At 62.4% G+C, this 57671-nt stretch carries 45 protein-coding genes (2 of these 45 cut by a window edge); 24 read left to right on the plus strand and 21 right to left on the minus strand.

The window, feature by feature from the left end; all coding sequences use genetic code 11:
- From V3W39_RS18350 to gloB, 7 genes are all read right to left on the minus strand, one after another.
- Positions 1 to 591, minus strand: the 5' end (the start) of a protein-coding gene (locus V3W39_RS18350; protein ID WP_330213080.1) for an ABC transporter ATP-binding protein. Its footprint begins 1023 nt before the window's first position; 591 of the gene's 1614 nt are visible here — the first part of the coding sequence; the start codon lies at positions 589 to 591; its stop codon lies off the left edge, out of view.
- Position 592: 1 nt separating this feature from the next.
- Positions 593 to 1612, minus strand: coding sequence for an ABC transporter permease (locus tag V3W39_RS18355; protein WP_177041684.1), 1020 nt, complete (start codon positions 1610 to 1612; stop codon positions 593 to 595).
- A gap of 1 nt (position 1613) precedes the next feature.
- On the minus strand, positions 1614 to 2687 hold the full coding sequence (locus V3W39_RS18360; protein ID WP_177041685.1) for a microcin C ABC transporter permease YejB: 1074 nt from the start codon (positions 2685 to 2687) through the stop codon (positions 1614 to 1616).
- 1 nt (position 2688) lies between these two features.
- The gene (locus V3W39_RS18365; protein WP_177131382.1) at positions 2689 to 4527 is read right to left on the minus strand and encodes an extracellular solute-binding protein; all 1839 of its coding nucleotides are present in this window, start codon (positions 4525 to 4527) and stop codon (positions 2689 to 2691) included.
- Complete coding sequence (locus V3W39_RS18370) at positions 4524 to 6353, minus strand: extracellular solute-binding protein (RefSeq protein ID WP_330213081.1); 1830 nt, start codon at positions 6351 to 6353, stop codon at positions 4524 to 4526. The genes V3W39_RS18365 and V3W39_RS18370 overlap by 4 nt, the downstream gene beginning before the upstream one ends.
- A gap of 220 nt (positions 6354 to 6573) precedes the next feature.
- Positions 6574 to 7986, minus strand: coding sequence for a lytic transglycosylase domain-containing protein (locus V3W39_RS18375; protein ID WP_010171672.1), 1413 nt, complete (start codon positions 7984 to 7986; stop codon positions 6574 to 6576).
- A gap of 98 nt (positions 7987 to 8084) precedes the next feature.
- Positions 8085 to 8852: a hydroxyacylglutathione hydrolase gene (gloB, locus tag V3W39_RS18380; RefSeq protein ID WP_177041688.1), complete on the minus strand. Its 768-nt coding sequence runs from the start codon at positions 8850 to 8852 to the stop codon at positions 8085 to 8087.
- 65 nt (positions 8853 to 8917) lie between these two features.
- Here gloB and V3W39_RS18385 point away from each other — a divergent pair, with 65 nt between their 5' ends.
- The 3 genes from V3W39_RS18385 (at position 8918) to dnaQ (ending at position 11042) form a co-directional block, all read left to right on the plus strand.
- The gene (locus tag V3W39_RS18385; protein WP_010171669.1) at positions 8918 to 9676 is read left to right on the plus strand and encodes a class I SAM-dependent methyltransferase; all 759 of its coding nucleotides are present in this window, start codon (positions 8918 to 8920) and stop codon (positions 9674 to 9676) included.
- Positions 9677 to 9778: 102 nt separating this feature from the next.
- Positions 9779 to 10231, plus strand: coding sequence for a ribonuclease HI (gene rnhA / locus V3W39_RS18390; protein WP_053255695.1), 453 nt, complete (start codon positions 9779 to 9781; stop codon positions 10229 to 10231).
- 70 nt (positions 10232 to 10301) lie between these two features.
- Entirely contained in the window at positions 10302 to 11042 is a 741-nt protein-coding gene (gene dnaQ, locus V3W39_RS18395; protein ID WP_169389386.1) for a DNA polymerase III subunit epsilon, read from the plus strand.
- Positions 11043 to 11045: 3 nt separating this feature from the next.
- Here dnaQ and V3W39_RS18400 read toward each other — a convergent pair whose 3' ends face one another.
- Entirely contained in the window at positions 11046 to 11906 is an 861-nt protein-coding gene (locus tag V3W39_RS18400) for a LysR substrate-binding domain-containing protein (protein WP_371132002.1), read from the minus strand.
- Positions 11907 to 12146: 240 nt separating this feature from the next.
- Here V3W39_RS18400 and V3W39_RS18405 point away from each other — a divergent pair, with 240 nt between their 5' ends.
- The 17 genes from V3W39_RS18405 to V3W39_RS18485 all read left to right on the plus strand — a co-directional run bounded on the left by V3W39_RS18405 (position 12147) and on the right by V3W39_RS18485 (position 35759).
- A complete protein-coding gene (locus tag V3W39_RS18405; protein ID WP_330213082.1) occupies positions 12147 to 12983 on the plus strand; it encodes a transporter substrate-binding domain-containing protein in 837 nt (278 codons plus the stop codon).
- Positions 12984 to 12985: 2 nt separating this feature from the next.
- Complete coding sequence (locus V3W39_RS18410; RefSeq protein WP_330213083.1) at positions 12986 to 13792, plus strand: transporter substrate-binding domain-containing protein; 807 nt, start codon at positions 12986 to 12988, stop codon at positions 13790 to 13792.
- Positions 13785 to 15206, plus strand: coding sequence for an FAD-binding oxidoreductase (locus V3W39_RS18415; protein ID WP_330213084.1), 1422 nt, complete (start codon positions 13785 to 13787; stop codon positions 15204 to 15206). Before V3W39_RS18410 ends, V3W39_RS18415 begins: the two co-directional genes overlap by 8 nt.
- On the plus strand, positions 15203 to 16414 hold the full coding sequence (locus V3W39_RS18420; protein WP_177121556.1) for an aminotransferase class I/II-fold pyridoxal phosphate-dependent enzyme: 1212 nt from the start codon (positions 15203 to 15205) through the stop codon (positions 16412 to 16414). The genes V3W39_RS18415 and V3W39_RS18420 overlap by 4 nt, the downstream gene beginning before the upstream one ends.
- Positions 16411 to 17145 carry an amino acid ABC transporter permease gene (locus tag V3W39_RS18425; protein ID WP_177041697.1) on the plus strand — a complete coding sequence of 245 codons (735 nt, stop codon included), beginning with the start codon at positions 16411 to 16413 and terminating at the stop codon, positions 17143 to 17145. Before V3W39_RS18420 ends, V3W39_RS18425 begins: the two co-directional genes overlap by 4 nt.
- The gene (locus tag V3W39_RS18430) at positions 17135 to 17818 is read left to right on the plus strand and encodes an amino acid ABC transporter permease (RefSeq protein WP_330213085.1); all 684 of its coding nucleotides are present in this window, start codon (positions 17135 to 17137) and stop codon (positions 17816 to 17818) included. Before V3W39_RS18425 ends, V3W39_RS18430 begins: the two co-directional genes overlap by 11 nt.
- On the plus strand, positions 17805 to 18629 hold the full coding sequence (locus tag V3W39_RS18435) for an amino acid ABC transporter ATP-binding protein (protein ID WP_177041701.1): 825 nt from the start codon (positions 17805 to 17807) through the stop codon (positions 18627 to 18629). The genes V3W39_RS18430 and V3W39_RS18435 overlap by 14 nt, the downstream gene beginning before the upstream one ends.
- Positions 18630 to 18645: 16 nt before the next feature.
- The gene (locus V3W39_RS18440; RefSeq protein WP_177041702.1) at positions 18646 to 19242 is read left to right on the plus strand and encodes a cysteine dioxygenase; all 597 of its coding nucleotides are present in this window, start codon (positions 18646 to 18648) and stop codon (positions 19240 to 19242) included.
- 132 nt (positions 19243 to 19374) lie between these two features.
- Entirely contained in the window at positions 19375 to 20022 is a 648-nt protein-coding gene (locus V3W39_RS18445) for a glutathione S-transferase family protein (RefSeq protein WP_177041704.1), read from the plus strand.
- 26 nt (positions 20023 to 20048) lie between these two features.
- Positions 20049 to 22763: a cystathionine beta-lyase gene (gene metC / locus V3W39_RS18450; RefSeq protein ID WP_330213086.1), complete on the plus strand. Its 2715-nt coding sequence runs from the start codon at positions 20049 to 20051 to the stop codon at positions 22761 to 22763.
- A 108-nt stretch (positions 22764 to 22871) separates the two neighbouring features.
- Entirely contained in the window at positions 22872 to 23372 is a 501-nt protein-coding gene (tpx, locus tag V3W39_RS18455; RefSeq protein WP_177041708.1) for a thiol peroxidase, read from the plus strand.
- Between the two features lie 230 nt (positions 23373 to 23602).
- Complete coding sequence (locus V3W39_RS18460; RefSeq protein WP_177114633.1) at positions 23603 to 24910, plus strand: MdtA/MuxA family multidrug efflux RND transporter periplasmic adaptor subunit; 1308 nt, start codon at positions 23603 to 23605, stop codon at positions 24908 to 24910.
- Positions 24907 to 28008: an MdtB/MuxB family multidrug efflux RND transporter permease subunit gene (locus tag V3W39_RS18465; protein ID WP_177041712.1), complete on the plus strand. Its 3102-nt coding sequence runs from the start codon at positions 24907 to 24909 to the stop codon at positions 28006 to 28008. The genes V3W39_RS18460 and V3W39_RS18465 overlap by 4 nt, the downstream gene beginning before the upstream one ends.
- Positions 28005 to 31112, plus strand: a complete 3108-nt coding sequence (locus tag V3W39_RS18470) for an efflux RND transporter permease subunit (RefSeq protein WP_177076487.1) — start codon at positions 28005 to 28007, stop codon at positions 31110 to 31112. The genes V3W39_RS18465 and V3W39_RS18470 overlap by 4 nt, the downstream gene beginning before the upstream one ends.
- The gene (locus V3W39_RS18475; protein WP_330213087.1) at positions 31109 to 32587 is read left to right on the plus strand and encodes an efflux transporter outer membrane subunit; all 1479 of its coding nucleotides are present in this window, start codon (positions 31109 to 31111) and stop codon (positions 32585 to 32587) included. The genes V3W39_RS18470 and V3W39_RS18475 overlap by 4 nt, the downstream gene beginning before the upstream one ends.
- 259 nt (positions 32588 to 32846) lie before the next feature.
- Positions 32847 to 34940 (plus strand): putative bifunctional diguanylate cyclase/phosphodiesterase, encoded by a 2094-nt coding sequence (locus V3W39_RS18480; RefSeq protein WP_330213088.1) that lies wholly within the window; start codon positions 32847 to 32849, stop codon positions 34938 to 34940.
- A gap of 72 nt (positions 34941 to 35012) precedes the next feature.
- Complete coding sequence (locus tag V3W39_RS18485; protein WP_177041720.1) at positions 35013 to 35759, plus strand: SDR family oxidoreductase; 747 nt, start codon at positions 35013 to 35015, stop codon at positions 35757 to 35759.
- A gap of 134 nt (positions 35760 to 35893) precedes the next feature.
- On the opposite strand, the gene mapR is transcribed toward V3W39_RS18485, so the two are convergent.
- From mapR to V3W39_RS18500, 3 genes are all read right to left on the minus strand, one after another.
- Positions 35894 to 37303, minus strand: coding sequence for a GntR family transcriptional regulator MpaR (mapR, locus tag V3W39_RS18490; RefSeq protein WP_177041721.1), 1410 nt, complete (start codon positions 37301 to 37303; stop codon positions 35894 to 35896).
- Between the two features lie 166 nt (positions 37304 to 37469).
- On the minus strand, positions 37470 to 38885 hold the full coding sequence (gene ccoG / locus V3W39_RS18495) for a cytochrome c oxidase accessory protein CcoG (protein WP_177041723.1): 1416 nt from the start codon (positions 38883 to 38885) through the stop codon (positions 37470 to 37472).
- A 184-nt stretch (positions 38886 to 39069) separates the two neighbouring features.
- Positions 39070 to 39309 carry a DUF3203 family protein gene (locus V3W39_RS18500; RefSeq protein WP_330213089.1) on the minus strand — a complete coding sequence of 80 codons (240 nt, stop codon included), beginning with the start codon at positions 39307 to 39309 and terminating at the stop codon, positions 39070 to 39072.
- A 120-nt stretch (positions 39310 to 39429) separates the two neighbouring features.
- On the opposite strand from V3W39_RS18500, the gene V3W39_RS18505 reads away from it, so the two are divergent.
- Complete coding sequence (locus tag V3W39_RS18505; RefSeq protein ID WP_010171626.1) at positions 39430 to 39924, plus strand: MgtC/SapB family protein; 495 nt, start codon at positions 39430 to 39432, stop codon at positions 39922 to 39924.
- Here V3W39_RS18505 and V3W39_RS18510 read toward each other — a convergent pair.
- On the minus strand, positions 39921 to 40478 hold the full coding sequence (locus tag V3W39_RS18510) for a hypothetical protein (protein ID WP_330213090.1): 558 nt from the start codon (positions 40476 to 40478) through the stop codon (positions 39921 to 39923). The genes V3W39_RS18505 and V3W39_RS18510 overlap by 4 nt on opposite strands.
- A 176-nt stretch (positions 40479 to 40654) precedes the next feature.
- Entirely contained in the window at positions 40655 to 40813 is a 159-nt protein-coding gene (locus V3W39_RS18515) for a hypothetical protein (RefSeq protein ID WP_167664995.1), read from the minus strand.
- Between the two features lie 205 nt (positions 40814 to 41018).
- On the opposite strand from V3W39_RS18515, the gene V3W39_RS18520 reads away from it, so the two are divergent.
- From V3W39_RS18520 to glgB, 3 genes are all read left to right on the plus strand, one after another.
- The gene (locus tag V3W39_RS18520; protein WP_330213091.1) at positions 41019 to 43016 is read left to right on the plus strand and encodes an alpha-1,4-glucan--maltose-1-phosphate maltosyltransferase; all 1998 of its coding nucleotides are present in this window, start codon (positions 41019 to 41021) and stop codon (positions 43014 to 43016) included.
- A 173-nt stretch (positions 43017 to 43189) separates the two neighbouring features.
- Positions 43190 to 46537 carry a maltose alpha-D-glucosyltransferase gene (treS, locus tag V3W39_RS18525; protein WP_177041731.1) on the plus strand — a complete coding sequence of 1116 codons (3348 nt, stop codon included), beginning with the start codon at positions 43190 to 43192 and terminating at the stop codon, positions 46535 to 46537.
- Positions 46534 to 48768, plus strand: a complete 2235-nt coding sequence (gene glgB / locus V3W39_RS18530; RefSeq protein WP_177041733.1) for a 1,4-alpha-glucan branching protein GlgB — start codon at positions 46534 to 46536, stop codon at positions 48766 to 48768. Before treS ends, glgB begins: the two co-directional genes overlap by 4 nt.
- A gap of 44 nt (positions 48769 to 48812) precedes the next feature.
- Here the strand turns inward: glgB and V3W39_RS18535 are convergent, their stop codons facing one another.
- The 8 genes from V3W39_RS18535 to V3W39_RS18570 all read right to left on the minus strand — a co-directional run.
- The gene (locus tag V3W39_RS18535; protein ID WP_177041736.1) at positions 48813 to 49574 is read right to left on the minus strand and encodes a PIG-L deacetylase family protein; all 762 of its coding nucleotides are present in this window, start codon (positions 49572 to 49574) and stop codon (positions 48813 to 48815) included.
- A gap of 188 nt (positions 49575 to 49762) precedes the next feature.
- Positions 49763 to 50422 (minus strand): glycosyltransferase, encoded by a 660-nt coding sequence (locus tag V3W39_RS18540; RefSeq protein WP_177076473.1) that lies wholly within the window; start codon positions 50420 to 50422, stop codon positions 49763 to 49765.
- Positions 50419 to 51018, minus strand: coding sequence for an SAM-dependent methyltransferase (locus V3W39_RS18545; protein WP_177041740.1), 600 nt, complete (start codon positions 51016 to 51018; stop codon positions 50419 to 50421). Before V3W39_RS18545 ends, V3W39_RS18540 begins: the two co-directional genes overlap by 4 nt.
- Positions 51015 to 51773 carry a PIG-L deacetylase family protein gene (locus V3W39_RS18550; protein WP_177076471.1) on the minus strand — a complete coding sequence of 253 codons (759 nt, stop codon included), beginning with the start codon at positions 51771 to 51773 and terminating at the stop codon, positions 51015 to 51017. Before V3W39_RS18550 ends, V3W39_RS18545 begins: the two co-directional genes overlap by 4 nt.
- The gene (locus V3W39_RS18555; protein WP_177041744.1) at positions 51770 to 52768 is read right to left on the minus strand and encodes an acyl-CoA dehydrogenase family protein; all 999 of its coding nucleotides are present in this window, start codon (positions 52766 to 52768) and stop codon (positions 51770 to 51772) included. Before V3W39_RS18555 ends, V3W39_RS18550 begins: the two co-directional genes overlap by 4 nt.
- Before the next feature lies 1 nt (position 52769).
- Positions 52770 to 54929, minus strand: a complete 2160-nt coding sequence (gene glgX / locus V3W39_RS18560; protein WP_177041745.1) for a glycogen debranching protein GlgX — start codon at positions 54927 to 54929, stop codon at positions 52770 to 52772.
- A gap of 192 nt (positions 54930 to 55121) precedes the next feature.
- Positions 55122 to 55370 carry a DUF2934 domain-containing protein gene (locus V3W39_RS18565; RefSeq protein ID WP_330213092.1) on the minus strand — a complete coding sequence of 83 codons (249 nt, stop codon included), beginning with the start codon at positions 55368 to 55370 and terminating at the stop codon, positions 55122 to 55124.
- Between the two features lie 24 nt (positions 55371 to 55394).
- Positions 55395 to 57671: the 3' portion of a malto-oligosyltrehalose synthase gene (locus tag V3W39_RS18570; RefSeq protein ID WP_330213093.1), read on the minus strand. 480 nt of this gene lie beyond the right edge of the window; the window shows 2277 of its 2757 coding nt (coding positions 481–2757); its start codon lies off the right edge, out of view; its stop codon occupies positions 55395 to 55397.

The following is a 57671-nucleotide window of genomic DNA, read 5'->3' on the forward strand; positions in this document are numbered from 1 at the left end:
CAGGATCTTTAACTGTACGGTGACGTCGAGTGCCGTGGTCGGCTCGTCAGCAATCAACAGCTCCGGCTCGTTGGCCAGAGCCATGGCGATCATCACCCGCTGGCGCTGGCCGCCGGAGAGTTCGTGGGGCAGGGCCTTGAGGCGCTTGTGGGGTTCGGGGATGCCTACCAGCTCCAGCAATTCCAGGGTGCGCTGGGTGGCGACCTTGCCGGTCAAACCTTTGTGCAGGCCGAGCACTTCGTTGATCTGCTTCTCGATGGAGTGCAACGGGTTCAACGAGGTCATTGGCTCCTGGAAAATCATCGCAATGCGGTTGCCGCGAATATGCCGGATGGTTTTTTCTTTCAGGGTCAGCAAGTCGTGGTTGGCGTACTGGATCGTCCCGGACGGGTGACGCGCCAGCGGGTAGGGCAGCAGGCGCAGAATCGAGTGCGCAGTCACCGATTTGCCCGAGCCGCTTTCGCCCACCAGCGCGAGGGTTTCGCCGCGCTTGATATCGAAGCTGACGTTGTTCACCACTCGCTGGTGGCTGTTGCCTACGACGAACTCGACGGAGAGGTCGCGGACTTCGATCAGATTGTCCTGATTCATCTCATTTCCTCGGGTCGAAGGCATCGCGAGCGGACTCGCCGATAAACACCAGCAAACTCAACATGATCGCCAGCACGGCAAAGGCACTCATGCCCAGCCACGGCGCTTGCAGGTTGGATTTGCCCTGGGCCACCAGTTCACCCAGGGACGGCGAGCCTGCAGGCAGGCCAAAGCCCAGGAAGTCCAGGGCGGTGAGGGTGCCGATGGCACCGGTGAGGATGAACGGCATGAAGGTCATGGTGGAGACCATGGCGTTGGGCAGGATATGGCGGAACATGATCGCGCCGTTCTGCATCCCCAGCGCCCGGGCCGCCCGCACGTATTCCAGGTTGCGCCCGCGCAGGAACTCGGCGCGCACCACATCCACCAGGCTCATCCAGGAAAACAGCAGCATGATTCCCAGCAGCCACCAGAAATTGGGCTGCACGAAACTGGCGAGGATGATCAGCAGGTACAGCACCGGCAAACCGGACCAGATTTCCAGGAACCGCTGGCCGGCGAGGTCGACCCAGCCGCCGTAGAAGCCCTGCAGGGCGCCGGCGATCACGCCGATGATCGAGCTGAGTACGGTGAGCGTCAGGGCAAACAGTACGGAAACCCTGAAGCCGTAGATCACCCGCGCCAGCACATCGCGGCCCTGGTCATCGGTGCCCAGCAGGTTGTCTCGCGACGGCGGGGCCGGTGCCGGAACCTTCAGGTCGTAGTTGATGCTCTGGTAGCTGAACGGGATCGGCGCCCACAACGTCCAGGCATCCTTGGCCTTGAGCAGCTCCTGGATATACGGACTCTTGTAGTTGGCCTCCAGCGGGAATTCGCCGCCGAAGGTGGTCTCGGGGTAGCGCTTGAGGGCCGGGAAATACCAGTCGCCGTCGTAGTGCACCGCCAGCGGCTTGTCGTTGGCGATCAACTCGGCGCCCAGGCTCAGGCCGAACAGGATCAGGAACAGCCACAGCGACCACCAGCCACGCTTGTTGGCCTTGAAGCGCTCGAACCGGCGACGATTGAGGGGGGATAGATTCATCTCAATGCTCCCGGCTGGCGAAGTCGATACGCGGATCGACCAGGGTGTAGGTGAGGTCGCCGATCAGCTTCACCACCAGCCCCAGCAGGGTGAAGATAAACAGCGTGCCGAACACCACCGGGTAGTCGCGGTTGATCGCCGCTTCAAAGCTCATCAGGCCCAGGCCGTCGAGGGAGAAGATCACTTCCACCAGCAACGAGCCGGTAAAGAAGATGCCGATAAAGGCCGATGGGAAACCGGCAATCACCAGCAGCATCGCGTTGCGAAACACATGGCCGTACAGCACGCGGTGGTTGGTCAGGCCCTTGGCCTTGGCGGTGACCACGTATTGTTTGTTGATCTCGTCGAGGAAGCTGTTTTTGGTGAGCAGGGTCATGGTCGCGAAGTTGCCGATCACCAATGCCGTCACCGGCAATGCCAGGTGCCAGAAGTAATCGAGGATCTTGCCGCTCCAGCTCAGCTCGTCAAAGTTGTTGGAGGTGAGCCCCCGTAGCGGAAACCAGTCTAGATAACTGCCGCCGGCAAACACCACGATCAACAGGATCGCAAACAGGAACGCCGGGATCGCGTAGCCGACGATGATTGCCGAGCTGGTCCACACGTCGAAGTGGCTGCCGTGGCGCGTGGCCTTGGCGATCCCCAACGGGATCGACACCAGGTACATGATCAGGGTGCTCCATAACCCGAGGGAGATGGACACCGGCATCTTTTCCTTGATCAGGTCGATGACCTTGGCGTCGCGGAAGAAGCTGTCGCCAAAATCCAGCCGGGCGTAGTTCTTGACCATGATCCACAAGCGTTCCGGCGCCGACTTGTCGAAGCCGTACATTTTCTCGATTTCCTTCACCAGCGCCGGGTCCAGGCCCTGGGCGCCGCGGTAGCTGGAGCCGGCCACCGAGACTTCGGCACCGCCGCCGGCGATCCGGCTGGTGGCGCCTTCAAAACCTTCCAGCTTGGCGATCATCTGCTCCACCGGGCCACCGGGGGCGGCCTGGATGATCACAAAGTTGATCAGCAAGATGCCGAACAGGGTCGGAATGATCAGCAGCAGTCGGCGAACAATATAGGCCAGCATCTCAGTCGCCCCCGCTCGCCGGATCGGCGCTCTGGTTGGTGTCCACGGTTATCGCCGGCTTGGCGTCGGGTTTGCTCCACCAGGTGGCGGTGCCCACGTCATACCGTGGCGAGACCTTCGGATGGCCGAGGTGGTCCCAATACGCCACGCGGAAGGTCTTGATGTGCCAGTTGGGGATCACGTAGTAGCCGAACTGCAGCACGCGGTCCAGGGCCTTGGCGTGGGCCACCAGGCTCTTGCGCGAATCGGAGTCGATGAGTTCTTCCACCAGTTGGTCGATGGCCGGGTCTTTCAGGCCGATGTAGTTGCGGCTGCCGGGCTTGTCGGCGCTGGATGACTTCCAGTACTCACGCTGCTCGTTACCCGGCGAGGAGGACTGCGGGAAGCTGCCCACCACCATGTCGAAATCCCGGGAGCGGATGCGGTTGATGTACTGCGAGATGTCGACCCGGCGAATCACCAGGTCGATCCCCAGGTCTGCCAGGTTGCGCTTGAACGGCAGCAGGATGCGTTCGAACTCGGTCTGGGCCAGCAGGAACTCGATGGTCACCGGCTTGCCGGTGGTGTCGACCATCTTGTCGTCGACAATCTTCCAGCCGGCCTCTTGCAGCAACTGATAGGCCTCGCGCTGCTGGGTGCGGATCATGCCGCTGGCGTCGGTCTTCGAGGGCTCGAAGGCTTCGGTAAAGACCTGGGGCGCGATCTTGTCTCGCAGCGGCTCAAGAATCGCCAGCTCGGCCGGGCCGGGCAGCCCGGTGGCGGCCATCTCGGAGTTTTCGAAATAGCTGCGGCTGCGGGTGTAGGCGCCGTTGAACAGTTGCTTGTTGCTCCATTCGAAGTCCAGCAGCAGGCTGATGGCCTTGCGCACCCGAACGTCCTGGAACATCGGTTTACGGATGTTGAACACGAAACCCTGCATGCCGGTAGGGTTGCCGTTGGGAATTTCTTCCTTGATCAGGCGGCCCTGGGCAACGGCGGGGGTGTTGTAGGCATTGGCCCAGTTCTTCGCGCTGATTTCCAGCCAGTAATCGAACTGCCCGGCCTTGAGCGCCTCCAGGGCCACGGTGTTGTCGCGGTAGTAATCGGTGACCCGGTAATCGAAGTTGTAGAAGCCCTTGTTGATCGGCAGGTCCTTGGCCCAGTAGTCCTTGACCCGCTCATAGCGGATCGAACGCCCGGCCTTGACCTCGGTCACCTTGTACGGGCCGCTGCCTAACGGGATTTCCAGGTTGCCCTTGGAAAAGTCGCGAGTCTCCCAGTAATGCTTGGGCAATACCGTCAGTTGCCCGAGGATCAGCGGCAGTTCGCGGTTGTTGGTGCGCTTGAACTTGAACAGCACCCGCAGCGGGTCTTCTGCGACCACTTCATCGACGTCGGCGTAGTAGGTTTTGTAGATCGGTGAGCCGTCCTTCATCAGCGTCTGGAAGCTGAATACCACGTCTTCGGCGCGGATCGGGTGGCCGTCGTGGAAGCGCGCTTCGGGGCGGATGTAGAAGCGCACCCAACTGTTGTCCGGGGCCTTTTCGATCTTGCCGGCCACCAGGCCGTATTCGGTGATGGGTTCGTCCAGGCTTTGCTGGGCGAGGGTGTCGTAGATCAGGCCGATATTGTCTGCCGGCACGCCCTTGCTGATAAACGGGTTGAGGCTGTCGAAGCCGCCCATGCTGGACTCGCGAAAGGTGCCGCCCTTGGGGGCGTCCGGGTTGACGTAGTCGACGTGTTTGAAATCGGCGGGGTACTTGGGCGGTTCGTTGTAGAGGGTCAGGGCATGTTGCGGGGCCGCATTGGCCGCAGCGCAAAACAGCAGGCTGCCAAGGATCGCAGTACGCAAAGGTATCATTGGGCTTTCTCCGAAGCTTTCAGCCACCATGCGCTCAGGCCCAGGCTGTAGGGCGGCGTGGTGACGAAGGCGAACCGGTTGCGGTACGCCAGGCGATGATAGTTGAGGTACCAGTTGGGAATACTGTAGTGCTGCCACAGCAGGACGCGGTCGAGCGCCCGGCCGGCGGCCAATTGTTGTTCACGGGTTTGCGCCGCCAATAGCTGGTCCAGCAGGTGGTCGACCACCGGGTTGGCGATGCCTGCGTAATTCTTGCTGCCCTTGATCCCCGCCTGGCTGGAGTGGAAGTACTGCCACTGCTCAAGGCCGGGGCTGAGGGTTTGGTTGAGGGTCATCAGAATCATGTCGAAGTCGAATTGATCGAGGCGTTGTTTGTACTGTGCGCGGTCTACCGTGCGCAAGCGGGCGTCGACGCCGATACTTGTCAGATTCTCGACATAGGGCTGCAGGATGCGCTCCAGGTTCGGGTTCACCAGCAGGATTTCCAGCCTTAGTGGCTGCCCGTCACTGTTAAGCAAGCGCTGCCCGGACAGTTTCCAGCCGGCTTCGGCCAGCAGCGCGAGGGCGCGGCGCAGGGTGTCCCGGGGGATGCCGCGACCGTCGGTCTGGGGTAGGCTGAACGGCTGGGTAAACAGGTTGGCCGGCAACTGGTCGCGATAGGGCGAGAGCATCAGCCACTCATGGCCGGTGGGCACGCCGGTGGCGGAGAATTCGCTGTTGGGGTAGTAGCTGAGGGTGCGTTTATAGGCACCGCTGAACAGGGTGCGGTTGGTCCACTCGAAATCGAACATCAACCCCAGGGCTTCGCGGACCTTGGCCTGGCTGAAGGCCGGGCGCCGGCTGTTCATGAACAGGCCCTGGCTTTGGGTCGGGATCTGGTGGGCGATCTGCGCCTTGATCACTTCGCCACGGTTGACCGCCGGGAAGTTGTAGCCATTGGCCCAGTTCTTCGCCTGGTGTTCGATATAGATATCGAACTCGCCGGCCTTGAATGCTTCGAAAGCCACGTCGCTGTCGCGGTAGAACTCCACCTCGACCTTGTCGTAGTTATAGAAACCACGGTTGACCGCCAGGTCCTTGCCCCAGTAATCCTTGACCCGTTCGAACACCAGCTGGCGTCCCGGCGAGACCTTTGTGATGCGGTAAGGCCCACTGCCCAGCGGCGGCTCGAAGGTGGTGGCCTTGAAATCACGGTTTTTCCAGTAGTGCTGGGGCAATACCGGCAGCTCGCCAAGGCGCAGGATCAGCAGCGGATTGCCGGCGCGCTTGAACACAAAACGAATGCGATGACGGTTAAGAATATCGACCCGGGCCACTTCCTGCAGGTTGGTGCGGTACTGCGGGTGGCCTTCGGTGAGCAGCGTGCGATAGGAAAACGCCACGTCGTAGGCGGTAATCGGCTTGCCATCATGGAAGCGTGCTTCGGGGCGCAGGTTGAACACCACCCAGCTGCGGTCCTCGCTGTATTCCACCGATTGGGCAATCAGGCCGTAGCTGGACGTCGGTTCATCGCCGGAAGGGGCGTACTGGCCGGTGCCGACCATCAACGGCTCATTGAGCTCATTGACCCCGTATTGCAGGAAGTTGGCGGTGGAAACCGGGCTGGAACCCTTGAAGGTATAAGGGTTGAGGGTGTCGAACGTGCCAAATGCCATGACCCGCAGTGTGCCGCCTTTTGGCGCTGCGGGGTTTACCCAGTCGAAGTGGGTGAATCTGGCCGGATACTTGAGCAGGCCGAACTGCGCATAACCGTGGCTCTCGGTAATGGTCGCGTTCGCGGAAAAGCTCAAGGCCAGACTTATTAGTAGAAGGAGGGGACGCTTCAAGTCAGAGATCCGATCCAGGCGGCTTGGGCTTTATAAGCCGTACAGTAACAGCTTGTTCCGATTGGAAAAAGGCTGGCGCCGTGGGATGGGCTGAGGATCGATTAAACCTGTAGGAGCGAGCTTGCTCGCGAAGGACGCCAACGATAACGCTGGCATTCTGAATTAACGCGGTGCCCTTGCGTTTTTCGCGAGCAAGCTCGCTCCTACAGGGTTTGCGGTGTTATCTAGGCCCGGAAACCACCAGCATCTGCCCCGGCTTCAGCGCCTGGCCAGTGCGTGGGTTCCAGCGCTTGAGATGTTGCATCTCGACGTTGAAGCGCTTGGCGACGATGTACAGCGAATCGCCTTTCTTGACCTTGTATTGCACCGGCTTCTTGCTGTCGGCCTTGGCCACCAGCTTGCGGGTGTCCTGCATCACCAGGGTCTGGCCGACCTTGAGCGCCTGGCCATTGAGCTTGTTCCAGCGCTGCAAGTCATGCACATCGACCTTGTTGGCCTTGGCGATGAGGGTCAGGTTGTCACCGCTACGCACCTTGTAGTTGCGGGTGCGACCGGCAATGGCCTTGTGCTCAACGTCGTCGAACACCGGCTTTTTCGGGCGCATGCTCAGCAATTCTTCCGGCTTCATCGCCGAAAGGCTGCTGGCCAGCAACTGCGCCTTGGAGGTGGGCACCAGTAAATGCTGCGGGCCGTCCAGGGTGGTGCGCTGCTTCAAGGCCGGGTTGAGCTGGAACAGTTCGTCTTCGTCAATTTCGGCCAGCGCGGCGACCCGTGACAGGTCCATGCTCGTTTTGATTTCTACCACTTCAAAGTACGGCGTGTTGGCAATCGGGTTCAGGTTGACGCCGTATGCCTCGGGGGCCAGCACCACCTGCGACAGCGCCAGGAACTTGGGCACGTAGTCCTTGGTTTCCTGGGGCAGTGGCAGGTTCCAGTAGTCCGTCGGCAAGCCGAGCTTCTCGTTACGCTCGATGGCCCGGCTGACCGTGCCTTCACCGGCGTTGTAAGCCGCCAGGGCCAGCAACCAGTCGCCGTTGAACATGTCATGCAGGCGTGTCAGATAGTCCAGGGCCGCGGTGGTGGAGGCGGTGATGTCACGGCGGCCGTCGTAGGCGCGGGTCTGGCGCAGGTTGAAGTAGCGTCCGGTGGCGGGAACGAACTGCCACAGGCCGACCGCATCGCTGCGGGAATAGGCCATTGGGTTGTAGGCGCTTTCAATCACTGGCAGCAGCGCCAGCTCCAGAGGCATGTTGCGTTCTTCAAGGCGTTCGACGATGTAATGAATGTAGAGGCTGCCGCGTTCGCCGGCGTTCTCGAGAAAGGAAGGGTTACTGGCAAACCACAATCGTTGCTGTTCAATGCGCGGGTTGACGCCTAACCCGTCCTGCAATTGAAAGCCCCGGCGCATGCGTTCCCAGACATCCTGGGGCACTTCCGGGCTTGGCTTCTCTGATAGCCAAAGGGGTTTTTGCTTGATCTTGGCGGTAAGGTTTGGCTTGGGTTGCACGGTGGATTGTGCGGCAAAATTGGTCGATTGGCAGCCCGCCAGAGTAGCGGACACAGCCACCGCCACGGCTTGAGCCAGGCGGGTCAATGCGTCTGAATGGTTGGTTTTACGAATAGATGACGACATTGGCTGGAAGTAAGTTCCGGGCAAAAATGTCGGGCGATTCTAGAAAGCGCTTGGGTTGCGGTCAACCATTCAGAAATTACGTACTAAATTTCGCGCCCTTAGAACGTATCTTTCCAAGACCTCAAGCTAGCAAACACCTCGCTCCCGGCCCGGTTATCCCGGCCATTCCGTTCGTCCGCTTTTTCTTTAACGGATGTTTCAGAGGTCCGTAAAAAAGGGTTAGTGAGTTTTTCCAGCGCCAGGGTCGAAGGCAGCGTGATCTCGCCATTGGCCCGCAGTTGCCGCACGTTCTCCACTCGTTCGGCGATATCCGCGTTATGCGGTTCCACGGCCTGGGCGAATTTCAGGTTGCTTTGTGTGTATTCATGGGTGCAGTACACCAGCGTGTTCGCCGGCAATGCTGCCAGGCGTTCCAGGGAGGTGTGCATTTGTTGTGGAGTGCCTTCGAACAGGCGGCCACAACCGGCGGCGAACAGGGTGTCGCCACAAAACAGCACGCCCTGGTGATAAAAGGCGATATGGCCGAGGGTGTGACCGGGGACGGCAAACACCTCGAAGTCCCAGCCCAGCACGGTGATGCGGTCGTTATCCTGGAGCGCGACATCCCGCGCCGGGATCTTTTCATTCGCCGGGCCGTAGACCGTGGCGCCGGAAACACTTTTAAGTTGCTCGACGCCGCCGACATGATCATGGTGATGGTGAGTCACCAGGATGTCGCTGAGGGTCCAGTCGGGGTGCTGCTGGAGCCAGGCCAGCACGGGCGCGGCGTCACCAGGGTCGACCACGGCACAGCGCTTGTTCGGCTGATCCTGTAACAACCAGATGTAGTTATCGGTGAAGGCGGGCAGGGCACTGATCTGTATCATTCTTTGATTCGCCAAGCTGAACACATTGGTGCATCTTAGAACTTCTTGGCGAGTTGGAGAATGCAATGACTGATAAAGCGTTCGCCCAGGCCGATCCCGAGTGGCTGGCACTGATCGGTGCCGCCCGTGAATGGCTGTCCGGGCCTATCGGGCAATTTTTGCTGGATGAAGAGCGGCGCATGCTCGAAGACGAGCTGGGTCGGTTCTTTGGTGGTTACCTGGTGCATTACGGCCCGTCGGCACAAACCCCGCCGTCGGCGCCCCAGGTGCAACGCAATGTGCGCCTGGGGGCGCCGTTGCCGGGGGTTGAAATCGTCTGCGAGGAACAGGCCTGGCCGTTGAGCGAGCATGCCGCCGACGTGGTGGTGTTGCAGCATGGCCTGGATTTCTGCCTGTCGCCCCATGGTTTGCTGCGTGAAGCGGCCAGCAGCGTGCGCCCTGGTGGCCATTTGCTGATCATCGGCATCAACCCCTGGAGCAGTTGGGGCTTGCGCCATGTGTTCGCCCATGACGGGTTGCGCCAGGCGCGCTGCATCTCGCCGTCGCGGGTGGGCGACTGGTTGAACCTGCTGGGCTTTGCGCTGGAGAAACGCCGCTTCGGGTGCTATCGTCCGCCGCTTGCGTCTGCCAAGTGGCAGGGGCGATTGGCCGGTTGGGAGCGCAGGGCCGGTGCCTGGCAATTGTCCGGCGGTGGCTTCTACCTGTTGGTGGCGCGCAAGATCGTCGTTGGCTTGCGCCCGGTGCGCCAGGTACGCCGCGAACCGATGGGCAAGCTGGTGCCGATGCCGATGGCCAAGGTCAATCGCAAGCAGAGCGAGCAGTAAACAACCCTTTTTTGATTTCAGGTCGAGCTTCTCGACCTCGGGCCTTTGTCGGTCGATTATCGGCAACCCGCTTTGATGGATCCCGCTTTAATGGACAGTGAAATGACCGATACCGTAGAACTCTTCACCGATGGCGCCTGCAAGGGCAACCCCGGTCCCGGCGGATGGGGCGCGTTGCTGGTATGCAAGGGCGTGGAGAAGGAGCTGTGGGGCGGCGAAGCCAATACCACCAACAACCGTATGGAACTGATGGGCGCGATCCGCGGCCTTGAAGAGCTCAAGCGCCGTTGCGATGTGTTGCTGGTGACCGACTCCCAGTATGTGATGAAGGGCATCAACGAGTGGATGGTCAACTGGAAGAAGCGTGGCTGGAAGACCGCCGCCAAGGAACCGGTAAAAAACGCCGACCTGTGGCAATTGCTCGATGAACAATGCAACCGCCACAACATCACCTGGAAATGGGTGCGCGGCCACATCGGCCATCCCGGCAACGAGCGGGCCGATCAGTTGGCCAACCGTGGCGTGGATGACGTGCGCGGCTACAAGCAGAGCTGATGCCGGTTGACGTGTTAAGATCCCGCCCCTTGAAATGTCCCAAACCGTTGAGAGCTGAACCCTGATGGCCATCCGATCTGTTGTACTCGATACCGAAACCACCGGCATGCCGGTGACCGATGGCCACCGGATCATTGAAATCGGCTGTGTCGAGCTGATGGGCCGTCGCCTCACCGGCCGGCACTTCCACGTCTACCTGCAACCGGATCGGGAAAGTGACGAAGGCGCCATCGGCGTCCACGGCATCACCAACGAATTCCTGGTGGGCAAGCCGCGGTTCGCCGAAGTGGCCGATGAGTTCTTCGAGTTCATCAACGGCGCACAGCTGATCATCCATAACGCGGCGTTCGACGTTGGCTTCATCAACAACGAATTCGCGCTGATGGGTCAGACCGACCGGGCTGACATTACCCAGCACTGCTCGATCCTCGACACCCTGATGATGGCCCGTGAGCGTCACCCGGGCCAGCGCAACAGCCTCGATGCCTTGTGCAAACGCTATGGCGTCGACAACTCCGGCCGTGAACTCCACGGCGCCTTGCTCGACTCCGAGATTCTCGCCGACGTCTACCTGACCATGACCGGCGGCCAGACCAGCCTCTCCCTGGCCGGCAACGCTTCGGATGGCAACGGTTCGGCAGAAGGCTCGGGCAATCGCCCTTCGGAAATCCGCCGCTTGCCAGCGGATCGCCAGCCTACCACGATCATTCGCGCCAGCGAACAGGACATGGCCGAGCACGCGGCGCGCCTGGAGGCGATCGCCAAATCCGCCGGCGCACCGGCGTTGTGGACCCAATTGACCCAGCAATAATCGTCACCCCAGCGCCAGCCCCTGGCTGGCCCTGATCAAGTCATACGCCTTGCGCGCAATCGGGTTCGCCGTGTTCGGGCGGATCCACAGGTAGTACGTCACCTCCGGCATCCTCGGCAGCCCATCGTTCTCCCCCAATACCCGCATGTCCGGCCCGAGCATTTCCATGCTCCGTGGGGTCACGCCCAACCCTGCGCGCGTCGCCGCCTTGATCCCGATCAGGTTCGACGCCAGGTACGCCTGGCGCCAAGGGATGTTTGCGCGTTCCAGTGCCTCCAGGGCATAGCGCCGATAAATGCTCGGCTCATCCACCAGAATCAACGGCAACGGCTCGCTCGGTGAATGAATGTACTGCGCCGAACAGATCCACCACACCGGCGAAGTACGCAACGCAAAGCCTTCCAGGTTGGCATCGGCGCGGGTGGAAATCACCATGTCGACCTTGCCGCGGTGCAAGTCATCCATCAGGAACGGGCTGCGGCCCACATCGATTTCCAGGCGCAGGCGCGGCGCCGAGCGGGCGATATGGCTGAGGATCGGCGGCAGGATGGTGTCGGCGATGTCGTGGGGCGAGCCGATGCGCAGCACGCCGCTGAGACTGCTTTCCCGCAGGGAATTAAGCGCATCGTCATTCAGCGACAGCATCTGCCGCGCATGCCGTAACAACTGCAAGCCGGGTTCCGTCAGCTGTTTTTGCCGGCCGCGTTTCTCAAACAGGCTGACCCCCACTTGCTGTTCCAGGCGCTGCATATGCTGGGTGACGGAGGATTGGGTGCGGGCCAGGTGAGTGCCGGCTTCGGCAAAGCTGTGGTGGTCGACCACGGCGATAAAGGTGCGGAGCAGTTCAAGATCGAGGGTCGACATGGCCATTCCAGGGCGTTTTTTATATCAAGGGTGCGAAGATAAACATTACAGATGTTTATGTGTTGTCGCGTCGAATTTTTACGATGGCTAATGATTTCGAGTATATGGCCAAAAATCAGCGCATCCATATACGGGAAGTTATAACGATATTAGATATTTGAATTTCCGTTACCCCGGCACTCTCCCTAGCATGCCCCCACATCAGGTCGGGGTACGCCGATCGCTAATGAGGGGAGTTCCATGGGTTTTGTGCGCGCGGCGGTAAAACGAAGGTTGCCTGTGGTCCTGGGCGCATTGATTGCCCTGGGCGGCAGCGCGGTGGCTCAGGCCGATGCGACCCTGGACAAGATCCAGCAGCGCCATGTGCTGGTGGTCGGCGTGCTGTTGTCCGGCGGGCCGTTTGGCGGCATCGACCCCACCACCCAGAAGCCCAAGGGCTTGAACGTCGACCTGGCCAACGAGCTGGGCCGCCAGTTGGGCGCCGAAGTGCAACTGGTGCCGGTATTGCCAGCCAACCGCGTGCAGTTCCTGCAACAGGGCAAGGTCGACCTGCTGATCGCCAACATGGAATGGACCGCCGAGCGCGGCGAGATCCTTGGCTTCGTACCGACGCCGTTCTACAAGATCGGCGGCACCGCTGCGGTGCTCAAGGACAGCAAGATCACCCGCTGGGCAGACCTCAAGGACCAGCCGGTATGCACCTCCCAAGGCAGCAGCTACGTCAAGCCGCTGACCGAACTCGGCGCACAGATCAAAGCCTTCAAAAGCTCCTCCGAATCCCTGCTGGCCCTGCGCGGCAACAACTGCGTCGCGGCGGTGCATGATTCGACGCTGGTCAACCCGCTGATCAACGACAGTGCCGAATGGAAGGATTACCGCTCCCTCAGCCCCGAGCTGAATCCGGCGCCGTCGGTGATCTGGACCCGCCGTGGCGAGAGCGACACCCAGGCCAGACTCGACCCGATCGTCAAGGAACTGCACCGCAGCGGCTGGCTGATCGAAGCCCAGACCCGCAACCACATCACCCCGGCATCCCCGGCCTTGGTGGAATTGCAGAAACAGTTCAAGGGCGCCTGAGCATGAATTTCAAATCCCTGACCGCCCTCGGCCTGGTTTTGTGTGCCGGCCTGGCCCACGCCGACGCCACCCTCGACAAAATCCAGCAACGCCACGCCATCAGCGTCGGCGTGATTCTCAGCGGCCCGCCGTTTGGCACCATCGACCCCAAGACCGGCGAACACCTGGGCTACAACGTCGAATTGGCCAAGGGCCTCGGCCAGGCGCTGGGCGTGGAGACCAAGACCGTCTCGGTACTGGCCCCCAACCGCGTGCAGTTCCTGCAGCAAGGCAAGGTCGATGTGCTGATTGCCAACATGCAGTACACCGACGAGCGCGCCGAGATTCTCGACTACGTGCCCACGCCTTATGAAGAAGTCGGCGGCGCGGCGTTGATCCGCAAAGGCGCCGGCGTCACCCAGTGGGCCGACCTCAAAGACAAGCCGGTGTGCGTGTCCCAGGGCAGCAACTTCATCAAGCCATTGCAGGAAACCTACGGCGCGCAGATCAAGGCGTTCCGCAGCCAGTCCGAATCCCTGCTGTCGTTGCGTGGCAATGGCTGTGTGGCGGCGGTGCACGTCAGCCCGACCATGCACGCGTTGCTGGACGATGCCGAATGGTCCGGCTACGAGATCCCGTTGCCGGGGGATTTGATCCCGTCCAAATCCGTGATCTGGATCCGCAAGGGCGAGCACGATACCCAGGCCAGGCTCGACGCCATCGTGCGTGACTGGCATCGCAGCGGCTGGCTGATCGCCCTGGGCGAGCGCACCGGTATGCCTCCGTCCCAGGCCCTGCGGGATTTGCATGAGCAGTACAGCCATGAGTGAACCGCTATTCGCCACCCTGCAACAGTTGCTCGGCGCCGCCCATGTGCAGCGCAGTGAAGACGCTGCCCAGTACCTCACCGACAAACAAGGCCGCTACACCGGCCAGGTGATCGCCGTGGTACACCCGGCCAACACCGAAGAAGTCGCCGCCGTGGTGCGTGCCTGTGTGGCCCTGGAGGCGCCCATTGTCGTCCAGGGCGGCAACACCGGCCTGATGGCAGGCGCTACGCCGGACGCCAGCGGCCGCGCGGTATTGCTGTTGCTCGACCGCATGAACCGGGTGCGCGTGATCGACACCGACAACGACACCCTGACCGTCGAAGCCGGCTGCATCCTGCAAAACATCCAGGACGTGGCCCGTGAAGCCGGTCGCCTGTTTCCGCTCAGCCTGGGCGCCGAAGGCAGTTGCACCATTGGCGGTAACCTCGGCACCAATGCCGGCGGTACCGCCGTGCTGCGGTATGGCAACACCCGCGAGCTGACCCTGGGGCTGGAAGTGGTGACCGCCGAAGGCGAAATCTGGAATGGACTGCGGGGTTTGCGCAAGGACAACACCGGCTACGACCTGCGGGATTTGTACGTCGGCAGCGAAGGCACCCTCGGCATTATCACCGCCGCCACCCTGAAGTTGTTCCCGCTGCCAAAGGCCCAGGCCACCGCGCTGCTGGCCTTTGATGAGTTGGCCCAGGCGGTGGCGTTCCTGTCCCACGCCCGCGCTGGTTTTGGCGCCAATCTCACCGCATTCGAACTGCTCAGCGCCGATTGCCTGGCGTTGTTGCGCGAGCAGTTTCCCGAAGGCCCGCAACCATTCCTGAAAGCCAGTCAGCCATGGTTCGCCTTGCTGGAACTGTCGGATAACCACGGCGAAAGCCACGCCCGCGAAGCCTTCGAAACGGTCCTGGGTGAAGCCTTCGAGCAGTCACTGCTGGCTGACGCCCTGATCGCCGAAAGCCTGGCGCAGAGCGAAGCGTTATGGCTGCTGCGCGAAAACATGAGCGAGGCGCAGAAGCGTGCCGGGCGCAACATGAAGCACGACATCTCGGTGCCCATCTCGCAAATCGTCGCCTTCGTGGCCCATACCGATGCGCTGTTGCAGGTGCATTTTCCCGGCGTGCGCAACTTCACGTTCGGGCACCTGGGGGACGGCAACCTGCATTACAACGTGGCCCATCCGCTGGGTTCAACGGTGGATGAACACATGGCCAACTACGCCGACCTGAGCCTGCTGGTGCACGACAGCGCCCATGCCCACGGCGGCTCGATCAGCGCCGAGCACGGGATTGGCCAGCGCAAGGTCGGCATGCTTAGCCGCTACAAAAGCCCGGTGGAGCTGGACCTGATGCGCCGCATCAAACGCGCCCTCGACCCGAAAAACCTGCTCAACCCCGGCAAAGTCCTGGAGGTGCAGCCATGACCGTTCGCTTGTCCAAGCGCGTGCAGCGCGTGTCGCTGTCGGCCAATGCAGCGGCCAAATCCCGCGCCACGGAACTGCGTGACGCCGGCCGCGACATTCTGGACCTGACCACCGGCGAGCCGGATTTCGATACCCCGGAGCACATCAAGCAAGCGGCCTATGCCGCCATTGCAGCAGGCGCCACCAAGTACACGCCGACACCCGGCGTAAAGGCCTTGCGGATCGCCGTGCAGCGAAAACTGGCCGAAGAAAACCACCTGGACTATGCGCTGCCGAACATCGTGATTGCCAACGGCGCGAAACAGATCATCTTCAACGCTTTTGCCGCCACCCTCGACGACGGTGATCAAGTACTGGTGCCGACGCCGTATTGGCCGTCATTCCCCGACAGCGTGCGCTTCAACGGTGGCGAGCCGGTGTTTATCGAGTGCGGGCTGGAGCAGGGCTGCAAGCTGCTGCCGGCGCAACTGGCGCAGCACATCAACGAGCGCACCCGCTGGCTGATCCTCAACGGCCCGGGCAACCCGAGCGGCGCGGTGTATAGCGAGGCTGAACTGCACGCGCTGGCCGAGGTGCTGCGCCTTCATCCCCAGGTGCTGGTGCTGCTGGATGAACTCTACGAGCACATCCGCTTCGACGGTCGCCCGGCCCAGAGCCTGCTGAACGTCGCGCCGGATTTGCAGGACCGTTGCCTGTTGGTGGGCGGCGTGTCCAAGACCTATGCCATGACAGGCTGGCGCATCGGTTTCGGCGCCGGGCCGCAGACCCTGACCAACGCGATGGCGGTGGTGCAATCCCAATCCACCTCCGGTGCGTCTTCCGTCGGGCAGGCCGCCGCGTTGGCCGCCTTCACCGGCGGGCTTGGCTTTCTGGCCGAGCAGGTAGCGGCCTATCAACTGCGCCGCGACTTGCTGATGATGGCCCTCGGCACCGTCGACGGCCTGGAAGTGCTTGAGCCTCAAGGCGGGTTCTTCGTGTTTGTGCGCTGCGCCGGTTTGCTCGGCCGCTATCGCCCGGACGGTCAGCAGTTGAAAGATGACGGCGATGTCGTCGCTTACCTGTTGGAGGAGGGCGTCGCCGGTGTGGCGGGCAGTGCCTATGGCCTGTCGCCGTGGTTTCGCCTGTCCATCGCCACGGCGACCGACAGCGTGGCCGAGGCGGGGCGCCGTATTGCTGTTGCCTGCGGCAAGTTGCGGGGCGACGAATGAGTCATTGGCTGGAGATTTTTGTGCACTGGGCGGCCGGTATCGGCCTCAACTACAACTTCCTGCTGGATGCCTATCAGCGCGGCACCCTGGAGCAGGGCGCGCTGACCACCGTGCTGTTGTGCCTGTTCACCATCGTCGGCAGCCTGCTGGCCGGGATCAGCCTGGCGGCGTTGCTGACCTCGGGCAACCCGTGGCTGGCCCGGCCTGCGCGGGTGTTTATCGAAGTCACCCGCAATACCCCGACCCTGGTGCAGTTGTACTGCGCGTTCCTGGTGTTGAACATGCTGCTGACCCAGGCCGTCGGCGCAGCCAACCCGCTGACGCCGTTTGCCTGGGTGGTGATCGTGATCTCCCTGCACAAGGGCGCGTTCCACGCCGAAGCCCTGCGCGCCGGCATCGAGGCAGTGCCGGCCGTGACCCTGGAAGCCGCCAGTTCCCTGGCCTTCAGCAGCCGGCAATTGCTGTGGAATGTGCAGTTGCCACTGGCCCTGCGCTTCGCACTGCCGTCGCTGATCAACAACCTGATCGACCTGGTGAAAATGACTGCCGTGGCCTCGGCCATTGCCGTGGGCGATATCACCTACGCGTCGATCATGATCTGGACCCAGAGCGACAACGTGCTGGAGCTGATGATTTTGATCCTGAGCTTTTTCGGCTTGCTGAGCTTTACCGTCAATTGTGTGGGGCGCTGGCTGGAAGCGCGCCTGAGGATGCCCGGCTATGGTCATTGATTCATTCCCGGTGCTGTCGGCGTTGCTGCAATGGTCGCCGGCGCTGGTCAGCGGTTTTGGCCAGAACATCCTGATCAGCGTGGTGGCGATTTCCATTGGTTCGGTGCTCGGCCTGTTGATCGGAGCGTTGGCGCTGTCACCCGCAGGTGTTGTCGCGCGTGTGTGGGTGCAGGTATTTCGCAACGCGCCGTGGCTGGTGCTGATCTATTTCACCACCTACGTGTTCCCGTTCGAGATCCACATCGGCAGCAGCTACGTGTCGTTCCCGGACTGGGTCAAGGTGACCATTGGCCTGGCGTTGCCCGCCAGCGCCAACGTGGCGGAGATCTTTCGCGGCGCCATCGGTTCGATCCCCAGCACCCAGTGGGAAGCCGCGCGTTCACTGGCGTTCACCCGTGGCCAGATCTTCCGTTCGATCATCCTGCCCCAGTGCTTCAAGCGCATGTTGCCGCCATGGATGAACCTCTATGCGGTGGTCACCATGGGCACCGCCCTGGCGTCGCTGGTGGGCGTGCATGACGTGATCGACACCGCACAGATCGCCAGCAACACCGTGAACATGACCGGCTTTACCGTGGTGATCTACCTGAGCCTGCTGGTGCTGTTCTTCGCCTATTGCTACCCGATTTCCCGTTTGACCCAACGCCTGGAGCGCCGTTATGCCTTCTATTGAACCCCTGGTCAGCCTGCGGGACTTGCAGCTGTCGTTCGGTGACAACCGGGTGCTCAAGGGCATCGACCTCGACGTGCACCGCGGCCAGGCGGTGTCGATCATCGGCCCGTCGGGCTCGGGCAAGTCGACCATCCTGCGCTGCATCACCGGCCTGTTGCAGCCTCAGCGCGGCACCATCCGCGTGGGTGAAACCCGGGTCGATACCCTGACCCAGGAAGCCCAGCGCATCGAGCTGCGCAAGCGCGTCGGGTTTGTGTTCCAGCAATACAACCTGTTCCCGCATTTGTCGGTGCTGGAAAACCTGGTGATCGCCCCGCGCAAGGTACTCGGCCGCAACCGCAGTGATGCCGAGAAAGATGCGCGAGCGCTGCTGGCCAAGGTACGCATGGAGCACAAGGCCGATGCCTATCCCGGCCAACTCTCCGGCGGGCAGCAGCAGCGGGTGGCGATTGCCCGGGCGTTGGCCATGCGCCCGGAACTGATCCTGTTCGATGAAGTGACCTCGGCCCTGGACCCGGAAACCGTCGGAGAAGTGCTGACGGTGATCCGCGAGCTGACCGAAGAGGGCATGACCTGCGTGCTGGTGACCCACGAAATGCGCTTCGCCGAAGAGATCAGCGACATCGTCTACTTCACTGAAAACGGCGTGATCGTCGAACACGGCAGCGCCGAGCAGATCTTCCAGCGCCCCACCAGTGAACGCACCCAGGAGTTCCTGCGCCATGCCTTGGGCGATCCGGGCCGCCGTCCGCCGATCGCCAATGATCCGTACCTGTTGACCAACCTGAGCCGCTACACCCTGTCTGTCTAACAAGAGGAACCTCGTCATGAGTACCGCTAACCGTGCCGCCGTTATTGAAGACTTCCTGCAGCAGATCCGCGTCATCAACCAGCGTGGCGTAGACCGCGCGGCCCTGGTGGAAATCGTCGGCCTGCTGGAAACCCTGGCCGAGCGCCGGGACCTGTTCAACTTCAGCGAATTCCCCGCGCCGGTACCGGGGCAGGGCAGCACCGCGTTCCGTTATCGCCTGAACGACGATGGCGACACGCCGACCCTGTACCTGAACTCGCTGCTGCCGGGCAAAAGCACCATCCCCCACAACCATGAAACCTGGGCGATCATCAGTGCCGTTGAAGGCCAGGAGATCAACTACGTGTATGGCCGCAACGATGAAGGGCGTGACGCTGGCTTCACCACCTTGACCCTCGAGAAAGAAGTCATCGTGCAGCCGGGTACTTCCATCTCGTTCCTTGGTGAAGACCTGCACGGGATTCGCGTCGAGGGTGAGCAGGCGACCTTGCACTTCCACCTGTACGGCTTGCCGCTGGAATCCCTGAATGGCCGTTATGGCGTTGAAGCAGACGGGCGGATTCTCAACTACAACGCCTCTCAGATGGCGCCTTCAATCCGGGCCTATGCCTGAAAGCGCTGCTCATGTGCGGCGAAAGTCGCTTTATGTGGGAGCTGGCTTGCCTGCGATTGCATCGACGCGGGTTACCTGATTCACCGCATCGCCTGCGTCGCAGGCAAGCCAGCTCCCACACCAGGGGTTTTTATGATTGATCTGTATTACTGGCCTACGGGCAACGGCCTGAAAGTCGGCATCCTGCTTGAAGAACTGGAGGCGGAGTACCGCCTGATTCCGGTGAACATCCGCGAAGGCGCGCAGAAGCAGGAAAGCTTCCAGCGCATCAGCGCGAATGGGCGGATTCCGGCGATTGTCGACCACAGCCTTGAAGCACCACTGAGCCTGTTCGAATCCGGGGCGATCCTGAATTACCTGGCCGACCAGGCCGGGCGTTTCCTGCCGCCCGCCGGCACCGCCGAGCGTCAGAAAGTCCAGGAATGGCTGTTCTGGCAGGTGGGGCATATCACCCCGTATCTGAGCCAGTTGCAGCTGTTCAAGGAGAAGGCCCCGGAACCTATTCCCTTCGCCCTGGACCTGCTGAACGCCGAAGCCACGCGCCTGTATCGGGTGCTGGAGCAGCGCTTGGCCGAGGTGCCGTACGTGGCGGGCGAGTACTCGGTGGCCGACATGGCGATCTTCCCGTGGATCCAGCCCCTGCGCCAGGGCCAGGACCTGGCGGACTACCCGAACATCCAGGCCTGGCGCCTGCGGATCAAGGCGCGCCCGGCGGTCCAGCGGGCGTATGCCAAGGGGCGTGAAGTCGCCGCCGGCGAGCGTTCGTTGGCCTTGCAGTAACTCATCTCTATTTTTGCGGGACTTTCATGAGCCAGACCATCACACCCGGGCAATTGCAACAATGGCTGTTCGACGGCCAGGAAATCGCCCTGTTCGACGTACGCGAGCACGGCCAATACGGCGAGGCCCATCTGTTCCACGGGGTGAACCTGCCCTATAGCCGCCTGGAGCTGGAAGTGCAGCGCCTGGCGCCGAATCCTCAGGTGCGCCTGGTGATCTACGACCAGGATGGCGGCGCTGTGGCTGCGCGCACGGCGTTGCGCTTGCAGGCGTTGGGCTACAGCCATGTGCATGTGCTGCAAGGCGGCGCGGACGGTTGGCAGGCAGCCGGCTTGCAACTGTTTGCCGGGGTGCATGTGCCGTCAAAAGCCTTTGGCGAGTTGGTGGAAGAGGCCAGCCATACGCCTCATGTCACCGCGCAGCAACTGGCGGACTGGCAGGCCACGGGCGAGCCGCTGGTGGTGCTGGACGGCAGGCCGTTCGATGAATACCGCAAGATGACCATCCCGGGTTCCATCTGCTGCCCCAACGGTGAGCTGGGCTACCGCGTGCACGACCTGGTGCCGGATGAAACCACGCCGATCGTGGTCAACTGCGCCGGTCGTACCCGCAGCATTATCGGCGCCCAGACGTTGATCAATCTGGGCGTGAAGAACCCGGTGTATGCGTTGGAAAACGGTACCCAGGGTTGGTACCTGGCGGACTTCAAGCTGGAACATGGCAGCACCCGGCGTTATGCCGATCAGGTCTCCACTGATCTGGCGCAGCAGCGCGAGGCCGCTCGGCAATTGGCGGAGCGCGCCGGGGTGGTCAGCGTCGCGGCGGAGCAGGTTCGTCAATGGGTGGCAGATTCGGCCCGTAGCCTGTTCCTGTGCGATGTGCGCACCGCCGAAGAGTTTGCCGCCGGCAGTCTGCCGGGGGCGCAACATACCCCGGGCGGGCAGTTGATTCAGTCCACCGACCTGTACATCGGCGTGCGTCAGGCGCGGGTGGTGCTGGTGGACAGCGACGGCGTGCGTGCGCCGATTGTCGCCAGTTGGCTGCGGCAGTTGGGGCATGAGGCGTATGTGCTGGAAGAGGGGGTCCAGAGTGGGCTGGCGCTGCCGGTCACGCGGGCGGTCCCGTTCAAGGCATTGCCATTGATCTCGGCACAGGCGCTGTCGGATGCCTTGAGCGATAACGCGGTAGACCTGGTGGACCTGCGCCCGAGCATGACCCATCGCAAGGGCCGGATTGCCGGTTCGCGCTGGTCGATTCGTTCGCTGTTGACCGCCGGTGTGCGCCCGTTGGTGCTGCTGGCTGATGACCCGGCACTGGCGGCTTTTGCCGTGCTGGAGTTGGGCGAGGACGTGCGTTTGCTCGACGGCGGCTATGCCGCGTGGGTCGCTGCCGGGTTGCCGGTGATTGAGGACGCACAAACCCCACCGGATCATCAGTGCATCGACTTCCTGTTCTTCACCCACGACCGCCACAGTGGCAACAAGGACGCTGCCCGCCAATACCTGGCCTGGGAAATCGGCCTGCTGGCGCAGATGAGCGAGGCGGAAATCGCCAGTCTCAAACCATTGGCCCCGGCGTCGCGGGTGCGGACCCGGCTGATTCATGCGGCGCGTACCGAAGGCGGCAATGGCGGTCGGGCGGTGAACGTCCCCATCACCCGACTGAGCACCGTGCTGTTCGACAACCTGGCCCAGATGCGCGATGCGCGTTCCCGACGTGACAGCGAGCGTGTCCTGAGCTACGGCGCGCGTGGCAATCCCACCGCGTTTGCCCTGGAAGACCTGGTCACCGAGCTCGAGGGCGGCTACCGCACACGGTTGTATGGCTCCGGCCTCGCTGCAGCGGCGCAGACGTTCCTGGCCTACTTGCGGCCCGGCGATCACGTGCTGATCACCGACGCGGTGTATTCGCCGGTGCGCAAGCTGGCTCGCGAGTTCCTCCGGCCGTTCGGTATCGAAGTCAGCTATTTCACCCCGGACGGCAGCGGCCTGGAAGCGCAGCTTCAGGCCAACACCAAAATGGTCTACGCCGAAACGCCCGGTTCACTGCTGTATGAACTGTGTGACCTGCCCGCGATTGCCGCCCTGTGCAAGCCGCGTGGGATTCTGCTGGCGGTGGACAACACCTGGGGCTCGGCCTACCTGTACCGCCCGCTGGCGTTGGGCGCCGACATCTCGATCATGGCCCTGACCAAATACCTCGGCGGCCACAGCGACGTGATGATGGGCAGCGTCTGCACCACGCAAGCGGCATGGCCGGCCCTGGCAAAAATGAGCGACACCTTTGGCAATGCGGTCAGCGCCGACGATGCTTACCTGATCCTGCGTGGCGCGCGCACCCTGGCTTCCCGGCTGGATGTGCACGAGCGTCAGGCGCTGGCGATTGCGCAATGGTTGCAGGTGCAGCCGCAGGTCAAGCGGGTATTTCATCCGGCCTTGCCCGAGCACCCAGGGCATGCGCTGTGGAAGCGTGATTTCAGCGGCAGTAATGGTTTGCTGTCGTTTGAACTCAACAGCGCGGACGGCGGTTATGTCGAACGGTTTATCGACGGCTTGCGGCTGTTTGGCCTGGGTGCGTCCTGGGGCGGCTTTGAGAGCCTGGTGACCCTGGCCGACACCCAGGATCGCCAGAGCGCTGCCGACCGTGGACTGAACCCGGTGGTGCGTCTGCATGTGGGGCTGGAGGATGTGGAAGCGTTGATCGAGGATTTGCAGCGGGGGTTCGTGGTGGCGGGGCGTTGAGCTGCGCTCCATGACAATTTGCGTCCGACCATAGGTGCCCATCGAACTTTGTGTTTAACTTCGGCACCTGAAATTCGTTTCACTACCACCACTAGAAGGATTCCGTTCATGGCTCAAGTTACCCTCCGAGGCAACCCTGTCCAGGTCGAAGGCGATTTGCCGAAAGTCGGCGCCAAGGCGCCAGACTTCACCCTGACTGCTGGCGATCTGTCTGACGCAACCCTGGCAACCTTTGCCGGCAAGCGCAAAGTGCTGAACATCTTCCCAAGCGTTGATACCCCGACCTGCGCCACTTCGGTTCGCAAGTTCAACGCTCAGGTCAACGACGTGAGCAACACCGTGGTGCTGTGCATCTCCACTGACCTGCCATTCGCCCAGGCGCGTTTCTGCGGTGCCGAAGGCCTGGAAAACGTGAAGAACCTGTCGGACTTCCGTGAGGCGGCATTTGCTGTCGACTACGGTGTTGCGCTTGCTGATGGCCCGCTGCGCGGCCTGACCGCCCGTGCCGTCGTGGTGCTGGACGAAAATGACAACGTGCTGCACAGCGAACTGGTCAGCGAAATCGGCCAAGAGCCGAACTACGAAGCAGCCCTGGCTGTTTTGAAGTAACTGTTGCTACGCATTACTGTCGTTTTGCAGTAACACGCGTGATGCAGTATTACGGCCTGGCCTAGTCCAGGCCGTTTTTATTTGTGCTTCAGACGCTTAGCCGGATAGCGAATGGACTAAGCAAAGAAGTTAAAAGTTGTAATCCAAGGTAAATAGCCGGTAAAGGCGCTTTTCTTAACGCGCCCCAGTGCTTATCTTTCAGCCTCCCAAAGAAGAAGCTCTCGCGCCCAATGGTTGATCACTCCATGCAATCCACCCCTCGTCACTCCCGTCGCTGGCTGTTCGGCCTGCTCGTGCTGCTGGTTATTGCCGGCCTGTGCTGGAAATTCTGGCCCGGCAGCCATAAAGACAGCGCCGAGAAAAAGCCCGCCGGGCATGCCGGCAAGTCGGGCATGATGCGCCCGGGCTTTGGTGGTGCTACCGGCCCGGTGCCGGTACGTGTGGCGCCTGCGGTGCTGGGTGAGTTCCCGGTTTACTACAAGGCGTTGGGCACGGTCACCGCATTGAACACCATCAATGTGCGCAGCCGGGTAGGGGGAGAGCTGGTCAAGATCGCCTTTGAAGAAGGGCAGATGGTCAAGGCCGGTGACCTGCTGGCGGAAATCGACCCGCGCAGTTACCAGAATGCCTTGCTCCAGGCCCAGGGCACGTTGTTGCAAAACCAGGCCCAGCTGAAAAACGCCCAGGTCGACGTGCAGCGTTATCGCGACCTGTATGCCCAGGACAGTATCGCCAAGCAAACCCTGGACACCGCCGAAGCGCTGGTGCTGCAGTACCAGGGCACGGTCAAGACCAACCAGGGCGCGGTGGATGACGCCAAGCTCAACCTCGAATTCACCAAGATCCGCGCCCCGATTACCGGGCGTGTCGGCCTGCGTCAGGTGGACGTGGGCAACCTCGTCGCCGCCAACGACACCACCTTCCTGGCCGTGATCACCCAGACCCAGCCCATCAGCGTGGTCTTCACGCTGCCGGAAAACACCCTGGAAACCGTACTGGCGCGTTATCACGCCGGCAACAAGCTGCCGGTGGAAGCCTGGGACCGTGGCGATGTGGCCCTCAAGGCCCGCGGCGTGTTGCAGAGCCTGGACAACCAGATCGACGTCACCACCGGCACCCTGAAATTCAAGGCACGCTTCGATAACAAGGACCAGGCGCTGTTCCCCAACCAGTTCGTGAATGTGCACCTGCTGGCCGACACCCTGCACAACGTGGTGCTGGCACCGTCGGCGGCGATCCAGTTCGGCAACACCGGCACCTTTGCCTACGTGCTCGATGGCGACAAGAAGGTCAAGGTGCGCCCGCTGGTGATCGGTGATTCCGACGGCGACAACACCGTGATCAAGGAAGGCCTGGCCGCCGGCGACCGCGTGGTACTCGAAGGCACCGACCGCTTGAAAGACGGCAGTGAAATCGAAGTGGTCAACGACAGCAACGAGGTGCCGACCACCCCGACCGAACACCTCCAGGGCCAACCGGCAGCCAAGACGCAGCAAGGCCCGGCTGATGCCGGCAAGGCGCAAAAGGGCGGCGCATGAACCTCTCGCGGCTGTTCATCCTTCGCCCGGTAGCCACTACCCTGAGCATGCTGGCCATTATTTTGGCCGGCGTGATCGCCTACCGCCTGTTGCCGGTGTCGGCCTTGCCCCAGGTGGATTACCCGACCATCCGGGTGATGACCCTGTACCCCGGCGCCAGCCCGGACGTGATGACCAGCGCGGTGACGGCGCCCCTGGAGCGCCAGTTCGGGCAAATGCCCGGCCTGACCCAAATGGCGTCCACCAGCTCCGGCGGCGCCTCGGTGCTGACCCTGCGCTTCAACCTCGACATCAATATGGATGTCGCCGAGCAACAGGTGCAGGCTGCGATCAACGCCGCCACCAACCTGTTGCCCAAGGACTTGCCGGCGCCGCCGGTGTACAACAAGGTCAACCCGGCGGACACCCCGGTGCTGACCCTGGCCATCACCTCCAAGACCATGCTGTTGCCCAAGCTCAATGACCTGGTCGACACCCGCATGGCGCAGAAGATCGCGCAGATCAGCGGCGTCGGCATGGTCAGCATCGCCGGCGGCCAGCGCCAGGCGGTGCGGATCAAGGTCAACCCCGAGGCCCTCGCGGCCAACGGCTTGAACCTCTCGGACGTGCGCACCCTGATCGCCGCCTCCAACGTCAACCAGCCCAAGGGTAACTTCGACGGCCCCACGCGGGTCTCGATGCTTGACGCCAACGACCAGTTGGTCTCGCCCAAGGAATACGCCGAGCTGATCCTGGCCTACAACAACGGCGCGCCGTTGCGGCTCAAGGATGTGGCACAGATCGTCGATGGCGCCGAGAACGAACGCCTCGCCGCCTGGGCCAACGAAAACCAGGCCGTGCTGCTGAACATTCAGCGCCAGCCCGGGGCCAACGTCATTGAGGTGGTGGACCGGATCAAGGCACTGTTGCCGAGCATCACCGACAACCTGCCGGCCGGCCTGGACGTAACGGTGCTCACCGACCGTACCCAGACCATCCGGGCGTCGGTCACGGACGTGCAACACGAATTGCTGATCGCCATCGCCCTGGTGGTGATGGTGACGTTCCTGTTCCTGCGCCGTTTCAGCGCGACCATCATTCCGTCCATCGCCGTGCCACTGTCCCTGGTGGGCACTTTTGGGGTGATGTACCTGGCCGGCTTCTCCATCAACAACCTGACGCTGATGGCCCTGACCATCGCCACCGGCTTTGTGGTGGATGACGCCATCGTGATGCTGGAGAACATCTCCCGCTATATCGAGGAGGGCGAGACCCCGCTCAATGCAGCGCTCAAGGGCGCCAAGCAGATCGGCTTCACCCTGATTTCCCTGACCCTGTCGCTGATCGCGGTATTGATCCCGTTGCTGTTCATGGCCGATGTGGTGGGGCGCCTGTTCCGTGAATTCGCCATCACCCTGGCGGTGGCGATCCTGATTTCCCTGGTGGTGTCCCTGACCCTCACGCCGATGATGTGCGCGCGGTTGCTCAAGCGTGAACCCAAGGAAGAGGAACAGGGCCGTTTCTACAAGGCCAGCGGCGCCTGGATCGACTGGCTGATCGAAGCCTACGGGCGCAAGTTGCAGTGGGTGCTCAAGCACCAGCCGCTGACCCTGCTGGTGGCCATCGCCACCCTGGGCCTGACGGTGGTGCTGTACCTGGCGGTGCCCAAGGGCTTCTTCCCGGTGCAGGACACCGGCGTGATCCAGGGCATTTCCGAAGCGCCACAGTCGATTTCCTTTGCGGCCATGAGCCAGCGCCAGCAGGAGTTGGCGAAGATCATCCTCGAAGACCCGGCGGTGGAGAGCCTGTCCTCCTATATCGGGGTGGACGGTGACAACGCCACCCTGAACAGTGGCCGCTTGCTGATCAACCTCAAGCCCCACGGCCAACGGGACCTCAGCGCAGCGCAGATCATCACGCGCCTGCAGCCGCAGCTGGACAAGCTGGTGGGTATCCGCCTGTTCATGCAGCCGGTGCAGGACCTGACCATTGAAGACCGTGTGAGCCGCACCCAATACCAGTTCAGCATGTCCTCGCCGGACGCCGAGTTGCTGGCCCTGTGGAGCGACAAGCTGGTACACGCCCTCAGCCAGTTGCCGGAACTTTCCGATGTTGCCAGCGACCTGCAGGACAAAGGCCTGCAGGTGTACCTGGTGATCGACCGCGACGCCGCTTCGCGCCTTGGCGTGACGGTGTCGACCATCACCGATGCGCTGTACGACGCCTTCGGCCAGCGGCAGATTTCCACGATCTATACGCAGGCCAGCCAGTACCGCGTGGTGTTGCAGGCCCAGTCGGGTGAAACCCTCGGCCCGGCCGCCCTGAACCAGATCCATGTGAAAACCACCGACGGCGGCCAGGTACGGCTGTCGAGCCTGGCCCATGTGGAACAGCGCCAGGCCCAGTTGGCGATCGCGCATATCGGGCAGTTCCCGGCGGTGATGATGTCGTTCAACCTGGCCCCCGGCGTGGCGCTGGGCAAGGGCGTGGAACTGATCAACCAGACCCAGAAAGACATCGGCATGCCGGTGGGCGTGCAGACCCAGTTCCAGGGCGCGGCCCAGGCGTTCGAGGCGTCGCTGTCGAGCACCTTGCTGCTGATTCTGGCGGCGGTGGTGACCATGTACATCGTGCTGGGTGTGCTCTACGAGAGCTACATCCACCCGATCACCATTCTCTCGACCCTGCCGTCGGCAGCGGTAGGGGCCTTGCTGGCCTTGCTGCTCAGTGGCAACGACCTGGGCATGATCGCGATCATCGGCATCATCCTGCTGATCGGTATCGTGAAGAAGAACGCGATCATGATGATCGACTTCGCCCTCGACGCCGAGCGCAACCAGGGCCTGGACCCGCAAACCGCGATCTACCAGGCGGCGCTGCTGCGCTTCCGGCCGATCCTGATGACCACCCTGGCCGCGCTGTTCGGTGCCGTGCCGTTGATGCTTGCCACCGGCTCCGGTGCGGAGCTGCGCCAGCCCCTGGGCCTGGTGATGGTCGGCGGGCTGCTGGTGAGCCAGGTATTGACCCTGTTCACCACCCCGGTGATCTATCTGTATTTCGACCGCCTGGGGCGTCGCTGGCGCAAAGAGCCGGTGCGTCTGGAGCCGGTTGAGTCATGAACCTGTCCGGACCTTTCATTCGCCGGCCCGTAGCGACCATGCTGTTGAGCCTGGCGATCATGTTGCTGGGCGGCGTGGCCTTCAACCTGTTGCCGGTGTCGCCGCTGCCGCAGATCAACTTCCCGGTGATCGTGGTATCCGCCAGCTTGCCCGGGGCCAGCCCCGAGGTCATGGCCTCCACGGTGGCGACGCCGCTGGAGCGCTCCTTTGGCGCCATTGCCGGCATCACCACCATGAGCAGTTCGTCGAGCCAGGGTTCGACCCGGGTGATCCTCGCGTTCGACTCCGACCGCGACATCAACGGCGCGGCCCGGGAAGTGCAGGCGGCCATCAACGCGTCGCGCAACCTGTTGCCCAGCGGCATGCGCAGCATGCCCACCTATAAGAAGGTCAACCCGTCCCAGGCGCCGATCATGGTGTTGTCCCTGACGTCGGACGTGTTGCCCAAGGGCCAGCTGTACGACCTGGCCTCGACCATCCTGTCCCAAAGCCTGTCCCAGGTGCCGGGCGTGGGTGAAGTGCAGATCGGCGGCAGCTCCTTGCCTGCCGTGCGGATCGAACTTGAACCCAAGGCCCTCGACCAGTATGGCGTGGCCCTGGACGATGTGCGCAACACCATTGCCAACGCCAACGTGCGCCGGCCCAAGGGCTCCCTGGAAGACAGCGAGCGCAACTGGCAGATCCAGGCCAACGACCAGTTGGAAAAGGCCAAGGACTACGAACCGCTGTTGATTCGCTACCAGAACGGCGCAGCCCTGCGCCTGGGCGACGTGGCCAAGATCAGCGACGGCGTGGAGGACCGCTACAACAGCGGCTTCTTCAACAACGATTCGGCGGTGCTGCTGGTGATCAACCGCCAGTCCGACGCCAACATCATCGAGACGGTCAAGCAGATCAAGGCCCAGTTGCCGGCGTTGCAGGCGGTATTGCCGTCCAGCGTCAAGCTGAACCTGGCCATGGACCGTTCGCCCGTGATCACCGCCACCCTGCATGAAGCCGAGATGACGCTGCTGATCGCCGTGGCGCTGGTGATCCTGGTGGTGTACCTGTTCCTCGGAAACTTCCGCGCCTCGTTGATTCCTACCCTGGCGGTGCCGGTGTCCCTGGTGGGCACCTTTGCCGTGATGTACCTGTTCGGCTTTTCCCTGAACAACCTGTCGCTGATGGCGTTGATCCTTGCCACCGGCCTGGTGGTGGACGATGCCATCGTGGTGCTGGAGAACATTTCCCGGCATATCGATGACGGCGTGCCACCGATGAAGGCGGCGTACCTGGGGGCCCAGGAAGTCGGGTTCACCCTGCTGTCGATGAACGTTTCGCTGGTGGCAGTATTCCTGTCGATCCTGTTCATGGGCGGGATCGTCACCAACCTGTTCCGCGAATTTTCCATCACCCTGGCGGCGGCGATCATGGTCTCGCTGGTGGTGTCGCTGACCCTGACCCCGATGCTCTGCGCCCGTTGGCTCAAGCCTCATGTCCCAGGGCAGGAAACCGGCTTGCAGCGCTGGAGCGAGAAGGCCCACACGCGCATGGTCGCCGGCTACGCCCGCAGCCTCGACTGGGTGCTGCGCCATCGGCGCCTGACCCTGCTCAGCCTGTTGATCACCATCGGGGTCAACGTGGCGCTGTACGTGGTGGTGCCGAAAACCTTCATGCCCCAGCAGGACACCGGCCAGTTGATCGGTTTTGTGCGCGGCGATGACGGGCTGTCGTTTGGCGTGATGCAGCCGAAGATGGAGATCTTCCGTCAGGCCGTGCTCAAGGATCCGGCGGTGCTCAGCGTGGCCGGTTTTATCGGCGGCAACAACGGCACCAATAATGCGGTGATGCTGGTGCGGCTCAAGCCCATCAGCGAGCGCAAGATTTCTGCCCAGGGTGTGATCGAGCGGCTGCGCAAGGATGTGCCGCTGGTACCGGGCGGGCGCTTGTTCCTGATGGCTGACCAGGACCTGCAGTTTGGCGGCAGCCGCGACCAGTCCAGTTCGCAATATTCCTACATCCTGCAAAGCGGTGACCTGGCGGCCTTGCGCCTGTGGTACCCGAAAGTGGTCGAGGCGTTACGCGGGTTGCCGGAACTGACTGCCATCGATGCCCGTGAAGGCCGTGGCGCCGCGCAGGTGACGCTGGTGGTCGACCGTGACCAGGCCAAGCGCCTGGGCATTGATATGAGCATGGTCACGGCGGTGTTGAACAACGCCTATAGCCAGCGGCAGATTTCCACCATCTATGACAGCCTCAACCAGTACCAGGTGGTGATGGAGGTCAATCCGAAATATGCCCAGGACCCGATCACCCTCAATCAGGTGCAGGTGATAACCGCCACGGGCGCCCGCGTCCCGTTGTCGACCATCGCGCATTACGAAAACAGCCTGGCCGATGACACGGTGCGACATGAAGGGCAGTTCGCTTCGCAGAACATCGCGTTCGACATGTCACCCGGTGTCACGGTGGAGCAGGGCACTGCGGCCATCGAGCGTGCCGTTGCCAAGGTCGGCTTGCCGGAGGAAGTGATTGCCAAGATGGCCGGCACCGCCGATGCCTTCGCCGCCACGCAAAAAGGCCAGCCGTTCATGATCCTCGGTGCGCTGGTGGCGGTGTACCTGGTGCTGGGGATCCTCTACGAGAGCTACATTCACCCGCTGACCATCCTCTCGACCTTGCCCTCGGCAGGTGTCGGCGCGCTGTTGTCGATCTACGTGCTGGGAGGCGAGTTCAGCCTGATTTCCCTGCTGGGGTTGTTCCTGTTGATCGGGGTGGTGAAGAAAAACGCGATCCTGATGATCGACCTGGCGCTGCAACTGGAACGCCACGACGGCATGAGCCCGCTGGAATCGATTCGCGCCGCCTGCCTTGTGCGGTTGCGGCCGATCCTGATGACCACCCTGGCGGCGATCCTTGGCGCCTTGCCGTTGCTGCTCAGCACTGCCGAAGGCGCGGAAATGCGCCAGCCGCTGGGCCTGACGATTATCGGCGGCCTGGTGGTCAGCCAGATCCTGACCCTTTACACCACGCCTGTGGTTTACCTTTATCTCGACCGCCTGCGCCACCGTTTCAACGGTTGGCGCGGAGTGCGTACCGATGCTGCCCTGGACACTGCGCTATGACCGATCCAACGTTTCCCTCCGTGCAACGTCTGGCCATGACTCGCGGCTCCAGGCTGCTGAGCCTGGCCCTGTGCGGCGCGATGCTCAGCGCCTGCGCCGTCGGCCCGGATTACAAGCGCCCCGAGCTGACCGAGCCTGCCCAGTACAAGGAGGCCGAGGGCTGGCGCCAGGCGGCGCCCAGCGACTCGTTGGCCCGGGGGGCCTGGTGGGAGCTGTATGGCGACAAACAACTCAATGAGCTGGTAGAGAAACTCAACAGCTCCAACCAGACCGTGGCCCAGGCCGAGGCGCGTTATCGCCAGGCTGCATCGCAGGTGCGCAGTGCCCGTGGGGCGTTCTTCCCGACCGTCGACCTGAGTGCCGGGAAAACCCGCGCCAGCCAGGGCACCGGCAGCAGTAACGCCAGCCTGAGCAGCTCCAGCAGCGGTATCCGCGACACCTTGAACACCCAATTGGGCGTGAGTTGGGAAGCCGATATCTGGGGCAAATTGCGCCGGGGCCTGGAAGCCAATGAAGCCAGCGCCGAAGCGAGCGCGGCAGACCTGGCGGCGATGCGCCTGAGCCAGCAATCGGAGCTGGTACAGGATTACCTGCAACTGCGGGTGATGGACGAACAGACCCGTTTGCTGCAAGCCACGGTGGACACCTACCAGCGCTCCCTGCAAATGACCCAGAACCAATACCGCGCCGGCGTTTCGGGCAAGGACGCCATCGCCCAGGCCCAGACCCAGCTGAAAAGCACCCAGGCCAGCATGATCGACCTGATCTGGCAGCGCGCGCAGCTGGAAAACGCGATCGCCGTGCTGATCGGTGTGCCGCCGGCCAACTTCAACCTGGCGGTGAGCAAGGACATCCCGGCCCTGCCGCAGATTCCGGTGAGCCTGCCGTCGCAACTGCTGGAACGCCGCCCGGATATCTCCCAGGCCGAGCGCTCGGTGATCGCCGCCAACGCCAACATCGGCGTGGCCAAGACCGCCTATTACCCGGACCTGACCCTGAGCCTGGCCGGTGGCTATTCCAGCAGCACCTACGCCGACTGGATCAGCCTGCCGAACCGCTTCTGGTCGGTGGGGCCGAAACTCGCCATGACCCTGTTTGACGGCGGCCAGCGTTCGGCGGAAGTCGACCGCGCCGAAGCGTCCTACGATGAAACCGTGGCCAAGTACCGCCAGACCGTACTCGACGGTTTCCGCGAGGTGGAAAACTACATGGTCCAGCTCAAGGTCCTGGAAGACGAGGCGGTGGTCAGCAACGAAGCCCTCGATGCCGCCCGGGAATCCCTGCGCCTGACCCAGAACCAGTACAAGGCCGGTTTGATCGCGTATCTCGATGTGGTCACCGTGCAAGCCACGGCCCTGAGCAACGAGCGCACGGTGCTGACCCTGCTGCAAACCCGGCTGGTGGCCAGTGTGCAGCTGATCGCCGCATTGGGCGGTGGTTGGGACGGGCAGATGCAGTTGAGCGACAAGAAATAAGCACGTCACAATCCCTGTGGGAGCTGGCTTGCCTGCGATGGCATCACCTCGGTGTAACTGAAAAACCGAGTTGTCTGCATCGCAGGCAAGCCAGCTCCCACAGTTGATCCTGGTGTTTAGTGAGTCAGGTGTTTGACGTCAAATTGCCAGTAATGGCTATACGACAATATTTCAGGTGTACAAGAATTATTCTCGCTACAATCCCTGACTTTTCAGCCCGGCACGGATGCCGTTCGGCCCATTGGTCACGAGAAGTCCCATGCTCACCGGTAGTTATTCCCCCGCCCTTGTCCTGATTTCCTTGTTTGTCGCGATCCTCGCGTCATATACCGCGCTGGACCTCACCGGGCGCATTGCCACGGCCAAGGGCCGCGCGGTGTACCTGTGGATGGGCGGCGGTGCGCTGGCGATGGGCGTGGGCATCTGGTCGATGCACTTTATCGGCATGCTCGCCTTTCGCCTGCCCATCAGCCTGGGCTATGACGTCGACATCACGGCGCTGTCATTGCTGATCGCAATCCTTTCCAGTGGTTTTGCCTTGTGGCTGGTGAGCCAGCCGCGCTTGCCGGCGTGGCAGCTGGCCTTTGGCGCGTTGATCATGGGCGCCGGCATCAGCGCCATGCACTACACCGGCATGGCCGCCATGCGCATGACCCCCGGCATCGACTACGACCCCACGCTGTTCACCGCCTCGTTGCTGATTGCCGTCGGGGCGTCGGCGGCGGCCTTGTGGATTGCCTTCAACCTGCGGCGCAACACGCCATACGTGCGCTTGGCCCGGGGCGGGGCGGCGATGGTGATGGGCGTGGCAATCGTTGGCATGCACTACACCGGCATGGCCGCCGCGCGGTTCGCCGATGGCAGTTTTTGCGGCGCGGCCCTGAACGGCCTGAGTGGAAAAGGCCTGGACAACCTGGTGCTGGTGACCACCCTGGCGGTGCTGAGCATTGCACTGCTGACGTCTCTGCTGGACGCCCGCCTGGAAGCCCGCACTGCGGTGTTGGCCGATTCCCTGACCCAGGCCAACCAGGAACTCACCCACCTGGCCCTGCATGACATGCTCACTGGTTTGCCCAACCGCACCTTGCTCGCTGACCGGATTCAGCAAGCCATACAGCGGGTGAACGAAGAGGCCGGCTGCTTCGCATTGATGTTTATCGACCTGGACGGCTTCAAACCGGTGAACGACGCGTTCGGTCACCACATGGGCGACCAGCTGTTGCAGCAAGTCGGCCTGCGCCTGCGGGAAGACTTGCGCAGCCATGACACCCTGGCCCGTATCGGCGGTGACGAGTTCGTGTTGCTGGTGCAATTGGGCCAGCCTGACGATGCGTTGCGCCTGGCCGAGCGCCAGGTGGGCCTGATCAACCAGGCTTTTCGCGTGGCCGAGCATGAGCTGAAAATCTCCGCGAGCATCGGCATCGCGCTGTTCCCCGGCAACGGCGGCACGCCCCAGGAATTGCTGATGAACGCCGACGCGGCGATGTATCACGCCAAGGGCATGGGCAAGAACGGCTACAGCTTTTTCGACATCTCCATGAACACCAACGCGCGCAAGCAACTGCAACTGCTGCAGGATTTGCGCAACGCCGTGGAGCACGAGCAGTTCCGGTTGTATTACCAGCCCAAGTTCGACGCCATCAGCGGTCGCCCGGTGGGCGCCGAGGCGTTGCTGCGCTGGGAGCACCCGCAACAGGGCCTGTTGTTGCCCGACAAGTTTATCGAGCTTGCGGAAAAAACCGGGTTGATCATTCCCATCGGCGACTGGGTGCTCAATGAAGCCTGCCGCCAGATGCAGGTGTGGTACGCCCAGGGCTATCGCGACTGGCGCATCGCGGTGAATCTTTCGGCGTTGCAGTTCTGCCATGCCGGCTTGGTGAAGAGCGTTGCCAATGCCCTGGAGCGCCACCGCTTGCCGGCCAACAGCCTGACCCTGGAAATCACCGAAACCACCGCTATGAGCGATGCCGATGCGAGCATGACGGTGTTGCAGAAGCTCTCGGACATGGGCGTCGACCTGTCCATCGACGACTTTGGCACCGGTTATTCGAGCCTGATGTACCTCAAGCGCCTGCCGGCCAACGAGCTGAAAATCGACCGGGGGTTTGTGCGCGACCTGGAGCATGACAGCGACGACGCCGCCATCGTCTCGGCCATCGTCGCCCTCGGCCAGGCCCTGGGCTTGCGTATTGTCGCCGAAGGGGTCGAGACCGACTCCCAGCAAAGCTTCCTCACGCGCCTGGGCTGTGATTCGTTGCAAGGTTATCTGCTGGGGCACCCGTTGCCGGCCGAGGGGTTCATGGCCGATATCCAGCGCGCCGAACACGTGGTGAGTGCACATTCGGCGACGTGAGCCCATGCAAAACCTGCAGGGCGCGGGTAGTATTGGATCCATCAGCTCACGTTGAATCAGGAGACCTTACACATGGACAAAGTCGTCGTCATCACCGGTGGCAGTCGTGGGATCGGCGCCGCCACGGCGTTGCTGGCCGCTGCCCAGGGCTATCGCATCTGCATCAACTACCAGGCCGATGAAGAAGCTGCCCATCGCGTACTTGAGCAAGTGCGCGCCCTTGGCGCCCAAGCAATTGCGGTGCGGGCCGATGTCAGTATCGAAGATGAAGTGATCGCCCTGTTCCACCGGGTCGATACCGAATTGGGCCGGGTGACGGCGCTGGTCAACAATGCCGGGACCGTGGGGCACAAGTCGCGGGTGGATGAGATGTCCGAATTCCGCATCCTGAAGACTCTGCGGACCAACGTGTTGGGCCCCATCCTGTGTGCCAAGCACGCGCTGCTGCGCATGTCGCCCAAGCATGGCGGGCAGGGCGGCAGCATCGTCAACGTTTCGTCGGCCGCTGCGCGCCTGGGTTCACCGGGGGAATATGTGGATTATGCCGCGTCCAAGGGTGCCCTCGACACCTTCACCCTCGGGCTTTCCAAGGAAGTGGCAGGTGAGGGGATCCGGGTCAATGGCGTGCGTCCCGGCTTTATCTTCACCGACTTCCACGCCCTGAGCGGCGACCCTGATCGGGTCAGCAAGCTGGAGCCGGGGATTCCCATGGCCCGTGGCGGGCGTGCGGAAGAAGTGGCGGAAGGGATTATCTGGCTGCTGTCGGACAAGGCGTCCTATGCCACCGGGACCTTTATTGACCTGGCGGGTGGTCGATAAAGTTGTAGCGTCTGTCCGGGCCTCATCGCGGGCAAGCCCGGCTCCCACATTTGATCTGCATTGTCAGAAAGAATGCATTCCAATGTGGGAGCCGGGCTTGCCCGCGATGACGTCAGTGGCCTTCACACAGCTCCTCAGAACGAACGCACAATCCGCCCCAGCGTCTCCATCGCCTTTTCACACGACTCATCCCACGGGCTGCCGTAGTTCAACCGAATGCAGTTCCTGAAGCGCTGCGTGGGCGAAAAGATCGGCCCCGGCGCAATGCTGATGCCCTGGGCCAGCGCCATCTGGAACAATTTCAACGAGTCGGTCTGCTCCGGCAACTCCAGCCACAGGAAGTAACCGCCAGCGGGCTGGCTGACACGGGTCTGCGCCGGGAAGTAGCGGGCGATGGCCGCAAGCATTGCGCTTTGTTGCTCCTCCAGCGCATACCGCAACTTGCGCAGGTGCCGGTCATAGCCACCGTGCTGCAGGTAATCGGCAATCGCCGCCTGGGCCGGCATCGAGGCGCACAGCGAGGTCATCAGCTTCAGCCGTTCGATCTTCTGCGCATATCGCCCGGCCGCAACCCAGCCAATGCGGTAGCCGGGGGCCAGGCTCTTGGCGAAAGAGCCGCAATGCATCACCAGGCCTTCAGTGTCGAACGCCTTGGCCGGTTTGGGCGCCTGTTGGCCGTAGTACAACTCGGCGTACACGTCGTCTTCGATCAGCGGCACCTGATGGCTGCGCAGCAACTCCACCAGTTCCTGTTTCCTGGCCTCGGGCATGGTTGCGCCCATGGGGTTCTGGAAGCTGGTCATGCACCAGCAGGCCTTGATCGGATAGCGTTCCAGGCTTTGTGCGAGCACCTTGAGGTCGATGCCGTCGCGCGGGTGTACGGGGATCTCCACGGCCTTGAGTTTCAGGCGCTCGAGGATTTGCAGGCTGGCGTAGAACGCGGGCGCTTCAATGGCCACCAGGTCGCCCGGTTCGGTCACCGCTTGCAGGCACAGGTTCAGCGCTTCAAGGGCGCCGTTGGTGATCAGCAGTTCTTCCATCGGCAGCATCAGCCCGCCCACCATGTAGCGCAGGGCGATCTGCCGGCGCAGCTGCGGGTTGCCCGGCGACATGTCGGTAACCACCATGCGCGGGTCCATTTCCCGGCTGGCACTGGCCAGGGAGCGGGCCAGGCGTTGCAGCGGGAACAGGGTGGGGCTGGGGAAGGCCGAGCCGAAAGGCACGGTTTGCGGGTCCTTGATGGAATCGAGCACCGAGAACACCAATTCGCTGACGTCCACTTCGGTGGACTCATGCACGTGGGCGCTCACCACCGGCTCGGAAAACGGGCTCGGCGCATGGGTGTTCACGAAGTAACCGGAACGCGGTCGGGCGCGGATCAGCCCGCGACGTTCCAGCAGGTAGTAAGCCTGGAACACCGTGGACGGGCTGACGCCGTAGGTCTGGCTGGCATAACGTACTGACGGCACACGCTGGCCGGGCCCGAGGACGCCGGAGCGGATCAGTTCTGCGATGTCGTCGGCGAATTTTTCGTAGCGTTTCATTGGGGCTCAGTGCGCTTGATACAGTTTTTGGAGTGAATACAGATCTAATGTGGGAGCTGGCTTGCCTGCGATAGCGGTCTTTCAGCTGGAAAAAGTGTGACTGATGCACCGCCATCGCAGGCAAGCCAGCTCCCACATAGAGTCCTCGTGATCTTCAATATCGGGTTTAACGATTCAACGGCGCCACAAACCGACTATCCGCCGCGCTATAAATCCATGGCTCATCCACATCCGACACCTTGAAGCGAATAGTCTGGGAACTGCTGGCCGGTTTGTCTGCGGTCATCGCCACCGACACCGGTACATCGGTAATCTCCCCCGGTGCCAGGCTGATGTCGGTCTTGCCCTGCAACTGGAAGCCGTCGCCATCCACCAGCTCCAGGCGATAATCCTGACGCTGCTGGGTCTTGTTGATGACCTTGAGGCTGTAGATGTTCTCGATCAGGCCTTCGCTGTTCTCGCGAAACATCCCACGGTCCTTGGTCACGTCCAGCGACACCATCGGCCGCTCCACCAGCGCCACCACCAGCGCACCGATCATGACCAGCAACACGGCACTGTAGCCGATCAGCCGTGGCCTGAGCAGGTGGGTCTTGCCACCTTGCAGCTGATGCTCCGAGGTATAGCTGACCAGTCCACGGGCATAGCCCATTTTGTCCATGATCGAATCACAGGCATCGATACACGCCGCGCAGCCGATGCATTCCATTTGCAGGCCGTCACGGATGTCGATGCCGGTAGGGCATACCTGGACGCACAGTTGGCAATCGATGCAGTCGCCCAGGCCGACATCCGCCGGTTGCACCTCACGTTTACGCGGGCCGCGATGCTCGCCGCGGGCCACGTCGTAGGAAATGGTCAGGGTGTCCTTGTCGAACATCACGCTCTGGAACCGCGCATACGGACACATGTGCATGCACACCGCTTCCCGCAACCAGCCCGCGTTGATGTAGGTGGCACCGGTAAAAAACAGCACCCAGAACAAGCTCACGCCGCCCATTTGCCAGGTCAGCATTTCTTCGGCCAACGGCCGGATTGGCGTGAAGTAGCCGACAAACGTCAGCCCGGTCATTACGCTGATGCCCAGCCACAGGGTGTGTTTGGCCGAGCGCCTGGCCAGCTTGTTCAAGCCCCAGGGCGCGGCTTGCAGCTTGATGCGCTGGTTTCGCTCGCCTTCGGTGACCTTTTCGCACCACATGAACAGCCAGGTAAACGAGCTTTGCGGGCAGGTATAACCGCACCACACGCGGCCCGCGAACACGGTGATCGCGAACAGGCCGAACGCACAGATGATCAACAACGCCGAGAGCAGGATGAAGTCCTGGGGCCAGAACGTTGCACCAAAGATATGGAATTTGCTTTCAGCCAGGTCCCATAACACCGCCTGCCGTCCGCCCCAGTTCAGCCACACGGTGCCGAAAAAGGCCAGGAACAGGAAGCCCGCGCCTGCCACACGCAAGGTACGGAACAGCCCAGTGAAACTACGGGTGTGAATCAGGTTATCGCTGGATTTGGCCTTCATCTTCTTTGGATGCGCAGGCTCATACACTTCTACGGTTCGGACGGGGATTCTATCGCTCATGGTCTTTCGCTCATCAGCCTCCATCAGGCAGATGAACTATGACCGGCGCTCTGTTTGCATAACAGACTCAGGTATGGCGATAAAAAGCGGATCAGATGGGCCGCCAGTACGACCCTGCGACAATGTGCTGCACCCTGTGGCACACGGGGTGCAGCGCTTTTCAGGCGGGGATGATCCAGGTCAATCAAATCACCGAATCACCAAAAGTAGCCTTCAGATGCTTACGACCGTCGGTGGCGCCTGCTACGGTCAATGCGTCCGCTTCTGCTTCGGTGATGTACACGCGCTCGCCGTTCAACTCGACGGCCGACATGGACTTGGCGCTGTCGGTAATCACAGTGACATCGGTGGCAGGCAGGCTTTTTTCGTCGCCGTGCTCATCGACCTTGAAGTAACAGGTCTGGTTTTCGATACGTACGGGCATGGTGCTGTCCTTTTCCAGGGGTACTGGGGGTTAGGCGTTGCCCGTGGCTGAATGGTTCTGCGCAACTGACTGACGGTCGGCGTTGTCCATCCCGTATCGACCTCTTGAAAGGACACGACCATGGACGCCTGGTGGCATGAAGTCTGGCAAACCCTGCAAGCGGAATTTGCGGACATCGGTGATGCCCGGCAACTGACACAGATCACCGTGCGGTTGCTGATTGCGGCCATTCTGGGCGGCATTCTCGGTTTTGAACGTGAACAGAAGGGTAAGGCCGCCGGGGTGCGCACCCATATGCTGGTGGCCATGGGGGCAGCGCTGTTTGTATTGGTGCCGAATTTGTCCGGCTCCCAGGCCGACGCCATGAGCCGCGTGTTGCAAGGCGTGATTGCGGGCATTGGTTTTCTCGGCGCCGGCACTATCCTCAAGGGCAAGGAAGACGAGGAGGGCCAGCACGTCAAAGGCCTGACCACCGCCGCCGGCCTTTGGATGACCGCCGCCATTGGCGTGGCGGCCGGGATGGGACGTGAGTCGACGGCGGTCTTGAGTACGGTGCTGGCACTGATGGTGTTCAGTGTGATGCCAAGGATTGTCAGGTTGCTGGAGAAGGATTAGCTGGAGCCCATCCCGGCATCAATGTTGTGCTTGCTGAGGCGCGCGCCCAGGTCTGTCAAGGTGTTAGCCATGGTCCCGGAGTGTCGAGCGCTTTGACGTGCCTGAGCCGCGGATTGGCGCCAGTTTGCCAAGGATTCCAGTATCGCGCTGTCGTCATCGGGGTCGGTTGCCATTTGAATGAGCATCTCGGTTTTTCGTTTTTGAGTGTCCTCATCGATCGCTTTTTCCATGGCTTGCGTGGCGGCGCTCAGTCCAGGGTTGATAGCGTCTTTATTCAACAACTCGCCGATATCCGTTAGCGTCCGGGCATTCTCCTGGGCATCGGGACCACGCAGCAGGGCGCTGATGTTCGCCGGGGTCAATAGATCACGGAGCTTGTTCAGGGTGTTGACGCTTCGTTGAGCGTCAGGATTGCGCAACAGCTGACCAATGTTGTCCTTGGTCAGTAGCGCTTTCAGGTCGTTAAGGGGGTGCCCGGTCGGGGGGCAGTTCGGGGGCAGCGCATTATGCAGACAGAGATGGTAGGCACTCGGCTGGGTATTGATCGTCGACATGATGTTTTCTCGCAGGATGATGAAATAAACGCTACATCCCGAGGGTGCGCGTTTTCCCGAGACAAGTCTTATGGGGCGAATAGGCTCTGACTCTAAGAGCCATCTCTGTTTCCGGTAGGAAGTTTCGGTTTTGACGATCGGCCTGGATCGTCAAAACCTAAACTGTCACGCTCGCTTCAGACAATCACTGGCGGCATCGTCGTCGGTGGTTCCTCCACCGGTGGTGGCTGAGTGCCAGGCGGTTCTTGCTCGGGAATCGGGTCCGGCTCGGTGGGTGGCAGGGTGGGCTTGTCAATGTTCGGGTCTGGGGTTTCAGCCGGAATCGGGATATTCATCGGTGTGGCCTCCTTTGTGCTTTGCTCTATCGGTGGACAATCGCGCGGTGTATTTGATTCCCCGCCCGATGGCGGCATATCCACCTGAACTTTTCACCGGCCGGCATGCTCGGAACCTAGACGGCCCTGCTCAGGGAGAGCGGCGTCGTTTCAGAATTTGAATCAGGCACAAGAGCGTCCACTGGGCGTTAAGGGGAGATGCTCGATGACTGCTGAAACACTGACCCAAGACGATTCAACCTCCACATTACCGCTGTCCCAGGCGCTGTTGCTGCCCAGGATTGCGATTGAAGGCACCACCCCGGTGATCGATGGCGGCGAGTTTGCGGTCAAGGCTGTGGTGGGCCAACGCGTCCAGGTCGCCAGCAAGGTATTCGCCGACGGCCACGACAAGCTTGCGGTAATGATCCGCTGGCGCCCGCGCAGTGAAGAAAGCTGGCACAGCGTGGTGATGACCGATGTGGGCAACAATGGCTGGGAAGGTGCGTTCACCGTGGCCGCCCAGGGCCCCCATGAGTATTGCATCGAGGCCTGGATCGACACCTTCGCCAGCTTCCGCTACGAATTGAGCAAGAAGCACGAGGCGGGCGTGCCGGTCAGCCTGGAATTGCAGGAAGGCCGCAGCCAGGTGCTGCAAGCCGCCGAGCGCAGCGACAACGAACTGCGCGACCGCCTGATGCTGCTGCATCACGAACTTTCGGGCCTGCTGGAAACCGAGCAGGTGGCGCTGTTCCTGCACGAAGACAGTGCACACCTGATGACCCAGGCCGATCATCGCGCCTATTTGAGCATCAGCCCGGTATTCCCGATTGATGTCGAGCGCGAGGCTGCGCAGTTCGCCAGCTGGTACGAATTGTTTCCGCGCTCGATCACCGACGATCCAGCACGTCACGGCACTTTTAACGACGTGCACTCACGTCTGTCGATGATCCATGACATGGGCTTTGATGTGCTGTACTTCCCGCCGATCCATCCCATCGGCCGCAGCCATCGCAAGGGCAAGAACAATTCCCTGACCGCCGGGCCGGATGATCCGGGCAGCCCGTATGCCATCGGCAGCGAAGAGGGCGGCCACGAGGCGATCCACTCGCAACTGGGCACTCGCGAAGACTTCCGCAACCTGGTCAAGGCCGCCGCCGACCATGGCCTGGAAATCGCCCTGGACTTTGCCATTCAGTGTTCCCAGGACCACCCGTGGCTCAAGCAGCATCCGGGCTGGTTCAACTGGCGGCCCGACGGCACCATCAAATACGCCGAGAACCCGCCGAAGAAATACCAGGACATCGTCAACGTCGACTTTTACGCGGCAGACGCCATTCCCAGCCTGTGGGTGGAGTTGCGTGACATCGTGGTCGGCTGGGTGGAAGAGGGCGTCAAGACCTTTCGCGTCGACAACCCCCACACCAAACCGCTGCCGTTCTGGCAATGGCTGATCAGCGATGTGCGCGCCAAATACCCTGAGGTGATCTTCCTCGCCGAAGCCTTCACCACCCCGGCAATGATGGCGCGACTGGGCAAGGTCGGTTACTCCCAGAGCTACACCTACTTCACCTGGCGCAACACCAAGGCCGAGTTGAGCGAGTACCTGGGCGAGCTGAACGAGTCGCCGTGGCGCGAGTGTTTCCGGCCCAACTTCTTCGTCAATACGCCGGACATCAACCCGGGCTTCCTGCATGTATCCGGGCGCGCCGGGTTTTTGATCCGCGCTGCGCTGGCCACCATGGGCTCGGGCCTGTGGGGCATGTACTCCGGCTTTGAACTGTGCGAGGCGGCCCCGGTGCCGGGCAAGGAAGAATACCTGGACTCGGAGAAGTACGAGATCCGCCCGCGGGACTTCACGGCGCCGGGCAACATCATTGCCGAGATCGCCCAGCTCAACCGCATCCGCCGGCAAAACCCGGCCTTGCAGACGCACCTGGGCTTGAAGCTCTACAACGCGTGGAACGACAACATCCTGTACTTCGGCAAGCGTAGCGAGGACGGCAGCAACTTCATTCTGGTGGCCGTCAGCCTCGACCCGTTCAATGCCCAGGAGGCGAACTTCGAGTTGCCGCTGTGGGAGCTGGGCTTGCCGGATGACGCCCAGACCCAGGGCGAGGACCTGATGACCGGCCACCGCTGGACCTGGTACGGCAAGACCCAGTGGATGCGGATCGAACCCTGGCACCAGCCGTTCGGCATCTGGCGCATTACCGTTTCCTGAATCGAACACCGATCTCCAAGACACCGGAGATCAAATGTAGGAGCTGGCTTGCCTGCGATAGCGGTCTTTCAGCTGGAAAAAGTGTGATTGATGCACCGCCATCGCAGGCAAGCCAGCTCCTACATTGATCGAGTTCCTTCAGGCAGATTTCTTAGAATTCCCAGGAGTTTCCAATGGCGAAGAAACCCAAGGCTGCCACCTTTATCAAAGACCCGCTCTGGTACAAGGACGCGGTGATTTATCAGGTTCACGTCAAATCCTATTTCGACTCCAACAACGACGGCATCGGTGACTTTCCCGGGCTGATCGCCAAACTCGACTACATCGCCGACCTCGGCGTGAACACCATCTGGCTGCTGCCGTTCTACCCCTCGCCACGCCGTGACGACGGCTACGACATCGCCGAATACCGCGGTGTGCACAGCGACTACGGGACCATGGCCGACGCCAAGCGCTTTATCGCCGAGGCGCATAACCGTGGCCTGCGGGTCATCACCGAGCTGGTGATCAACCACACGTCCGATCAGCATCCGTGGTTCCAGCGTGCGCGCAAGGCCAAGCCAGGCTCGGCGGCACGGGACTTCTACGTGTGGTCCGATGACGACCAGAAATACGACGGCACCCGCATCATTTTCCTCGACACCGAAAAGTCCAACTGGACCTGGGACCCGGTCGCCGGCCAGTACTTCTGGCACCGCTTCTATTCCCACCAGCCGGACCTCAACTTCGACAACCCGCAGGTAATGAAGGCCGTGCTGTCGGTGATGCGCTACTGGCTCGACATGGGCATCGACGGCCTGCGCCTGGACGCGATCCCGTACCTGATCGAACGCGACGGCACCAACAACGAAAACCTCCCCGAAACCCACGACGTGCTCAAGCAGATCCGCGCCGAGATCGACGCCAACTACCCCGACCGCATGCTGCTGGCCGAAGCCAACCAGTGGCCGGAAGACACCCAGCTGTACTTCGGTGACAAGAAGGGCGATGACGGCGACGAATGCCACATGGCCTTCCACTTCCCGCTGATGCCGCGCATGTACATGGCGCTGGCCCAGGAAGACCGTTTCCCGATCACCGACATTTTGCGCCAGACCCCGGAAATCCCGGCCAATTGCCAATGGGCAATCTTCCTGCGCAACCACGATGAACTGACCCTGGAAATGGTCACTGATAAGGAACGTGACTACCTCTGGAACTACTACGCCGCCGACCGCCGCGCGCGGATCAACCTGGGGATTCGCCGCCGCCTGGCGCCGTTGATGGAACGTGACCGCCGCCGCATCGAGCTGCTCAACAGCCTGCTGCTGTCGATGCCCGGCACGCCGACCCTGTACTACGGCGATGAAATCGGCATGGGCGACAACATCTACCTCGGTGACCGCGACGGCGTGCGCACCCCAATGCAATGGTCCATCGACCGCAACGGCGGCTTCTCCCGTGCCGACCCGGCCAGCCTGGTGCTGCCGCCGATCATGGACCCGCAATACGGCTACCAGTCGGTGAACGTTGAAACCCAGACCCAGGATCCGCACTCGCTGCTGAACTGGACCCGGCGCATGTTGGCCGTGCGTAAACAGTCGAAGGCTTTTGGTCGCGGCAGCCTGAAAATGCTCTCGCCCACCAACCGCCGCATCCTGGCTTATACGCGTGAATACGTGGGTGCCGACGGCAAGAATGAAATCATCCTGTGCGTGGCCAACGTGTCCCGCAGTGCCCAGGCGGCCGAGCTGGACCTTTCGGCATTTGCCGGCATGGTCCCGGTGGAGATGCTCGGCGGCAATGCGTTCCCGCCCATTGGCCAGCTGAATTTCCTGCTGACCCTGGCACCGTACGGCTTCTATTGGTTCGTGCTGGCGGCGGAAAACCAGATGCCGAGCTGGCACGTGGAACCGGCGCAAAGCATTCCGGACTTCACCACCCTGGTGCTGAAAAAACGCATGGAAGAACTCCTCGAAGCGCCATGCCGTACCACCCTGGAACAGAATGCCTTGCCGGCGTGGCTGCCCAAGCGCCGCTGGTTTGCCAGCAAGGACACGGCGATCGACGGCGTGCACATCGCCTACGGCGTGCGCTTTGGCGACCCGCAGCATCCGGTGTTGCTCAGCGAAATCGAAGTCACCAGCGCCGGGCAGGTCAGCCGCTATCAACTGCCGTTCGGCTTCCTCGGCGAAGACCAGTTCACCAGCGCGTTGCCGCAACAGCTGGCACTTGCCCGTGTGCGGCGGGTGCGCCAGGTCGGCCTGGTGACGGACGCCTTCAGCCTCGACACCTATATTCGTGCGGTGATCCAGGGCCTGCAGGCCAACACCGTGCTCAGCTCCACCGATGGCGAGATTCGCTTCGAGCCCACGGCGCAGTTGGCCAAACTGGAGTTGAACGACGAATCGGAAGTGCGCTACCTCGCGGCCGAGCAATCCAACAGTTCGGTGGTAGTGGGCGGCAGCCTGGTGCTCAAACTGATCCGCAAAGTCAGCGCCGGGGTGCACCCCGAGCTGGAAATGGGTGCCTACCTGACCGAAGCCGGCTATGAACACATCTCGCCGCTGCTGGGCTCGGTGATTCGCCACGATGCCGAGGGCCAGGACAACCTGTTGATGATTGCCCAGGGTTACCTGAACAACCAGGGCGATGCCTGGAGCTGGACCCAGAACAACCTGGAACGGGCGATTCGCGACGAACTGGCCGAAGCCATCTCCGAGCAGGAGCAGCACTACAACGCGCTCGGCGAACTGGCGGACTTCGCCGGCTTGCTCGGCCAGCGCCTCGGTGAAATGCACCAGGTGCTGGCAGCGCCGACCACCGACAAAGCCTTCAAACCCGAGGTGACCTCGGTCAAGGACAGCCAGGCCTGGAGCAAGCAGGTGGGCGCGCAAATCGACCGCGCCTTGCAGTTGCTCAAACAGCATCAAACCCGGTTGAACCCTGCCGACCAGGCGTTGGTCAGTGCTTTACTGGATCAGAAAAAGGCCATCGCCAGTTACGTCCAGGACCTGGCGAAAGCCACGGTGGGCGGGTTGCGCATTCGCGTGCATGGCGACCTGCACCTGGGCCAGGTACTGGTGGTGAAGGGCGATGCCTACCTGATCGACTTCGAGGGCGAACCGGCGCGGCCACTGCATGAGCGTCGCGGCAAGCACAGCCCGTACAAGGATGTGAGCGGGGTGCTACGGTCGTTCGATTACGCGGCGGCCATGGCGGTGAATGTGCAGGGCGTGGACCAGTCACCCGAGGCCAATGCATCACGGCAGCGGGTCGCGGATCGCTACTTGCAGGAGGCCAGGCAGGCATTTATCCAGGCTTATCACGGGGCTACGGCTACACTGGCCCATGACTGGCAGGATGCCAAGGGCCAGGACGCTGCGCTGGCGTTGTTCAGCCTGGAGAAGGCCGCGTACGAAGTGGCCTACGAAGCAGAGAATCGCCCGAGCTGGTTGCCGGTGCCGTTGCAAGGTTTGCACGGGCTGCTCAGTGGGTTGAAACCATTATCGAAAACTGCACGCGGTGGGGAGACGTCATGAGTTTTACAAGCAAAGAACCGCTGCAGCCAAAGTTGAGTGTGATGCCTGCTGCCAAGGACATCGAGGCGCTGGTGCGCGCTGAGCATCACGACCCGTTCTCGATCCTCGGGCCCCATGATGACGAGCAGGGCGGCCAGTTCATTCGCGCCTTCCTGCCTGAGGCCTTGAGCGTCCAGGTGTTGGCCCGCGACAGTGGCGAGCACATCGGCAGCCTTGACGCGACTCACGTGCCGGGCCTGTTTGTCGGGCATTTCGGCAGCCGCCAGGCGTACTTGCTGAAGATCCAGTGGGCCGGTGGCGAACAGATCACTGAAGACCCTTACAGCTTCAGCCAGCTGCTGCTGGGGGAGATGGACCTGTACCTGTTCGCCGAAGGCAATCACCGCGACCTGAGCAGTTGCCTCGGTGCGCAGGTGACCAGCGTCGACGGCGTCCAGGGCGTGCGCTTTGCGGTATGGGCGCCGAATGCGCGCCGGGTATCGGTAGTGGGCGACTTCAATATCTGGGACGGCCGCCGTCACCCGATGCGCCTGCGGCACCCGTCCGGGGTCTGGGAAATCTTTATCCCGCGCCTGCAACCCGGCGCTGCCTACAAGTATGAAATTCTCGGGGCCCACGGGATTCTGCCGCTCAAGGCCGACCCGATGGCCCTGGCCACGCAGATGCCACCGGACACGGCCTCCAAAGTCGCTTCGCCGCTGCAGGTCGACTGGCAAGATGAAGCCTGGATGCAGTCGCGCAGTGAACGGCAAAAGCCCAGCGCACCGCTGTCGATCTACGAGCTGCATGCCGGCTCGTGGCAGTGTGAGCTGGACGAAGTCGGCGAAGTGGCCCGCCAGTACAGTTGGCGCGAGCTGACCGAGCGCTTGATTCCGTATGTGCAGCAACTGGGCTTCACCCATATCGAGCTGATGCCGATCATGGAGCACCCGTTCGGCGGCTCCTGGGGCTACCAGGCCCTGTCACAATTTGCCCCGACGGCGCGCTTCGGCTCGCCGGACGACTTCGCGTTTTTCGTCAATGCCTGCCACCAGGCGGATATCGGCGTGATCCTCGATTGGGTGCCGGCGCATTTCCCTACCGATACCCACGGCCTGGCGCAATTCGACGGCACCGCGCTGTACGAATACGCCAACCCGCTGGAAGGCTTCCATCAGGATTGGGACACCCTGATCTACAACCTCGGCCGCACCGAAGTCCATGGCTTCATGCTGGCGTCGGCGTTGCACTGGCTCAAGCACTTCCATATCGACGGCCTGCGGGTGGATGCCGTGGCCTCGATGCTGTATCGCGACTATTCGCGCAAGGCCGGTGAGTGGGTGCCGAACCGCCATGGCGGGCGTGAAAACCTTGAAGCCATCGACTTCCTGCGTCACCTCAACGACGTGGTGGCCCTTGAGGCCCCCGGTGCGCTGGTGATCGCCGAGGAGTCCACCGCCTGGCCGGGCGTGAGTCAGCCCACCCAACAAGGCGGGCTGGGGTTCAACTACAAGTGGAACATGGGCTGGATGCACGATTCGCTGCATTACATCCAGCAAGACCCGGTGTACCGCGCTCATCACCACAACGAGCTGAGTTTCGGCCTGGTGTATGCCTGGTCCGAGCGCTTTATCCTGCCGATTTCCCACGACGAAGTGGTGCACGGCAAACACTCGCTGATCGACAAGATGCCCGGTGACCGCTGGCAGAAATTTGCCAACCTGCGGGCCTACCTCAGCTTCATGTGGATGCACCCGGGCAAGAAGCTGTTGTTCATGGGCTGCGAGTTTGGCCAATGGCGCGAGTGGAACCACGACCAGCAACTGGACTGGTACCTGCTGCAATACCCGGAACACCGGGGCGTGCAGAAACTGGTAGGCGACCTCAACCGCCTGTACCGCGAAGAACCGGCGCTGCACGACCAGGACGACGCGCCTCAGGGCTTCCAATGGCTGATTGGGGATGACGCCATCAACAGCGTCTACGCCTGGCTGCGCTGGAGCAAGGACGGCCGGCCGGTACTGGTGGTGGCCAACTTCACGCCGGTGCCGAGGGAGGCCTACCAGGTAGGCGTACCGTTCGCCGGGCGCTGGAGCGAAGTGATCAACAGCGACGCCGATACCTATGCCGGTTCCAACTTCGGCAACGGTGGCGGGGCGTTTACGGTGGAAGAGCCCAAGCATGGGCAGCCGTTGTCGCTGTCGTTGAATTTGCCGCCGTTGGGCGTGCTGATCCTGCGCCCGGAAGGCTGATTTCCACAGCAGGGACGCGGGCTTGTCCGCGTCCTTGTCACTCCCTACAAAAACACAATCTCATAGGGCTCGCGCATGCGCTCGAGCAGCACTTGGGCCAAGATTGGCGCCAGGCCGATTTCCGGGTCACCGGCCAATTGGCTGGCATAGGCGTGGGCGGCATGCAGCTTGCGAGCGACGCTCCAGGTATCGAGCCGTACTTTGCGTGCACGTTGCCAAGGGATCGCAGCTGTATCCCGCAAGGGCCAGTGCCACGCCCAGATCGGCAACTCGTGCAGGTGTATGCCTTTGAGCGCACAGGCTTTGGCGGCAGCGCGGCCTACGGCCTCATGGTCGTCGTTACCGTCGTTGCGCCAGGTGGTGAACACCACGTCGCCGGGTTGCAGGTAGCGTGCGATGAACTGGCTCATCTGCTGCTCTCGCGCCGACAGGGCGTTGTCGGCAAACCCGCCGCGAATCCATTTCAGGCTGTGCAGGGGCACACCCAGGCGGCGCAGGGCCTCGACACTTTCCTGGGGCCGCACCACGCTCAGGCGTTTGGCCGGCCACACGCTGGAGCCCGGATGGCTGGCGCTGCCGTCGGTGATGGAGATCAGTTGCAGGGCATATTCACGGGTGCTGAGCAATTGCAGCAGGCCGCCACAGGCGATCACTTCATCGCCGGGATGCGGCGCGATGACCACCACGCGGGCGCCTTCGGGCACCAGGGTTGCGGGGTTGATGGCAGGGATTTGCGCGAGTTGCGGGGCGCTGTTCCAGATTTGCGCGGGGCCCCGGCGGCTGTCAATTAACGGTGCTGGTTTCATGGGTGTCACGTCCTTGTTCATCGGTGGTGCAGGCCGTACCCCGTTGACGGGACGACTCTTGTTGGTCCGCGAGCGTCATGCAGCTCATGCTCGCGGCGCGACGGCGTTCCAACCCTGGATTGCCGCGCAAGGAGTACTGATCATAGTTATGAATCGTCGCTTTTACACAGTCGGATGTCGCTATTTTTTCAAGAGGCCTGCATCAGGCTCTTCAGGTAATCGCCAAAGCCGCCCTGTGCCCGGCAATCCAGGCGGGCGCTGGTGATCACCTGGGGCGAATGGCTCCAGGCGATGGACGCACCGCAGCGTTCCAGCTGGCGCACCAGTTCCACATCTTCGTGGCACGGCAGGGGATCAAAACCGCCGGACCGCACGTAGGCACTGGCACTCACGCCCAGATTGGCGCCGTGGATATGCCGATGCCCGTCCCGGGCCGCATAGGCCTGGTGATAGCGGATCTGCGCCGCCGGGTCGAAGCCTTCGCTCCAGGCATCGACTGTCACCGTGCCGCACACCGCATCTGCGCCCAACGCCAACTGCGCCACCAGCCAGTCCGGGGCGACGCGGCTGTCGGCGTCGGTGCAGGAAATCCAGCGCGCGCCGTTGTTGAGCAAGTGCCGCGCACCCACGCCGCGCACGTGCCCCACGTTACGCGCCTGCACTTCCAGGCTCTGCACCCGGTATTGGCGGGTGATCTCGGCGCTGCGATCGCTGCAGCTGTCGAGCACCGCCAGAATCTGCACCTCTTCACCCAGCAACCCCGGATGGCTGGCCGCGATCATCGCGGCTTTCAGGCAGTCGGGCAGCAGTGTTTCTTCGTTATGCACGGGTATCAGGATGCCGATCATCGCAGTCCCTCCAAGGTTGCAACGGTGGTGCCGTCGTGGCTCCACAAGTCCAGTAGAAAATCGCTTTCGTGATGCTGCACCAGGTGCGACATGCCCAGGCGTTGGTCGAGGCGCGCGTGCACCTGGTCGGCCGTTTGCGGGCAGCCTTCGATGGGCGGTCGCCAATGGCAGGCGAGGAGTTGTCCGTCAGGCGTCAGTGACGCGAGCGCGCGATCAATCAGCCCATCGAAATCCTTCGGGTCGAGGTAGTAGCACAGCTCGCTGAGCACAATCAGTTCAAAGGTCTCAGTGGGCCATTGCTCCGGCAGGCGGCTCTGCTGCACCTGGGCATGGCTGAAACCCCGCAGCCGCGCCTGTGCCAGGCTGACGGCGGCCTGCGCCGTGTCACAGCACAGCAGGCGGTCACAGCGCGGGGCCAGCTCGAAGCTCAGTTCGCCGTTGGCGCAGCCGGGCTCGAAGATCGAGGCGTAGCGTGGTCGGGTCAGCAGCGCCAGGGTCAGCGCGCGCTTGCGCCGTTCGTACCAGCGTTGGCGGAAGGCCCAGGGGTCGTCGTTGCCGGCAAACAGCTCATCGAAGTAGGGTGTGGCGACGCTCATACAAACACCACTTCAAAGGGTTGCAGCAGGCGTTCCAGAACATATGGGGCGAGCACCGGCGGCAGGCCGATCTGCGGGTCGCCTTCCAGCTGGCTGGCGAACGCATGGATCGCATGGCGCTTGCGGGCCACGGCTTCAGGCGTGAGGAGGATTTTGCGCGCGCGGTGCCAGGGCACCTGGCTGTCTTCGGGGGTTGCCCAATGCCAGGTCCACACCGGCAGCTCCAGCAAGGTCGCGCCCACGGCCTGGGCCGCCCTGGCACTGGCGCGGCCTACGGCTTCGTGGTCGCAATGGCCGTCTTCGCGCCAGGTGGTGAAGACCACATCGCCGGGCTTGAGGTAGCGTTCAATAAATTGGCTGAGGTCTTCTTCGCCCGCTGCGACCTGGCTGTCGCTGAAGCCCGCTCGCAGCCATTTCAGGCTGTGCAACGGCAACCCCAGGCGATGCAGGGCCTGGGCCGACTCTTGCGGCCGGACCACGCTCAGGCGCTCCACCGGCCAGCGACGGGAGCCCGGATGGCTGGCGCTGCCGTCGGTGACGGAGATCAGCAGCATCGGCCGGTCCAGCGCCGCCAAGCCTTGGAGCAGGCCGCCGCAGCCCAGCACTTCATCGTCCGGGTGAGGGGCGATGATCACGGCGCGGCTGCCATCGGGCACCAGGTCGGCGATATCGACGCAGCCCAGCTCGGCCAGGCGCGAGGAGCTTTGCCACAAGTGCAACGGTGTGCCCTGGCCAACGATAGGGTTGGTTTTCATAATTCCCATCTCCCTGGGCGCTCATTGGCGACCTGTTGACCGAGGGCGGCCAGGTCGCGCTCGGCGTGGCTTTGCCGCAGGTACACCGGCAAGTCGGCCATCAACCGGGCAAAGTGCGGGTCTTTGCAATACGGGCCGGCACCCAGCGCGCGCCCGACGTGGTGGATCACCTGGTCGACTGTTTCTTCGATACAGGCCCGTGCCTGCTGCGCCAGTAATTGGGCATTGGCCTTGGGGTGCCGGTCGATGTGGGTGGCGCTTTCCCGCAGTACGCAGGCCGCGCTATGCAAGGCACTGTCCACACTGCCCAGGTGAGCGAGGGCGTGAGGCTCCGCACGCTTGGCGCACTGTTCGCGCAAGGCCTCAGACAGGCGCTGTGCCGCGCCATACCAGCACGCGGCGATACCGATGCCGCCTTGCCAGAAGCCTGGGCGAGCCAGGTAATCCCCAGGCTCGCCAATGGCCAGGCCGCTGGCCTCGCTGAACAGCACTTCAACACTGCCGGTGGCCGCCATGCCCACGGCCTGCCAGCCTTCATCGGTGACGGTTACCCCGGGCTGATGCATTTCCACCGCAACCAACTGTTGGCGGTCTTCTTCATCCCACGCCGTGAGCAAGCCGTGGCTCACCACCGCAGCCCCCGAGCACCAGGCCTTGCGGCCCTGCAGCCACACGCGATGGCCGTCGCGACGGATTTTCACCCTGGCGGTGGGCGGCTCGGCTGCCCACATGCCCCAGGTGCTGCCAACCGGTGGCAAGGGGCTGCCGAGCTCGGCAATGATCGCCAGGGCGTCGGTGTGGCCTTCATACAGCTTGCACAAGCGCAGGTCATGGCCGGCCACTTGTGCCAGCCGGCTGAAGCGTTCCAGGGTTTGCCCGCTGCCCGGCAAGGGCAACTGATCCAGGCCTTCCTCCACCAGTGCTCTCAGTGCCGCACCGAGGGCCTGGGTGTCCGGGTATTCCCGGTAGCCGCGAAGAAATCCATGCAGGGCCATCTCACACCTCATCCTCATGCTGCAGTTCGAACAGCAACAGCGAACGCCCGGTGACTGCATATTCGTGGTCGAAATCGAAGCGTTCCTGGCCGCGCACCGACGGTTGGTTGGTGTCGAGCATGCAGGTCCAGAAGCCACCATCCGGCACCGGTGGCAGGCGGAAATTGACCATGTCGTGGTGGGCGTTGACCACCAGCAGCAGGGTGGCATCGGCCCCCGGGCGGCGAATCCCGGTTTCCTGGGCGCGGCCATCCATCAACATGCCCAGGCAGCGACCGTGGCTGTCTTGCCACTGCTCGATGGTCATTTCATCACCGCTCGGCGCCAGCCACGTCACGTCCTTGACGCCGATATCCTCGTTGTAGTCGCCCACCAGGAAGCGTCCGCGACGCAGGATCGGGTACGCCAGGCGCAGCTTGATCAGGCGCTTGACGAACTTGAGCAGGGCCTTGCCGTCTTCATCCAGGTCCCAGTTGATCCAGCCAATCTCGCTGTCCTGGCAATAGGCGTTGTTGTTGCCGTGCTGGGTACGGGCGAACTCGTCACCGGCCACCAGCATCGGCGTGCCCTGGGCCAGCAGCAGGGTGGCGAAGAAATTGCGCATCTGGCGCAGGCGCAGTGCGTTGATTTCCGGGTCGTCGGTGGGGCCTTCGACACCGTGGTTCCACGACAGGTTGTTGTTGCTGCCGTCCTGGTTGTTCTCGTCGTTGGCTTCGTTGTGCTTGTCGTTGTAGGACACCAGGTCGTGCAGGGTGAACCCGTCGTGCGCGGTGATGAAGTTCACCGAGCTGTACGGGCGACGCCCGCGCTGGTTGAACATCTCGCCCGAGGCGGTCATGCGCCCGGCGAAGTCCGCCAATTGGCCGTCGTCGCCTTTCCAGAACGAGCGCACGGTGTCGCGGAAGCGGTCGTTCCATTCCACCCAGCCCGGCGGGAAGCCGCCGACCTGATAGCCGCCGGGGCCGCAGTCCCAGGGCTCGGCGATCATTTTCACCTGGCGCAGCACCGGGTCCTGGCGGCAGGCCACGAGGAAACTGTGGCGCTCGTCGAAACCGTCGCGGTAGCGGCCGAGAATGGTCGCCAGGTCGAAGCGGAAACCGTCGACGTGCATCTCGGTGGCCCAGTAGCGCAGCGAGTCAGTGACCATTTGCAGCACGCACGGGTGGCTTAGGTCGAGGGTGTTGCCGGTGCCGGAATCGTTGATGTAGAAACGCTTGTCATCGGGCATCAGGCGGTAGTACGAGGCGTTGTCGATGCCGCGCATGGACAGGGTCGGACCTTGCTCGTTGCCTTCGGCCGTGTGGTTGTAGACCACGTCCAGGATCACTTCCAGCTTGGCTTCATGCAGGTGCGCGACCATCTCCTTGAACTCGGCGATCTTGCCGCTGGCCAGGTAGCGCGGGTCCGGGGCGAAGAAGGCAATGCTGTTGTAGCCCCAATAGTTGGTCATGCCTTTTTGCAGCAGGTGCTGGTCGTTGACGAAGGCGTGTACCGGCAGCAGTTCCACCGAGGAGACGCCCAACTGGCGAATGTGCTTGAGTACATCGTCGACCATCAGCCCGGCGCAGGTGCCGCGCACTTCTTCAGGCACTGAAGGGTGGCGCATGGTGATGCCGCGCAGGTGGGTTTCGTAGATGATCGTGCGATCCCAGGGCGTGCGCACTGGCTGGTCGTTGCCCCAGGTGTGGGCCGGGTCGATGACTTTGCATTTAGGTACAAAGGGCGCGCTGTCGCGCTCGTCGAAACTCAGGTCGGCGTCGGGGTGGCCGATGGTGTAGCCAAACAGTGCTTCGGACCATTTGAGTTCGCCCACCAACTGTTTGGCGTAGGGGTCGATCAGCAATTTGTTGTGGTTGAAGCGATGACCGTTGGCTGGGTCATAAGGACCGTACACGCGATAGCCGTAGATCAGCCCTGGATGGGCGTCGGGCAGGTAGCCGTGGAAGGTCTCGTCGGTGTATTCCGGCAGCTCGATGCGTTCGAGTTCGACTTCGCCGCTGTCGTCGAAAATGCACAGCTCGACTTTGGTGGCGTTGGCCGAGAACAACGCAAAGTTGACGCCCAGGCCATCCCAGGTCGCGCCGAGGGGGAAGGGCAAACCTTCACGAATCCGCGACGGCTCGTTTTCCGGCGTCGAGTTGGGCTTGTTGGGTTTGCTCATTGAGGTGCTCCTGCAAAGGGTTTTTCCGGGCCGAACGGGGCCGTGCCGGCGTGAAGCCAGATGAAAATCTTGAATTGGATGCGGTTTCCCCTGTGGTTGCTGGCTTGCCTGCGATGGCGGAGTATCTGGCGACATCGATGCTGAATGTGCCGCCGCCATCGCGGGCAAGCCCGCTCCCACAAGGGGCCTTTGTCAGCTGGCGGGCTTGCGCGGCGCCTTGGGTTTTTTGTCGGCAACAGGCTTGGCCGGCGCTGCTGCGGCCTTGGGTTTCGGCGCGGCTTTGGGCTTGGCGACAGCCTTTGGCTTGGAAGGCGTCAGTGCTTCGGCTTCCGCCAGTTTGCGCGCCATCTCCCAGTGTCGCGCGTCCTCGCCGTGGGGTTTGCCTTCAGACTCCCAGATCTGATGCGCTAATTCGCGTATGCGTTTGTCTTCAGTACTCATCACAATGCTCCTCGCAGAAAATTTTCAGCTTTCTTGACCATCAGGATTGATAAAGACATTGACCGGGAAATCCCCCAGGGCAGCGCTGATCATGAGCTCCTTGTCTGGTGTGACTGCGCCTGTTCGGAAAAGTCCCTTCCAATTTCGGGTTGGAGCGGCGAACGGTAATCGGACCCGGGTATCGCCCCAAATCTGCGCGTTGATCAGGGGGTACACACCGTTTTCAAGCAGGCGGTGCGGCCAGCGTGGCACCACCACCAGCAGCTGTTTGCCTTGGTATTCGCGGTAGAAGGCGACCACCCGTTCAGCGTGTTCGCCGACCACTTCCAGCGGCTCGTAGCTGCCCTGGCGAAACAGTTGCGCATGCGCCTTGCGCAACGTCAGGACCTGGCTGATCACCGCCTGTTTTATACGCCCGTCATGCCAGTTGAACAGCAACTCGCCGATGTCCGGCGGTGTGTGCAGCCCCTGTTGCCGTGCGTGAAAATCCACCGGCCGGCGGTTATCCGGGTCTACCAGGGTGAAGTCCCAAAACTCATCGCCCTGATACAGATCCGGCACCCCCGGCACCGTGAGACGAAGCAAGGTTTGCGCCAGCCCGTTGAGCGCACCCGCCGGGGCGATGGCCTGAGCGGCTTCGCCGATGGCGTCGCGCAGGGCCTTGCCGGAGTCCTCCAGCAGCAACCGTGACAGGAACGCTTCGACACCTTGCTCATACAGCTCGTTGGGTGCGCTCCAACTGCTGTTCAACTTGGCTTCACGCAAGGCTTTCTGCTGCCACTGCCAGAGGCGCCGGTGATAGTCCGCCAGGCCCTCGGCATCGTCGCGGTGCAGGTCCAGGGGCCAACTGCCCAGCAGCACCTGGTAGAGGATCAGTTCGTCACCCGCCGAAGGCGTTTGCCCATCGCTGCGCAAGCGAGCGGCGAGGGTGCGCCATTGCTCGACCTGTTCGGCGTACCACTCGGCGCATTCGCTCAGTACCGCCAGGCGCGCACGGGTGTCTTCGCCGCGCTTGTGGTCATGGGTGGCGGTGGCCAGCAGGTTGTCGGGGAAGGTGCGCAGGCGCTGCTGGTTGACGGCGTGGAAGGCTTCCAGCGGTGCGCTGAATTGTTCCGTACTGAAGCCCACGTCATTGCGCGAGAGCAACACGCCCGAGCGATAGAACGCGGTGTCTTCAACCGCCTTGGCTGCTGCCGGCGAGGTCAGTTGCTGGAAGCGCACGCAGGCATGCTTGAGCATCTTGCGTTCGCGGCCCAGCGGGCGGTCGCGCCAGGGTTGGCCACCGAGCCATTTTTCCAGGTAGTCGAGCACCGGCCAGTCGCCTTCGCTCAAGGTGCTGCGAGCACCGGCCAGGGCTTGCAGGAAAAATACGTCATCCAGTTCGCTGCGGCCCCGGGCGCTGATGTAGGTGCGATACACCGGGAAGTGCACGATCAGTTCCTGCAACGCCCGGCGAATCGCGCCCAGCGTCAGGTCGCGGCTCATCACATCGTCCCGGGCCACTTGCAGCAGGGCCTGGGCCACGCTTTCGAAGTCGCCGGCCAGGGAGCCGTTGAGGATTTGCTGGCGGGCCAGCCAGGCTTCTTCGATAAACGAAAACGGGCGTTCGGTGTGACGGGTCCAAAGCTCGGCCAGGGGTTCGAAGCCTTTAGGGTCATGTTGCAGCAACGACAGCTGGTTCATGAATTCGTAGCCGGTGGTGCCGTCTACGCGCCAGTCTTCGCGCAGGGTTTCGCCTTCGCCGAGGATCTTCTCGACGAAGATCGGCAAGTGCCGCCCGCCCGCCAGGGAATCGACGCGGCGACGCAGTTTGCGGCAGTAACCGCGCGGGTCGGCAAGGCCGTCGATGTGGTCGATGCGCAGGCCGTCGATCAGGCCTTCGCCGATCAGTTGGAAGATCTTGCCGTGGGTGGCTTCGAACACCGCGCTGCGCTCGACCCGCAGGCCGCCCAGCTCGTTGACGTCGAAGAAGCGTCGCCAGTTGATATCGTCCGCCGCCGTGCGCCAGCTGGCCAGGCGGTAGCTTTGTTGTTCCAGCAGGTTGTGCAGGCGGGCAAAGCCTTCGGGCTGGCGGGCGTCGTAGAGGCCGAGGTTATCTTCGATGGCCTTGAGTGTTCCGGGATCCCGGGCGGCCTCGCTCAGTTCCTGTTTCAGCGCGGCGGCCAGCGGATAGGCGTCCGGCTGGTAGGCCAGGCCGCTGAACCGATCGGCCAGGGCCTTGATGGGCACCAGTTCGCCGTACTCCCGTGGGCAGATCGGAAAGCGATGTTCGTAATGCTCGACGTAGAACGCGCCTTGCTG

The sequence above is a fragment of the Pseudomonas sp. Z18(2022) genome (assembly GCF_036346535.1).
Lineage (GTDB): Bacteria > Pseudomonadota > Gammaproteobacteria > Pseudomonadales > Pseudomonadaceae > Aquipseudomonas > Aquipseudomonas yamanorum_A.

Bases quoted from the DNA above. Each gene is read 5' to 3' on its own strand.
- V3W39_RS18355 (WP_177041684.1), bottom strand. From the start codon at position 1,612: ATGAATCTATCCCCCCTCAATCGTCGCCGGTTCGAGCGCTTCAAGGCC.
- V3W39_RS18360 (WP_177041685.1), bottom strand. From the start codon at position 2,687: ATGCTGGCCTATATTGTTCGCCGACTGCTGCTGATCATTCCGACCCTG.
- V3W39_RS18365 (WP_177131382.1), bottom strand. From the start codon at position 4,527: ATGATACCTTTGCGTACTGCGATCCTTGGCAGCCTGCTGTTTTGCGCT.
- V3W39_RS18375 (WP_010171672.1), bottom strand. From the start codon at position 7,986: ATGTCGTCATCTATTCGTAAAACCAACCATTCAGACGCATTGACCCGC.
- gloB (WP_177041688.1), bottom strand. From the start codon at position 8,852: ATGATACAGATCAGTGCCCTGCCCGCCTTCACCGATAACTACATCTGG.
- V3W39_RS18385 (WP_010171669.1), top strand. From the start codon at position 8,918: ATGACTGATAAAGCGTTCGCCCAGGCCGATCCCGAGTGGCTGGCACTG.
- rnhA (WP_053255695.1), top strand. From the start codon at position 9,779: ATGACCGATACCGTAGAACTCTTCACCGATGGCGCCTGCAAGGGCAAC.
- V3W39_RS18400 (WP_371132002.1), bottom strand. From the start codon at position 11,906: ATGTCGACCCTCGATCTTGAACTGCTCCGCACCTTTATCGCCGTGGTC.
- V3W39_RS18405 (WP_330213082.1), top strand. From the start codon at position 12,147: ATGGGTTTTGTGCGCGCGGCGGTAAAACGAAGGTTGCCTGTGGTCCTG.
- V3W39_RS18410 (WP_330213083.1), top strand. From the start codon at position 12,986: ATGAATTTCAAATCCCTGACCGCCCTCGGCCTGGTTTTGTGTGCCGGC.
- V3W39_RS18415 (WP_330213084.1), top strand. From the start codon at position 13,785: ATGAGTGAACCGCTATTCGCCACCCTGCAACAGTTGCTCGGCGCCGCC.
- V3W39_RS18420 (WP_177121556.1), top strand. From the start codon at position 15,203: ATGACCGTTCGCTTGTCCAAGCGCGTGCAGCGCGTGTCGCTGTCGGCC.
- V3W39_RS18425 (WP_177041697.1), top strand. From the start codon at position 16,411: ATGAGTCATTGGCTGGAGATTTTTGTGCACTGGGCGGCCGGTATCGGC.
- V3W39_RS18430 (WP_330213085.1), top strand. From the start codon at position 17,135: ATGGTCATTGATTCATTCCCGGTGCTGTCGGCGTTGCTGCAATGGTCG.
- V3W39_RS18435 (WP_177041701.1), top strand. From the start codon at position 17,805: ATGCCTTCTATTGAACCCCTGGTCAGCCTGCGGGACTTGCAGCTGTCG.
- V3W39_RS18440 (WP_177041702.1), top strand. From the start codon at position 18,646: ATGAGTACCGCTAACCGTGCCGCCGTTATTGAAGACTTCCTGCAGCAG.
- V3W39_RS18445 (WP_177041704.1), top strand. From the start codon at position 19,375: ATGATTGATCTGTATTACTGGCCTACGGGCAACGGCCTGAAAGTCGGC.
- metC (WP_330213086.1), top strand. From the start codon at position 20,049: ATGAGCCAGACCATCACACCCGGGCAATTGCAACAATGGCTGTTCGAC.
- tpx (WP_177041708.1), top strand. From the start codon at position 22,872: ATGGCTCAAGTTACCCTCCGAGGCAACCCTGTCCAGGTCGAAGGCGAT.
- V3W39_RS18460 (WP_177114633.1), top strand. From the start codon at position 23,603: ATGGTTGATCACTCCATGCAATCCACCCCTCGTCACTCCCGTCGCTGG.
- V3W39_RS18465 (WP_177041712.1), top strand. From the start codon at position 24,907: ATGAACCTCTCGCGGCTGTTCATCCTTCGCCCGGTAGCCACTACCCTG.
- V3W39_RS18470 (WP_177076487.1), top strand. From the start codon at position 28,005: ATGAACCTGTCCGGACCTTTCATTCGCCGGCCCGTAGCGACCATGCTG.
- V3W39_RS18475 (WP_330213087.1), top strand. From the start codon at position 31,109: ATGACCGATCCAACGTTTCCCTCCGTGCAACGTCTGGCCATGACTCGC.
- V3W39_RS18480 (WP_330213088.1), top strand. From the start codon at position 32,847: ATGCTCACCGGTAGTTATTCCCCCGCCCTTGTCCTGATTTCCTTGTTT.
- V3W39_RS18485 (WP_177041720.1), top strand. From the start codon at position 35,013: ATGGACAAAGTCGTCGTCATCACCGGTGGCAGTCGTGGGATCGGCGCC.
- mapR (WP_177041721.1), bottom strand. From the start codon at position 37,303: ATGAAACGCTACGAAAAATTCGCCGACGACATCGCAGAACTGATCCGC.
- ccoG (WP_177041723.1), bottom strand. From the start codon at position 38,885: ATGAGCGATAGAATCCCCGTCCGAACCGTAGAAGTGTATGAGCCTGCG.
- V3W39_RS18500 (WP_330213089.1), bottom strand. From the start codon at position 39,309: ATGCCCGTACGTATCGAAAACCAGACCTGTTACTTCAAGGTCGATGAG.
- V3W39_RS18505 (WP_010171626.1), top strand. From the start codon at position 39,430: ATGGACGCCTGGTGGCATGAAGTCTGGCAAACCCTGCAAGCGGAATTT.
- V3W39_RS18510 (WP_330213090.1), bottom strand. From the start codon at position 40,478: ATGTCGACGATCAATACCCAGCCGAGTGCCTACCATCTCTGTCTGCAT.
- V3W39_RS18515 (WP_167664995.1), bottom strand. From the start codon at position 40,813: ATGAATATCCCGATTCCGGCTGAAACCCCAGACCCGAACATTGACAAG.
- V3W39_RS18520 (WP_330213091.1), top strand. From the start codon at position 41,019: ATGACTGCTGAAACACTGACCCAAGACGATTCAACCTCCACATTACCG.
- treS (WP_177041731.1), top strand. From the start codon at position 43,190: ATGGCGAAGAAACCCAAGGCTGCCACCTTTATCAAAGACCCGCTCTGG.
- glgB (WP_177041733.1), top strand. From the start codon at position 46,534: ATGAGTTTTACAAGCAAAGAACCGCTGCAGCCAAAGTTGAGTGTGATG.
- V3W39_RS18535 (WP_177041736.1), bottom strand. From the start codon at position 49,574: ATGAAACCAGCACCGTTAATTGACAGCCGCCGGGGCCCCGCGCAAATC.
- V3W39_RS18540 (WP_177076473.1), bottom strand. From the start codon at position 50,422: ATGATCGGCATCCTGATACCCGTGCATAACGAAGAAACACTGCTGCCC.
- V3W39_RS18545 (WP_177041740.1), bottom strand. From the start codon at position 51,018: ATGAGCGTCGCCACACCCTACTTCGATGAGCTGTTTGCCGGCAACGAC.
- V3W39_RS18550 (WP_177076471.1), bottom strand. From the start codon at position 51,773: ATGAAAACCAACCCTATCGTTGGCCAGGGCACACCGTTGCACTTGTGG.
- V3W39_RS18555 (WP_177041744.1), bottom strand. From the start codon at position 52,768: ATGGCCCTGCATGGATTTCTTCGCGGCTACCGGGAATACCCGGACACC.
- glgX (WP_177041745.1), bottom strand. From the start codon at position 54,929: ATGAGCAAACCCAACAAGCCCAACTCGACGCCGGAAAACGAGCCGTCG.
- V3W39_RS18565 (WP_330213092.1), bottom strand. From the start codon at position 55,370: ATGAGTACTGAAGACAAACGCATACGCGAATTAGCGCATCAGATCTGG.